This window comes from Streptomyces sp. NPDC045778 (genome assembly GCF_056431945.1).
The window spans coordinates 173,014-229,676 of the sequence record NZ_JBWKJZ010000010.1 but is presented as its reverse complement, the minus strand read 5'-3'; the positions used below and the strand labels follow the sequence as shown (position 1 = coordinate 229,676).

Below are 56,663 nucleotides of genomic sequence, written 5' to 3'. Positions count from 1 at the left end.
TGGGCGCGCACGCCGGTCACCATCAAGGTGGCCTCGGCGAGCCCGTAGCAGGGCAGCAGCGCGGCGCGCCGGAACCCGCACGGCGCGAACCGCTCGACGAAGCGGTCGAGGGTGTCGGCGCGCACCGGCTCCGCGCCGTTCAGGGCCAGGCGCCAGTGGCTCAGGTCGAGCCCGGCACGCTCCTCGTCGGTGATCCTGCGCACGCACGCCTCGAAGCCGAAGTTGGGCGCCACGCTGGTGGAGGCCCGCGTCTCGGAGAGCGTCCGCAGCCACAACAGGGGCTTGCGCACGAAGGACATCGGCGCCATCAGGTGCGCGGGGAAGCCGCCGTACAGCGGCGACAGGATGCCGCCGATCAGACCCATGTCGTGGTAGGGCGGCAGCCACGACACCATGGCCGAATCGTCGTCGTCGGCGTACTCGTCGTGCTCCAGCCTGCGGTGGATGGCGCCGAGGTTGTGCAGCAGATTGCCGTGGCCGACCATCACGCCCTTGGGCGCGGACGTCGACCCGGAGGTGTACTGGAGGAACGCCAGCGCGTCGGGGGCGTACAGGTCGGGCTCGCGCCAGTCGTCGGCGCCGGGCGCCTGACCCGGGAGCGCCTGCGGCCCGCCCGTGGCCAGCCAGCGCAGGCCGCCGAGCCCGAGCGCGGCCAGGTCGGCCTTGCGCTCGTCCGCGAGGCGCGCGAGATCGTCCGTGGTCAGCGCGTGTGTCGCCCGCGCGTCCCGGGCGATGGCGGTGAGCCGCGCCGTGGTCGGGGCGAAGCGGCGCGTGTCGGGGGGGTAGGCGGGCACGGCGAGGGCCCCCGCGTACAGACAGCCGAGGAACCCCGCGAGGTAGCCGAGGCCGGGCGGGTGGAGCAGCAGCACCGGCGCGCCCGTGAGGCCCTCGGCCTGGAGCAGGGCGGCGACGCGCCGGGCGTGCAGGTCGAGTTCGCGGTACGTCCACGCCGGCGCGGCGCCGGTGGCGTCGGCGCCCCCGACGAAGCGGTAGGCGAGCGCGTCCGGCCGCTGGGCGGCGTGCTCGCGCACCAGCTCCACCAGGTGCCGGGGGGCCCGCGACGCGCGGCCGTGCCGGGGGATCTCGGTCGGGCCTTGGGTCATGTACGTCTCCGTCGGATGCCGTCGGATGCCGTCGGGGTGCCGTCAGGTGCCGGGCTCGGCCCGCGGGGCGCGGGCTGGCGCGGGCGTGGCGCCGCCCAGGCGGTGGTAGTCGGTCTTGCCGTTGGCGTTGTGCGGCAGTTCGTCGAGGCAGGTGGCGGTGCGCGGCAGCATGTAGCGGGGCAGGTGCTCGGCGCAGTGCCGCTTCAGCTCGATGAGGCCGGGCCGCGGGGTGCGGCCGTCGAGCGTGAAGTACAGGGCGACAGCGGGCTCGCCGCCGCGGGTCTCGACGACGGCGGCGGCCTGGGCGATGCCGGGGTGGCGCAGCGCCGCGGCCTCGATCTCGCCCAGCTCCACGCGGTGCCCCGCGAGCTTGACCATGCGGTCCTTGCGGCCGCGGTAGACGAGGCTCTCGCCCTCGTAGCTCACCAGGTCGCCGGTGGCGTGGCGGCCCTCGCGGTGCCCCGCGGCGGCGGGCCCGGCATCGCGGCGCCAGTAGCCGGGCGTGACGCAGTCGCCCGCGACGACGAGTTCGCCGAACGCGTCCGGGCCGGTCACGGCGCGGCCCTCGGCGTCGACGACGGACACCTCGGCGCCCGGCAGCGGGGTGCCGATGGGCACGGGCTCCTGCCGGGACAGGTCTTGAGGGCGTACGCGGTGGTACGTGCAGACGTTCGTCTCCGTCGGCCCGTACAGGTTGTAGAGCACCGCGTCGCCGGGCAACAGCGCGGCCAGGGCCCGCAGTTGGGCGATGGGGAACACCTCGCCCGCGAACAGGACGTACCGCAGGCTCCGTACGGTCTCGGCAGTGAGCGCACCCGACACGGTGAGGAGGTGCAGGACCGACGGCACCGAGTACCACACGGTGACGCCGTGCTCGCGGATTCCCGTCGCGAGCGCGCCCACGTCACGGGCCTGCTCGTCCGGCACGATCCACACGGCCGCGCCCACCGACAGGGCCGTGAACAGGTCGAACGTGGACAGGTCGAAGTTGAACGAGGCGTGGCCCGCGAAGACGTCCCCGGGGCCGACGGCCAGCTCCTGGCGGGCCCAGCGGATGAACGCCGCGAGGTTCCGGTAGCTGATCCGCACCCCCTTGGGCGTACCGGTCGAGCCGGAGGTGTAGAGGATCGCGGCGAGGTCGTCGCGTTCCAGGGGCGGCAGGAGCACGACGTGCCCGGCGGCGGACGAGGTGAAGGCGGCCCAGGTGTGCGCGGAGTCCTCGCCGGGCCCTTCCGTCAGGGTGTCCTCCTCCTCGTCGGCGAGCACGATCACCCGTACGGAGGGAGGAAGGTGGCCACCGCTCAGGGCGGCCAGGCGGCGGCGGTCGGTGAACAGCGCCACCGGTTCGGCGTCCGCGAGGATCGTCGCCACGCGGGCCGCCGGCTGTCCGCCGTCGAGCGGCACGTAGGCGCAGCCCGCGTGCAGCGCGCCGAGGATCGCCTCCGCGTAGCGCGGCTGCTTGTCCAGCCAGATCGCCACCCGGTCGCCGACCGCCGTGCCCAGGCCGAGCAGGCCGGAGGCGACGGCCGCGACGTGCGCCGCGAACACGCCGTACGTACGCGGCCGGGGGCCCACGAAGGCGGGCCGCGCGGCCCACTCGGCGTCCAGCGGCCACGGCTTGCGGATCAGGGCGACGTCGGAGAGCACGCGGTCGCCCGGCAGCGGCGGCCTCGCGGTGTGCGCGGCCCGGGTCCCGGTCGTCATCGCGCTCACCCCGCCGAGGGCAGGACGCCGACCTCGCGGGCGGCCGCCACGAAGATGTCCGCCGCGGTCTGGAGGTCCTCGCGCGTGTGCTCGCAGGTGACGCTGATCCGCAGCCGCGCGTCGCCGAGCGGCACCCCGGGGAACACCACCGTCTGGCAGAACAGGCCGCGCGCCCGCACGGCGCGGCCCATCTCCAGGGCCCTGCGCTCGTCGCCGATGACCAGCGGCAGGATCGCGCTCGCGGTGTTCTCCAGGTCGAAGCCCGCCTCCACGAGCAGCCGGCGCAGGAAGCGGATGTTGGACCACAGCAGGGCGACGCGCTGCGGCTCGGCCTCGATGACGTCGAGCGAGGCGATGAGCCCGGCGGCGACGCCCGCGGGGATGTTGGCGGCGAACACATAGGAATGGGCGTAGAACCGCAGGTACTCGATGACGTCGTGGTCGCCGACGACGAAGCCGCCCATGCCCGCGAGGGCCTTGCTCATCGTGCCCAGCTCCAGGTCGACCTCGCCCTTGAGGCCGAAGTGCTCGGTGGTGCCGGTGCCGCGCTCGCCGAGCACGCCCGTCGCGTGCGCGTCGTCGACCAGGACGCGGGCGCCGTACTCCTTGCCGAGACGCACGATCGACGGCAGGTCGCAGAGGTCGCCGTGCATGCTGAACACGCCGTCGGCGACGATGAGCGCGCCGCCCGGGCGGTCGCCCTGCCGCTTGAGGATGCGCTCCAGGTCCGCCATGTCGTTGTGCTGGTAGATCTTGCGGACGGCGCCGGAGAGCCGGGCGCCGTCGACGATGCTCATGTGGTTGAGCTTGTCGACGACCAGCGTGTCGTAGCTCTTCACGAGCGCCGAGATGGTGCCGAGGTTCGCGGCGTACCCGCCGGGGAAGACGATGCACGCCGGGCGGCCCTTGAACGCGGCCAGGCGCCGCTCCAGCTCCTTGTGGAGCATGTTCGTGCCGCCGATGAAGCGCGAGCCGGTGTGGGTCGCGCCGAAGGTGCGGGTGGCGTCGCACACCGCGTCGACGACCTTCGGATGGTTGGCGAGCCCCAGGTAGTTGTTGGAGGCGAACATCAGGAACTCGCGCTTCTGCCCGGTGAGTTCGTCCAGGATGAGCGCCCGGTTGCCGCAGCGCGAGTGCAGCGGCATGCCGTACCAGTAGAGCTGCTCGGCCTCGCGCCCACGCAGATGGCCGCGGAAGCTGCGGGCCTTGGCGAACAGGTCCGGGTCGCGCTCCTCCACGAAGTCCTTCAGGGACCGTCCATCCCACTGGATAGAACGTTCGTTACAGTCGCCGTTGTGTTCGTCGCCCGCCGCCACCGGGCCCGCCAGCGCCTCCTCGACGGCCTCCACCAGCTCCCGAATGGTCGCGAGCCCGGGGGGCAGCTCCGCGTCCAGGGCGAAGCGCTCCCGGACCGTCGCCAGGATCGACTCGAAGATGACGGAGTCGATGCCGAGTTCGGCCTCGAAGTCGCTCTCGGGCAACAGGTACGACTCGTCGTACAGCGTCCGCGAGGCCACGATGTCCACGATCTGCCGGTGCACACTGGTCATCGCACGGCCTCCCCTTCGGTCCTGCCCACGGCACGCAGCCGGTCGACGAGCGCCGCGATCGAGTCGACGGTCCGGAAGTTCGCCGGGGAGATCTCCCGCAGCGGCACGGTGATGCGGAAGTCGGACTGCAAGTAGTGCACGAGGTCGAAGATCCCGGCCGAGTCGATGATGTTCAGCTCGGCGATGGGGAGTTGGGCGTCGAGTCCCTCGGTGTCGCCGTCGAGCCAGACGTCGGCGATGTAGTTGATGATCGACTGCTGGGTGCTCATGGCCGTCCTAGGCTCGCTCGGAGGTGGTCGCCGACGCCGCGGGGGCGCAGCCGCGCGCGATCAGCTCCGCGACCGCCGCGATGGTGTCGCCCGGCGACGCCGCGTCCTCCGCGACGTCGACCTTGAACTCCGACTGGATCACCAGGAGCAGCTCGACCAGGAACAGCGAGTCCATGTCGAGGTCCTCGAACCTGGTGTCGGGGCCGATCTCCGAGCGGTCCACCTCGAAACGGTCGACCAGGAGGTCGACCAGCCTGTCGTACATCGCGCTCATGCGGTTCTCCCTTCAGGCGCGGTCGAGCCGCGGCCAGGTCAGTACCGTCGATCCCCAGGTGAGCCCGCCGCCGAAGGCGGTGAGCAGGACGCGCCCGCCCGCCGTCAGGACGCCGTCCGCGTGCGCCTGGTCGAGGGCGAGCGGTATGGAGGCGGCCGCCGTGTTGCCGACCTCGGCGATGTTGCTGAAGCAGCGCTGCCGGGGGATGCCGACCTCGTCGGCCACGTGGTTGGTGATGCGCAGGTTGGCCTGGTGGCCGACCAGGTGGTCCACGTCGCCGGGCCGGAGGCCGGCCCGGCCGAGCACGGCCCGCGCCGACGCGGACATCCGCCGCACCGCGTGCCGGAAGACCTCCTTGCCGTCCATCGCGAAATAGCGGTCGCCGTCGGCGGGCTCCACCCCGGACAGGCGCTGGCGCGAGCCGCCCGCGGGCACCGTGATCAGGTCCTCGCGGCCGCCGTCGCTGCCCAGGTCGAACGGGCCGAGCGCGCCCGGCTCCGCGGCCTCGCCCGCGCGCAGGAGCACCGCGCCCGCGCCGTCCCCGAAGATGACGGCCGTGGACCGGTCGTCCGGGTCGAGGAGCGTGGAGAACGTCTCCGCGCCGATCACCAGGACCCGGTCGGCCGCGCCCGCCGCGATCAGACCCGCCGCGCTCGCCAGGGCGTACACGAACCCCGTGCAGACCGCGGACACGTCGTACGCGGCGGCCCCGGTCAGGCCGAGCCGCGCCGCCACGACCGGCGCCGTCGCCGGGCACGGGCGGTCCGGGGTCGTGGTGGCGAGCAGGACGGCGTCCGCGTCGGGGGAGCCCGACGACTTGAGGGCCCTGGCGCCCGCGCCGACCGCCAGATCGGATGTGGCCGTGCCGGGCGGGGCGAAGTAGCGCTGCCGGATGCCCGTGCGCGAGCGGATCCACGCGTCCGAGCTGTCGAGGCGCGCGGCGAGTTCGTCGTTGGTGACGGCGGTCGGCGGCAGACAGCCGCCGACCCCGGCGAGGACCGCGGCCCGGTGCGGCGGCGGGTGGCTCGGTGGCGGTGCGCTCACACGTGCTCCTCGATCTCGACTGGCTCAACTGGCTCAACTGGCTCGACTGGTACGCCGACGGCAGGACGCTGAAGCTGACGTCGAGTCTCGCGGGGCGGGCTGACGGGAGCGGGCCACCCGTGCTGACGGCTCGCTGACCGCTCGCTGATCGCCCCCGCCCGGGGCGCGGCGCCGCGGCCGCGTGCCCGCGCGGTCAGCCGTCCGTCAGCGCCGTACGCGGTGCCCGGTCAGCCGCGGCCCGCAGACTCGACCCCAAGCGACCGAGAGGTGGGGCGCATCCGATGGGCACCACGTACGCAGGACCGGCCATCCGGCACGACGCACACGACGCACACGGCGGGCACGACGCACACGGCGGGCACGACGCACACGGCGGACACGGCGGTGCCGACGGAGTGCCGCGGTGACGGCGGCCGTGCCCGGGGACGGCGCCCCCGTCGAGCACCCCACCCCGTGTCTCGCCACCGGCGCCGCGTCCCCCGAGCGCGACGCCGTGGCGGTGACCGGGGTGGGGCTCGTCACCGCCGCCGGGATCGGGGCGCAGGCCACCTGGGCGGGGGTGTGCCGGGGCGAGTCCGCGGCGGCGAGCGACCCCGCGCTCGCGGGGCTTCCCGTGGACATCTCCTGCACCGTGCCCGGCTTCTCGCCCCGGCGGCACGTGGGCCGGCGCAGCGCCCTGACGCAGGACCGGTTCATCCAGCTGTCCGTCGCGGCGGCGCGCGAGGCCGTCGCGGACAGCGGGCTCGACCCGGCGACCTGGGACGGCGCCCGCGTGGGCGTCGTCGTCGGCTGCGGCCTCGGCGGCGTCGCCACCTGGGAGACCCAGCACCGGCGCCTCCTCGACGACGGGCCCAAGGCCGTCTCGGCGCTGCTCATCCCCATGCTCGTACCGAACATGGTGGCCGGGCACCTGGCGATGGACCTGCGGGCCACCGGGCCCAACCTCGTCACCGCGACGGCCTGCGCGTCCGGGGCCACCGCCATCGGCACCGCGCTCCAGCTGCTGCGCGACGACAGCTGCGACGTGGTGGTCGCCGGGGGCGGCGAGGCCGGGGTGACCCCGCTGATGGTGACGGGCTTCGCGCAGATGGGCGCCCTGTCCCGGCGCGTCGGCGAACCCGCCGCCGCGTCCCGGCCGTTCGACCGGGACCGCGACGGCTTCGTCATCGGCGAGGGCAGCGGCATGCTCGTCCTGGAGCGCGCCGCCGACGCCCGGGCGCGCGGCGCCGCCGTCCGGGCCCGCGTGGCCGGGTACGGGGCGTCGGCCGACGCGCACCACCTGACCGCCCCCGACCCGCGGGGCACCGGCGTCCTGCTCGCCCTGCGCACCGCCCTGGCGCGCGCGGACGTGATGCCCGACGAGGTCGACCACGTCAACGCGCACGGCACGTCCACGCCCCTGAACGACGCAGCGGAGGCCGCCGTGCTGCGCAAGTTCCTCGGCACGGGCCCCGCCGTCACCTCCACCAAGGGCGTCCTCGGCCACACCCTCGGCGCGGCCGGGGCGATCGAGGCCGCGCTCACCGTCCTCGCCGTACAGCGCGGCACGGTGCCGCCGACCGCCAACCTCCGCCACCAGGACCCCGACATCGACCTGGACGTCGTCACCGGCGGCCCGCGCGAGCGCCCGCTGGACGTCGCCGTCTCCAACTCCTTCGGCTTCGGCGGCCAGAACGCGGTCCTGGTGGTGACGGCGGCATGACCTTCCGGCACCCCACGGCCTTCCCGCTGCCGCACGCCGCCCTCGAGGACCTGGAGCGGCGGGTGCGGCACGCGCTGCGCACCGCCGACGACAGCGCGCTCGACGTGCTCGGCTACGGCGAGATCACCCTCGTCCTGCGGCTGCGCACCACCGAGGGCTCCTACGCCTGCAAGCGCCTGCCCGCCTTCCCCGACCGGGTCCGCTTCGACCGCTACCGGGAAGGGCTCGACGCGTATCTGCGCCGCCTCACCGACCGCGGGCTCACCGTCGCGCCCACCGAGGTGTGGCACACCCCCGGACCCGGCGGGCGGATCGTCGCGTACTGCGTCCAGCGGGAACTGCCGCCCGAGCGGCTGTGCTCCCGCCTCCTGCACACCGAGGACGAGGCCTGGGCGAAGAACTTCTTCGTCCGCTTCCTCGACCGCGTGGACGCCGCCGTCGGCCCCACCACCGGCCTGGACGCGCAGGCCTCCAACTGGATCGACACCGAAGGCGAGCTGACGTACCTGGACGTCACCACGCCCCTCATGCGCGACGCGCGGGGGCGCGAACAGCTCGACGTACGCCTGTTCTTCACCTCGCTGCCGTGGCTCCTGCGCGACGCCGTCCGCGTGGCCATGGCCAAGTCGATCTTCGACAAGTTCTACGCGACCCGCGGCGTGCTCCTGGACTTCCTCGGCAACCTCCACAAGGAACGCCTGGGCGCGCTCGTCCCCGCCTTCCTGGAGGAGGCCAACGCCCGCCTGGCCACGCCCCTCACCGCCGAGGAGGTCGCCGCCTACTACCGCGACGACGCCCGCATGTGGGAGCTGATCCAGCGGCTGCGCGCCGCCGACCGGTTCTGGCAGCGCAAGGTCAGGCGGCGCACGTACCCGTTCCTGCTGCCGCCGCCCGTGGACCGCTGACCCGATGGCCCTCCTCGCGCGCACCCCGGCGCCAGGCCTGGACGAGAGCGTGCGCCTTGACCCCGCGCGCCCCCTGCGCGTCACGCACGCGCGCGGACCGCTGACCCTCGCCGTCGTCTCGCTCGCCTGGGTACGCGCGCGGGACGCCGCGGGCCGCGCCGCGCTCCAGGCCCGGCACCTCACCGACGAGGAACGGGAGCGCGCCGCCGAACTGGCCGTGCCCAAGCGGCGCGTGGAGTGGCTGGCCGGGCGGCTGGCCGTCAAACACGGCGTCAGCGCCTATCTGCGGCGGCACAGCGGCCTGTGCGTGCGCACGCGCGAGGTACGTGTCGGCGCGGTGGCGGCCGGCATCCGCGCGGGCAAGCCCACCGTCGACGCGCCCGTGGAAGTGGGCCTGACCCACTCGGGCGACCTTGCCGTGGCCGCCTGCGGCCCGCGCGCGGTCGGCATCGACCTCGAACGCACCCGCCAACTTCCGCGTCCCTTGGCCGAGTTGCTCGCGACCGCGCACCCGGGCTGCCCGGCCCTCGACGCCATGCCGCTGTCGCTGCGCTGGGCGTGCAAGGAGGCCGTACTCAAACACTTCGGCTTCGGCCTGCGGGTCGACATGCGCGAGGTCGAACTCACCGGCTGGCACCCCGACGGCCGCTTCACCTGGCGCGCGGGACCGGGCCTGCGGCGCCACGTCCCGGCCGTGGACGCGCTGCGCCTGGCCGGCTGGGCACGCGAAGTCGACGGCTACTGCCTTTCCCTCGTGTGGAGTTAGAGGAGAGCGACACCCATGACAGCCGACTGGACAGCAGCGCACGGTACGCCCGCGCACGCCGCGCCCACGGACCTGGACTTCGAGGCCGCGCTCGGCGCGGCCGTGCGCCTCGCCGCGCTCAGCCCCTCGTCCCACAACTGCCAGCCCTGGGGCGTGGCCTGGGCCCGGAGCGAGGGGGCCCGCGCCGCCGCGCGGGCCGCGTCCGTCCCGGCGTACCCGGGCGGGAACACGGCGGCGGCCGGCGACCAGTACCTCGTCATCGCCCTGGACCGCGAGCGCCGGCTGCGCGCGCTGCCCGCCCTCCACGTGGAGATGCTCGTCAGCTGCGGCGCGTACGCGCAGCTCCTGCTGCGGGCCCTCGGCGCGCGGGGGTGGGCCCTGGACGGCCTGCGGTTCGCGCCCGGCGGCCTGGACGGGCCCCTGGCCGCCGACTGGCCGTGGGAGGCGCCGGGCCCCAGCGGCCTCCCCCGGATCTGGGCGCCGCTGTGCGTGGCCCGGCTGCGCCACGTGCCCGGGGGCGCGGCCGAGGACCCGCACGCGCTCCGGGCCGCCGCGCGGGCCCGCCGCACCCACCGCGCCCCCTACCACCCGCGGCCCGTCGCGCCGGACGTCCTGGAGCGCCTGGCGGCGCGGTCCGGCACCGCCCTCGCCCGGGACGCCGAGGTCGGCGTGCGCCACCTGACGTCGGACGCCGACCGCGCCGCGCTCGCCGCCTTCGTCGCGCGGCACGCCGGACGGGATTTCAGCCACGGCCCCGCCTGGCGCGAAACACACGCGTACCTGCGGTTCAGCGAGGCCGACGCGGTGGCGCGCGGGGACGGCTTCACGCTGGAGGAACTGTTCGGGCCGCTGTCCCGGCCGCACGCGTGGGCACGGCGTCTCGCGCTCGCGCCCACGACGATGCGCCTGCTGCGGCACGTCGGCTACCCCGCCCTGCTCGCCCGGCAGCTCGCCCGCGTCGTGCGCCCCACACCCGCCCTCACCGTCCTGAGCCTGACCGGTACGCGACCACCCACGCTCGCGGACGCCGTCAAGGGCGGGGCGCGAATGGCCGATTACTGGCTGGGCGCCACCACCGCCGGGCTCGTCCTGCACCCCGTCAGCGCCGTCCTTCAGCACGACGACCTCCGGCGTACCCTGGAGGATCGATTCCGCATTCCAGGGCGTGCGATATTCCTCAGCAGGCTGGGCCACCCCGTCGCGGACACGGCCGGGGGAAGGGGAGTATCGGCGTTCCCGCGCTCCCACCGCCGCCCCGCGCACGCGCCCCTGTGGACGATCTGACATTTACCCCACGAGGTTTCGAGCCATTTTCATGCTTCTTCCAATAAAGCTCGCCCAGACGCCAGTTGCGCGCACATACTGTTGCAGTGCGTACGGAATATTCCACGCCCACGTGCCCGCGTCGATTCAGGAGAGGACCGGAGAGGAGACGCGGCGGCCGGGGGTGAAGTGCACTGTCGGACAGCGGGCGGGTTCGATAGCGCGCGGCGGCGACGAGGGGTACCCGAAGGCGCATGGTCGTGTCATTCACAAGGGGGCGGCGAGATGGGGCACTGCTGCAAGGAGCCACTGCCGGACGCATCCACGAGGCCGGCGCGGCCGGCCCGCACGGGCGTGATGCCGTGACGCCTGATGCCGTGACGAGTGACGCGGCCCGGCCCGCCCGGCGCCGCGGTCTCCGCCCGGACGAGCTGCGGTGAGGCGGCGAGGCATGAAGATCCGCGTCCTGGTGTGCTGTGACGAGTCGATCATGTCCGCCGCGTTGCGCGCGCTGCTCGACCAGCAGCCCGACATCGAGGTCATGGGCTTCACCACCGGCCGCGAGTCCGCCGCGGCCGTCGCCGAGCTGGCGCCGCACGTCATGATCGTGGTGGCCCCCGCGCTCGGCTTCGAGGACAAGGGTGAGCTGGCGGAGCTAGCCGCCCAGACAAAGATCATCCTGATCGCCAAGGCCGAGTCCGCGCACCGCTCCGTCGAGGCACTGTGCATCGGCGTCCGCGCGGTCCTGGCCCCCGACTCCTCGGCGGACGACCTGATCCACGTCCTGCGGACGGTGAGCGCGGGCGCCACCATGGTGATGCCCGCCGCCGCCCGGCGCACCTTGCAGCACCTGCCGCAGCAGGGGGTCTCCCGGCGCTCCGCGCGCATGGCGGCGGAGCTGACCCCCCGCGAGTCCGAGGTGATACTGCTGCTCGCCCAGGGCAAGTCGAACGCCGAAGTCGCCGAGAAACTCTCGGTGTCCATGGCGACCGTCAGGTCCCATGTTCACCATGTGCTCCGAAAGCTGGGCGTCGGCACACGCGCCCAGGCCGTTGCTATTGCTTATGAGACCGGATTGATGGCGGCAATTGGACGGACCACTGAATTCCGTGGCCAAGAAGGGTGAACGGGGCGGGTGCCCGCATCCGGGCGCCGAGCGCTATTCACCACAGCTCATTTCCCCCGCCACCCGGCCCGCCACCGTGGGCCCCACAAATCATTCGGCCCGGTATCCGGCACCCACCCGTTCACCGGACCACTCGTCGACCACGGCGGCCATCTTCTCGAAATCGGCGACGAGCCTGCGGAATGGTTCCGACCGCATATCCCGCTCGAACTCGGCCGGGCTGGTCACTTCGATGATCTCGAAGTACTCGGCCGGTCCTTCGCCCTCGGCGGCCGCGCGGCGCTGCACGCCGAACGCGCGGACGGCGGGCAGTTCCGGACAGGTCGCGTAGTCCACCTCCCGCACCCAGGACTCGAAGCGCTCCGGCGCCACGCCGTGGTGCAGCCGGATGCGGTGAACGATGACCGCCATGGTGAGGTGTCCCTTCTCGTGTCCCGCGTCTCTGAGGTGCGCCGGGTCCCTCGGCGGCCTGGGATACCGGCCCCCGGCGGCTCAGCGGCCACCGCCCGCGCGGCGGCTGCCGCCCAGGCCGAGCGCCCGCGCGATGTTGTTCCGCTGGATCTCGTTCGTACCGGAGAAGATGCGCGAGGGCAGCGCGTCCCGCAGCAATGTCTCCGCCTCCCCGCTCAACACCCCCAGCGCGCCCCGCAGTTGCACGGCGTCCAGGCCGACCCGCACCGCCGCCTCGCTCACCGCGAGCTTCGCGAGCGCGGGCGCCACCTCGTCCTCGCTGCCCCGCGCGAGCCCCCACGCCGCCTTGTACAGCAGGAGCCGCGCCGACTCCACCGCGAGCGTCATGTCGACGACGCGGTGGCTCACCGCCTGGAAGCCGCCGATCGGCACCCCGAACTGCTCGCGCCGGCCCGCGTACGCGACGGTGGAGTCCAGGACCCGCCGCATCGCGCCGAGGTAGGCCGCGAACAGGCACGTGCGCTCCCACTTCATGGAGGACGCGAACACGCTCGCGCCCGCTCCCTCCGCGCCGAGCACGGCGTTCGCGGGCACCACGCAGCCGTCGAGGCGGACATCGGCCGTCGGCGAACCGCGAAGGCCCACCTTGTCGTACGGCGGCCCCACCGTGAGGCCCGGCGTGTCCGCCTCCACGACGAACGCGGTGAGGCCGAAGAAGCCGCCGCCCGGCGCCGTCGCCGCCTGCACCACGAAGACGTCGGCGACCGGCGCGTTCGTCGTGAAGGCCTTCACGCCGTCGAGTACGTACGTGTCACCGTCGCGCACCGCGCGGGTGCGCAGCCCCAGGGTGTCCGAACCGGCCTCCGGCTCGGTGATGGCGTGCGCGGCGATCCGCTCGCCCGAGCACAGCGCGGGCAGCCAGCGCCGCTTCTGCTCCTCGGTGCCGAACTCGGCGACCGGCATCACCGCGGCGAACAGGTGCGCCGCCACCGAGAAGGCGAAGCCGGTGTCCGGGCAGCCGTGGCCGAGCGCCTCCATCACCGCGGCCGCCGCCACCGCGTCGAGCCCGCTGCCGCCGTACCGCTCCGGTACGACGCTGCCGACCAGGCCCTGCTTGCCCGCGAGCAGCCAGCGGCGCCGGAACTCCGCCGGGTCAAGGAGCCCGTCCGCGGGCGGCGGGTCGCCGAGGTCGCGGCGCGCGAACCGCTCGACGGCCTCGCGCATGTCCTCGGTGTCGTCGTCGAAGGCGAAGTTCATCGCGGCCCGTAGCCCTTCTCGTGGTTCCGCTGGATCCCCTGGGCGGTGTGGTTCGCCGGGTCCTCTTCCACGAGGACGTGGTAGTTGATGCCGCCGGTGCCGAAGGAGCTGACGGCCGCGCGCCGCGGCCTGCCGGGCGGGCGCGGCCACGGCTCGGGCCTGGTCGCGATCTCGGCAGGGATGGCGGCGAGGCCGAGCGCCGGATTCAGTGTGCGCAGCAGCGTGTTGGGCGGCAGCGTGCCCGCCCGCAGCGCGAGCAGGGTGCGCAGCAGGCCCGCGCTGCCCGCCGCCGCGAAGGTGTGCCCGAAGAACGACTTCGCCGAGCCGATGCGCAGCGCGCCCGCGCGCGGGCCGCCCGCGTACAGGCGGGCCGCGGCGGCGATCTCGACCCGGTCGCCCACCTTCGTGCCGGTGCCGTGCGCCTCCAGATAGTCCACGGTGCAGGGCTCGAAGTCCACCTGGGCGAAGGCGCGCTGCATGGCGCGTACCTGGCCCGCGACGTCCGGGGCGATCAGGGACTTGGCGTCGTTCGACGCGCCGACGGCACGGATCACGCCGTGCACGGTGTCGCCGTCGCGCCGCGCGTCCTCGTACCGCTTGAGCAGGAAGAGCCCGCAGCCGTCACCCGGGGTGAACCCGTCGGCGGCGGCGTCGAACGGCGCGTTCCTGCTGTGCGAGAGCAGTCCGAGGGCGGAGCAGAGGACCATGTCCCGGGTGGTGCAGGCAAGTTCGACGCCGCCCGCGACGGCGAAGTCGGCGGCGCCCGAGCGCAGCGCGCCCACGGCGACGTCAAGGGCGGCGAGGGAGGACGCGCAGGCCGCCTCCACCGCGAGCGGCACCGCGCCCAGGCCGTACTCGTTGGCGAGCAGCGCGGCCACGCCGCTGGCCAGGCAGCCGTCGAGCAGGGCGGGTGACGGCTCGGCCAGGCCCCGCGCGGTCCGCTCGCGCAGCCGCTCCAGGAGCTTCTTCTTCCGCAGCGCGGAGAGCCCGTCGAGGGCGGGCAGCGCCGCGACGGCGTCCTCCAGGCCCTCCAGGACCAGCTCGGTGTGGGCGCGCCGCTCGCGCGTCAGGCCCAGCGTGGTGCCGACGGCGACCACACCGTGCCCGGTGAGGGGCACCCCCCGCCGGGGGAACCCGGCGAACAGCTCCGCCGCCACGTCAAGGGCCAGCCGCTGCGCGCCGTCCATCGCCGCGTACCGCAGCGGAAGGACCGCGAGGTCGTCCGGCGGCTCCTCGGGCACCGGCACGTGACCGCCCTGGTCGGTGTACGAGTGGGTCAGGCTGAGCGAGCCGGGGCAGTGGTGGAGGTCCCGGTCGAGGACGTGGTCGGGCACCGGGCCGATGCGGGTCCGGCCCGAGCTGACGACCCGCCAGAACGCGGCGGCGTCGGGCGCCCCCGCGAACCGCCCGCCCAGCCCGACCACCGCGACCGGCACGGCGCGCGGCCCGCCCCGGGCACGGGCACGCGGACCGGCCGGGGCGCGGCGGCGGTGCTCCTCAAGGACGAGATGGCAGAACGTGCCGGTCAGGGACGACCCGTGCACGACGGCCCGGCGTGGCGTCTCCGGGAGCGCCTCCCACGCCTCGCCTACGCGGGCCCGCCGGAAGGGCGTCCCCGTAGGTGTCCCCGCAGCCGCCCCCTCGGGTGCCCCCACCGGCCCCTCACCGTCCGGCGGCGGCTCCGGATAGCGACGCTCGCGCAACGCCCGGGCCACGTTGCTCACCGACGCGAGCCCCGCGTGGGCGAATGCCCGCCCGTCGCCCGTGCCGAGCACCACGGACCCCGGCGCCCGCCCGGCGTGCAGCCGCGCCAGGGCTTCCCGCTCAGCGGCGGCCTCCTGGGCGACCGACGAGCCCGCGCACGCGACGTACTGGACGCTCTCCAGGCCGGCCCCCGCGGCGCGCAGCGAGTCGGCGGCGGCGTCCTGCCGCAGCTCGACGGAGTGCGAGTGCCGGAAGCAGCCCGGACGCGGCTCGTGGCGGAGCGTGCAGTCGAGGACGGTGGCGTAGACGCGGTCCCCGTCCCGCACGGCCGTGGAGAGCCGTTTGAGGAGCACCGCCCCCACGCCCTCGCCGACGTCGACCGGCGCGCCCCGTGGCCCGTCGGCCTCCGCCCCGCCGGGGGCGTACACCCCCTTCGCCCCGAGCGCCCCGGCGACGAACGGGCTCTCGCGCCGCTGCCCCGCCACGACGAGCACCGCGTCCGACGCCTCGGCGCGCAGCTGGTCCACCGCGTGCGCGAGCGCCACGAACGACGTCGCCTCGGCGGACTCCACCGCGAGCGTGCGGCCCCGCAGTTTGAAGGCCGAGGCGATACGCGCCGGGATCGTGCTCGCCATCTCGCCCACGCGGTCGTGCGGCGAGCCGCCGAGGCGCGGCGCGAGCAGCTCGCGCAGCTCCGCCGCGGCCCGCGCGGCCCGGTCCCGCGCCGCTCCCGCCGCGCGGGCGGCGCGCTCCAGCTCCCGCGCGTACCGGGGGAGTTCGACGCGTACGGCGTTGGCGTGCTGGCGGTCGAGGGCGAAGCAGAGGCCCGTGACGACGTCGGTGCGCTCGGCGGGCAGCGGCCGTTCGGGGTGGCCCGCGTCCGCGAGGCAGCGGCGGGCGGCCTCCAGCATCAGGAGCTGCATCCGGTTCATGGACTTGGCCTGCATGGGGGGAATGCCGAACCGGGCGACGTCGACCACGACGTCGTCGAGCCCGCCCGGGTCAAGGTCGGCGATCCCCACGATCGCGAGGGGCTCCCCGGGCCGCGCGGGAGTGGCCCGGCGGGCTTGCCATTCGGACGTCATGTCGCGGCTGCTCCTGCGGTCGTCGGAGTCCCGCCGGAGAGCGGGAAGGGAATCGCGGCCGGTTACTGCGAGCGGATGTGCGAATACGCGGATACGCAGACGCGCAGATACGCAGATACGCAGATACGCGGATGTACGGGCGCGCGGCGCGTGCCGTAGCGGAAAGGCCTCGATGTGACGGATGAGGCACCAGAGAAAAGGGCGGGAATATGGGCGCGGCGTGTTTATGAGGCGGCGGGGACGGTCGTCAGGGAAAGAGCCGGGTCCTGCGACAGGATTTCCGTGTGGCGCCGCTGGAGCACGACTCCGGGCCGCACGCCCAGCTCCTCGTCGAGCCGTCTGCGCGTCGCGTGGAACAGCTCCAGGGCCTCCGCCTGCCGCCCGGTGCGGTAGAGGGCGAGCATGAGCAGCTCGCAGAAGCGCTCGCGCAGCGGGTGCTGGGCGACCAGGCGGCGCAGCTCGGCCACCGCCCGCGAGGCGTCGCCGACGGCGAGCCGCGCGCGGATCAGGTCCTCCCGGACCGTCAGCCGCCGCTCGTCGAAGAGCGCGGCCGCGCCCCGGCAGCGCAGCCCGTCGCCCGCGTCAAGGAGCGCGGGCCCCTGCCACAGGTCGAGCCCGGCCTGGAGCAGCTCGATGGCCCGCTCCGGGCGCGTGTCGAGCGCCGCGGCACCGCGCGTGGCCAGGTCGAGGAACGTGTTGCCGTCGACGCGGTCCGCGGGCACGTCGAGCAGATAGCCGCCCCGCACCGCGCGCAGCAGCGTCGTGCCCCGTGGCCGCGCCCCGTGCCCGTCGAGGACCTTGCGCAGCCGGGTGGCGTGCGCCTGGAGCGCGTTGCGGGCGTTGCCGAGGGGCCGGCCCGCCCACAGCTCGTCCGCGAGGTCCGCGTGCGAGACGGCCCGGCCCGCGTCGAGGGCGAGGGCGGCGAGCATCGCCCGCACCTTGGCGGCCTGGATCTCGTGGAACTTTCCTTCCGTGGCCACGGAAACAGGCCCCAGGATGGTGATGTGCATGTCGTTCCTCCCCCGATGGACTGCGAAAGGCATTTACGGGTGGCGGAATACGTCAATACAGAAGCCCCAGGAACACCGCGAGCCCCCCTCCTTTTCGGCTGCGTACGAGTTTCCCAGGAACGGGGGTGCGGTGACATCAACCCCCTGACGGGTTTCCCGGACGGATACCGCATCGATTTCCGGAGTAAGACATCGGTCATCCGTTGAGGCGCGTCGGCGGCGCCTCAACGGATGACCGTCGGAGGCAGGGGCTCCGCCTGTCTGGACAAGCGATTGAACGAGCGTTTAGTCTGCTGTACATGCGTTCAATGCCCGACGACCGCACGACCCGGGCGGTCATCCGAGACGAGGCCCTGAGGCTCTTCGCCGCCCACGGCCCCGACGTGGTCACCGTCCGCCAGATCGCCACGGCCGCGGGGGTGTCCCCGGGGCTCGTGGTGCACCACTTCCGCTCCAAGGACGGCCTGCGCCAGGAGGTCGACCAGCACGTCCTGACCGTCTTCGAGCGCCTGCTCGGCGAGCTGACGGGGGACGACGCCCCGGATCTGCACGGGGAGCCGATGTCCGCGACGGCCGGCTCGCTCGGTGAGGTCTTCCTGCGCCACCTGCCCGTCGGCTCACCGCTGCCCGACTATCTGCGCAGGCTCCTGCTCTCGGACTCGGAGGCGGGCCGCGGCCTGTTCCGCAGGCTGTACGCGATGAGCAGGGAGACCCTCGACGGCCTCGCCGAGGCCGGTGTCGCGTCGCGGGGCAAGGACCCGCAGGTGCGCGCCGCCCTGCTGCTCGTCAACGACCTCTCGGTGTTCCTGCTGCGCGAGCAGCTCACGGCGGTCCTCGGCGTCGACCCGCTGTCGGCGATGGGCCTGGCCCGCTGGGGCCCGGAGCTGCTGAGCATCTACGCGGGCGGACTGAACGCGGACACAGCAGCGCGAGCACAGCAAGCACCGATAACAGCAGCGACAGCCCCAACAGCACAGAAAGCAGCACCGAAAGCAGCACCGCAAGCAGAAGGAGGCCAGGCATGACCACAAGGCCGCAGCCCGCACTCACCGCCCGGAACATCCACAAGGCGTTCGGCAAGCACCAGGTCCTGCGCGGCGCCGACCTCACGGTGGAACGGGGCCAGCTGGTCGCCGTGGTCGGGGAGAACGGCTCGGGCAAATCGACCCTGCTCAAGGCCATCGCGGGCACCCTCGCCGTGGACCGCGGCGAGGTGCGCCTCAGCGGCGAGCTGGGCTACTGCCCGCAGGACCCCGTGCTCAACGCCAACCTCACCGTCGACCAGCACCTGCGCTACTTCGCCGCCGCCCACCGGCTGACCAGCCTGGACCGCGCCGACGAGCTGGTGGAGCTGCTCGGCTTCGGGAAGTACCGCGCCACGGCGGCCGGCGCCCTGTCCGGCGGCACCCGGCAGAAGCTCAACCTCACCCTGGCCCTGCTGCACGACCCGGACGTCCTGCTCCTGGACGAGCCGTACCAGGGCTTCGACTGGGAGACGTACCTGCGCTTCTGGGACCTGGTCGACAAGCTGCACGAGCGGGACAAGGCCGTCGTCGTGATCACCCATCTCGTCTTCGAGCAGGAGCGGTTCGACGTCCTCGCCGACCTCGTCGACGGCCGTCTCTCACCGCGCACGTCCGAGGAGGAGCAGGAGCGCCGCCATGCCGCAGTTTGACGTCTTCACGGACCGGCCGCCGTTCGGGCAGTTCCCCACCGCGCTCAGGTTCTCGGTGCGCGAGCAGAGCCGCAACCGCCTCGCCGCCCTGCTCCTCGTGCTCTTCGTGCCGGTCTGGTACCTGCTGATGACCTCCATCGCCGGGGACAAGGCCCTGGACTTCAAGCTGTACGCGACGGGCGAGATGCTGCACGTCGACGGCAAGCACATCACGCTGATCACCGCGGGCCTCAACTCGCTCACGATGATCTCCGGCTTCGTCGTCTTCGACGCGGTCCGCAAGGCCCTCGCCTTCGACAAGCGCCTCGCCTTCGCCGGGTACCGGCAGTCCACCCTGATCGGCGCCAAGATGCTGGCCATCGGCATCGTCGCGGGCACGATCGCGCTCTACACCGCGCTCGCCCTGCTGCTCTACTGGCGCCCCGGCCTCACCGGCTGGGCCACCATCCTCCTCGGGTTCCTGGCCATGACCCTCACCTACGGCTGCCTCGGCCTGTTGCTCGGCGTCCTGGTGAAGAACGACCTGGAGGGTTTCTTCCTCATCATCATGGGCGGGCTCACCGACACGTTCCTCCAGAACCCGCTCGGCAACCCGGCGGCCAACAAGCCGGTCCTCCAGTACTTCCCGTCGTTCGGCCCGATGCAGTTCTCCGCCGGCGGCTCCCTCGGGGACACCGTCCTGTGGCGCTACCTCGGCCTCGGCCTGGCCTGGGCGGCGTTCTTCGCCGTCGTCGGCCTGATCGTGTTCCACTTCAGGACCCGGAGCCGCCGCCCCACGCGCTGACGGCGGCCCGGGTCCCGGACGTCCCCGCGCCGCTCAGGCGCCGCTCAGGCGCCGGTCTGCATCCGGCGCAGGGACGCCACCAGCTGATCCACCTCGTCGGAGGTGTTGTAGAGCGCGAACGACGCGCGGGCCGCGGACTCCAGGCCGTAGTGCGCGAGCGCGGGCTGCGCGCAGTGGTGGCCCGCGCGGACGGCGATCCCGTCCCGGTCCAGCCAGTCCGCGACGGAGCCCGGGTCGTGGCCCGCGAGCGTGAAGGTGAGCACCGCGATCCGCTCGGCCGCGGAGCCGATCACCTCAAGACCGGGGACCGCCGCCATGGCCTGCGTCGCGTACGTCATGAGCGAGTGCTCGTACGCGGCGACGGCCTCCCGGTCGAACGACCGCAGCCAGTCGATCGCCGCGAGCAGCCCGACCACGCCGGAGATATGGCCCGTGCCCGCCTCCAGGAGGTGCGGCACCGGCGCGAACGCCGTCCGCTCGAAGCTCACCGACTCGATCATGTTGCCGCCGCCCTGCCACGGGCGCATCCGCTCACCCATCTCCGGCGTCATGTACAGCGCGCCGATGCCCGTCGGGGCGAACAGCTTGTGCCCGGAGAACGCGTAGAAGTCCGCGCCCAACTGCCGTACGTCCACCGGCATGTGAGCCACCGCCTGCGCGCCGTCCACCAGGACCCGCGCGCCGTAGCGGTGCGCGAGCGCGGTCATCTCCGCCACCGGCGGCACGGTGCCGAGCACGTTCGACGCCTGGCTGATCACCACCAGCTGGGTGCGCGCCGAGAGCAGGTCGGAGTACGCCTCCTGGTCGATCTCGCCCTTGGGCGTGAGCGGCACCGGGACCACGCGCGCGTGGGTCTCCTTCGCGAGGAGCTGCCACGGCACGATGTTGGAGTGGTGCTCAAGGACCGGGACGAGGATCTCGTCGCCCGGCTGCATCACGGAGCGGCCCCAGCTCTGCGCCACCAGGTTGATGGCCTCGGTGGTGCCCCGTACGAAGGCGATGTCCTCCGGCGAGGCCGCGCCGAGGAACTCCGCGACCGCCCTGCGGCCCGCCTCGTACAGCTCGGTGGCCTCGCGCGCCATGGTGTGCGCGCCCCGGTGGATGTTGGAGTTGGCCGCGCTGTAGTACGCGGAGAGTGCCTCGATGACCTGGCGGGGCTTCTGCGTGGTGGCCCCGTTGTCGAGCCAGACCAGGGGGTGCCCGTTCACCGTCCGGTGCAGGATCGGGACGTCCTCGCGGGCCTGTTCGGGGGAGAAGGCGCCGGGCGTGGTGGTGGGCAGGGCTGAGAGCGCGTCCTGGAGGGCCGGGGCGGCGGGTACCTCGCTCCCCGGTGAGGCGGGCGCTGTGGGCGGCGCGGCGGCGGGCACGGGCGCCGGCGCCTGGGCGGCCTGCGCGGGGGACCGCAGCAGTGCCCTGAGATCGGGAACGTCAGGAGTAGTCATGGTAGTTGTTCACCTCGACGTTCTGGAGCACGGCGATGGCGTCCTCGACCAGGACCGCCGTGTTGAAGTACGCCGTCATCAGGTACGAGGTGATGCCCTTCTGGTCGGTGCCCATGTTCCGCATGGACAGACCGGGCTCGACCTCGTCGGAGACCTCGCCGGGACGCAGGCCCACGACGCCGCGGTCGGCCTCGCCCATGCGCATCAGGAGGATCTCCGTGGTGCCGACGGCCGCCGTCGACGCGCCGGAGCCGTTCGCCCGTACGCCGCCCCCGAACGGCACCTTGTCGGACGGCACCAGCGGCACCCCGCGCCAGGTGAGCAGGGGGCTGCCGAACCTGCTGTCGGTGACCGGGGGCACGCCCCGCCGCGTACACTCGCGCCCGAACGCGGCGATGGCCTTGGGGTGCGCGAGGAAGTAGCTGGGCTGCTTCCACACCCGGGCGAGCAGCTCGTCGAGGTCGTCGGGCGTGGGCGACCCGGTGCGGGTCTGCACGCGCTGGCCGGGCGCCACGTTGTGGAACAGGCCGAACTCGGGGTGGTTGAGCAGCGCCGCCTCCTGCCGCTCGCGCAGCGCCTCGATGGTGAGCAGAGCCTGCTGCCGCGTCTGGTCGAAGTCGCCGCTGTACACGTCGTGGACGCGGGTGTGCACGCGCAGGATCGTCTGCGCGAGCGTCATGTGGTACTCGCGCGGGGTGTCCTCGTAGTCGACGTACGTGGCGGGCAGGTCGGGCTCGCCGACGTGGCCCGACGTGAGGTCCACCGGCACTTCGGAGCCGGGCCGGAAGCCGTTGCCAGCGGTGTAGGCGGCCATGGAGGTACGGACGTTCTCGTCGCGGTCGGCGAGCGCCGCGAGCGCGCGGCGCTCGGCGCACAGCGCGAGGCCGGGGGTGAGGGCCTGCACGCGGTAGGGCGTGGGCTCCTCCCGCGTCCAGGCGCCGAGGTCGAAGAACTGGCCGTCACCGATCACCTCGATGAGCTGCTCCTCGCCGTAGCGCCCGGTCACGCGCTTCTCGGCGCGGCCCTGCACGATGATCCACAGGCGCTCGGCCGGGTCGCCCTCCTGGGCGAGGACCTGGCCCGGCTCGAAGCGTACCTCGGTGAAGGCGTCGGCGAGTTCGGTGAGGCAGGACTCCTCGGCGTCGCGCAGGTAGGGCAGTTCGCGCAGGTCGCCGGGGACGACGCGGGGTGAGCCGCCGTCGGTGTGGGTGGATATGCGGTCGTCGCCGAGCACGAAGGTGCGACGGCGGTTGACGCGGTACACGCCGGACTTGAGGTCCACCCACGGCAGCGCGCGCAGCAGGTAGCGCGGGGTGGTGCCGAGCATCTGGGGTGCTGTCTTGGTCGCGGTCGCGAGCTGCCGTGCGGCATCGGGTGCGAGGGAAAGGCGGTCGTTCACGGGAACCTCCCAGAAGGGGAACGAGGGGAGCGCGAAGAACGCGAAGAACGCGAAGAACGCGAAGAACGCGAAGAACGCGAAGAACGCTGGAGACGAAGTGAGCGAAGTCGGGCAGGGCCGATCGTCTTCTCGCAATCCCGTGACCACAAGGTGTGACTTTTCAAATACTTTTGGTGTTCGGCCGGAAAAAACCGAACTTGGGAACCAATGGGAGGGGAGTCCGGCGCGGTGCGGCGGCGAACCCCTGCCCCGCTCGCCCGGCCGGACACCTTCACTCGGCATATGCGGCCGAATTTGCCCCCTTGCTAGCGTTTCGCGACCCCTAAAGCACCGCTTATGCAAGGGCTTGCCAGGTTCTGATCAGCTCCGCTGCTGCGGGATGGACAGCGGCAGCTCGCCCTGCCGGACGGTCACCGTCCGCGTCGGGGCGGGGACCGGGATGCCCTCGGCCCGGTAGCGCCGGTGCAGCCGCTTGATGAACTCGTGCTTGATCCGGTACTGGTCGCTGAACTCGCCCACGCCCAGGATCACCGTGAAGCCGATCCGGGAGTCGCCGAAGGTGTGGAAGCGGATCGCGGCCTCGTGGTGCGGCAGGGCGCCGGTGATCTCCTTCATCACCTCGTCGACGACCTCGATGGTCACGCGCTCCACCTGGTCCAGGTCGCTCTCGTAGCCGACGCCCGCCTGCACGAGGATCGACAGCTCCTGCTCCGGCTGGCTGTAGTTGGTCATGTTGGTGCCGGCGAGCTTGCCGTTCGGGATGATGACGAGGTTGTTGGAGAGGTTCCGCACCACCGTGTTGCGCCAGTTGATGTCGACGACGTAACCCTCCTCACCGCTGGTCAGCCGGATGTAGTCGCCGGGCTGCACGGTCTTCGCGGCGAGGATGTGCACGCCGGCGAAGAGGTTCGCGAGGGTGTCCTGGAGTGCGAGCGCCACCGCGAGGCCGCCCACACCGAGGGCGGTGAGCAGCGGCGCGATGGACACGCCGAGGGTTTGCAGGACGACGAGGAAGCCGATCGCGAGCACCACGACGCGCGTGATGTTGACGAATATGGTCGCCGAGCCCGCCACCCCGGAGCGGGACTGGGCCAGGGACTTCACGAGCCCCGCCACGATCCGCGCCGCGGTGACCGTGGCCGCGAGGATCAGCAGCGCCGTCAGGACGAGCGTGACGTTGCGTCCCGTACGCGGCGTCAGCGGCAGCGCCGCGGCCGCCGCGGCCAGGCCCGCGACGACCGCGGCGCACGGCACGATGGCGCGGGCGGCGTCGACCAGCACGTCGTCGCCGCTCCACCGGGTGCGGGTCGCGCGCACCCCGAGCCAGCGCAGCGTCGTCCGCGAGAGCAGCGCGGCCGCGATGCCGCAGACCACGGCGATCCCGGCGAACATCAGGTCGTGCAGGGTGAGGGCTCGGTCCATCAATGGGCTCCCGTGGTCGGCCGTTTCGCTCCGTGTCCGGGGACGCGCACGTCTGCGCGCGCTGACACGGCCGCCCATCCTGCCCTACCCGCACACCCCCCTCGCACCGGGCCCACCTGCGATCTTCACCCTCCTCCCGGCAGCTCAGACGACGAGCCGCAGCGCCCCATCCGCCACCCCCACCCGCACGCTCTGCCCCCAGCCAAGGTCCAGCGCGTCCCGCTCCATGCCGTCGCCGAAGGCGACGAGGCGGTCCGACTCGGCGGTGAGCCAGAGGCGTTGGCCGGCCGTCAGCTCGCCGTGGGTCAGCGTGGTGCCGGTGGTGGGCGACGGCCAGGCCTCGCGGACGACCCACAGCAGGCGGGCGTCGGTCGCGCCGGGGAGGCGGGGGCCGTCCCCCGACTGCCGCCACAGCGAGCGCAGCCAGCCGGTGGCGCCGGTGCCGGTGCCGATGACCACGCCGGACGAGGCCTGGGCCTCCGGGTCCGCCGGGCTCGCCGCGGAGCCGATGCGGTAGCGGGCGGTCTGGTGCCCCGCGGCGCCGACGTAGACCTCGTTGAGGGCGCGAAGGCGCCGGCCGTCGTCGGTCACGGCCTCGGCCATGGTCAGCTCCGCGGCCCCGGCGGCACCCGCCGCCGCGTGCGGGAGCAGCTTCGCGGTGTCACGGGCCCGGTGCCGCACCAGGACGCCCGGGTTGCGCCCCGGCTCGGCGTCGACGCCGATGACGGGCTGGCCGGTCAGATACTTGGCCGCGTTGGCGACGAGCCCGTCCTGGCCGACCACGACCACCACGTCCTCGGGCGCGAACAGGAACCGGTCGAGGTCCGCGCGCTCCACCCGGGTGTGCCGCCAGCGCAGCGGCACCGCCGCCGCCACGTCGGCGAGGGCGCGCCGGGTGCGCCGGTGCCGCTCGGCCACCTCCTCGATGTCGCGCCCGCGCGAGGACAGGAAGAACGCGGCCTGGCCGTGCGTGCCGTGCCGGGCGAGCAACTCCTCGTACTCGGTGCGCCGGTGGACGAGCACGGCGCGCGGCGCGAGGCTCATGACCCGGCGCCTTCGCCCGCCCCGGAGCCCCGGCCCAGCTTCGCGAGCAGCCCTGTGACGAGGTCCGGCGACAGCGTGAGGCTCTCGACGCGCGGCACGTTCTCGGCGAGGCGAGTGGCGGCGAGGGCGTGCAGGGTGCGCGTGTCGGCGCTCGCGTGCGCGGCGAGCCAGGCGGCCTGCGCCGCCGCGCGGGCCTCGCCGACCACGCGGGCCGCCTCCGCCTCGGCCCGCGCGAGGCGCACCGTGCGGGCGGCCTCCGCCTCGGCGCGCACGGCGTCGGCGGCGGCGTCCTCCTCGGCCTCGCGGCGCGCGTTGGTGCCGCGCCGCTCGACCAGGTGCTCCTCCTGGCGGGCGAGTTCGATGCGGCTCGCCAGCTCGTTCTCGGCGATGGCGCGCTCGCGCTCGACGGCCACGGCCCGGCGTTCGTACGTGGCCCGGTCCGCGTCCTGCTGCACACGTTCGCGCGCCGGGGTGCGCAGGGCCCGCTCCACCTCGGGCTCGGGCCGGATCGCGACGACGCGTACGGCGACGACGTCGAGGCCCGTCGCGGGCAGCCGCGGCTCGGCCGCGAGGCCCTCGGCGACGCGCTCGCGGACCGCCGTGACCCCGTCGGCGAGCGCGGTCGCGAGCGGCGTGCGCGCGAGCAGGTCCAGGGCGTGCTGCTGCGCCGACTCGGTGAGCAGCGTGGCCAGTTGCTCCAGGGGAGCGGACCGCCAGGCGCCGGTGTCCGGGTCCACGGAGAAGTCCAGGCGGGCCGCAGCGAGCGCCGGGTCGCTGATCCGGTACGTCACGGTGGCCTGCACGGTGACGTCCTGGAAGTCGGCGGTGCGGGCGTGAAAGAGAACGGCCAACTCCCGGTCGTCGACCGGGACTTCGGACAGGGCGGCGCTCAGCGGCCGGAACCAGAAGCTGACCCCCGGCCCGTCGTGCCGGAGCCGGCCGCCCTGGTGGTGGCGGATGTGGGCGGTGGGCGCGGAGCGCAGATGGCGCAGGCCGAGGCGCCGGGTGATGTCGGCCATGGTGGACCTCCCCGTTGTCGTCACCTAGACGATATGAGCCCGCCCACTTATCGTCAAGCTGACCCAAACCGCCGGGGCGGGTCCGCCGCCGGGGCCGGGGCGGGCCAGGGCCGGAGTGGGCTCGCCGCCCGGTCGTGGCGGACCTGTCGCCGTGTGCCGGGCTGGCCTCAGCCGTGGGCCGGTGATCCCTCCTCCGAGGGCCGGGCGCAGGCCCGCCGCCGTGGGCCGGGCACGCAGCCCCGCCGCCGTGGGTCAAGCGGCCCCGCCGCCGCAGGCCAAGCGGTCCCGCCGCGGAGGGCGGAGCGGCCCGCCGCTCACTCCTTCCGTCCCACCCCCGCGTACAGCGGCACCCGCGTCCCGTCCCGTACCTCCCCGACGCCGAGTTCGGGCCGCCAGTCCGGCGGCTGCACCAGGCCCGGCGCGAGGAGCGCGCAGCCGGTGAAGAATCGCTCCGTCTCCGCCCGCGTGCGCGGCACGAGCGCGACTCCGCCCGTCGTGTACTGGTCCACGGCCTCACCCACCCACGCGGTCTCCTCGTCGCCCGCGAGCTGCGAGAGCACCAGATGGCTGCCGGGCGCCAGCGCGTCGAGGAGGCGGGCGACGACGGCGTGGGCGTCGTCTTCGGCGGTGAGGAAGTGCGTCACGGCGACGAGCGAGAGCGCGACGGGCCGGGTGAAGTCCAGGACCTCCGCGGCGCGTTCGAGGATCGGCTCCGGATCGCGCGCGTCCGCGTCGACGAAGGCCGTGGCCCCGGCCCCGGTGCCGCCGAGGAGCCCCTGTGCGTGCTCGCGGACCAGCGGGTCGTGGTCCACGTACACCACCCGCGCGTCGGGCGCGATGTCCTGCGCGACGCGGTGGAGGTTCGGCTCCGTCGGGATGCCGCTGCCGACGTCGAGGAACTGGCGTACTCCGGCGGGCCCGGCGAGGTAACGCGTGGCGCGCTGCATGAACCAGCGGTTGTGCCGCGCGCCGTACCGGGCGGTCGGGTCGAGCGCCTCGATCCGCGCACCGAACTCGGCGTCCACCGGGCCGTGGTGGGTGCCGCCGAGGAACCAGTCGTAGACGCGAGCGGGGTGCGGCCTGTCGGCGCCGCTGTCGAAGATTGGTGCTGCCATGGGGTAACTCCTTGTGAGTGAGGGGGTGTTGGGGGGGGCGTGAAGCGCGCGCTTCCGTACGCGCTCCGGTCGGGGAGCCCCCACGCGCCGCGCGGGAAAGTCCCTGCGCGGGGTCTTCCCGTCGCCCCCGCTTTATGCAACTCTCCTACCAAATCGCGGCGACAGCGGGCTCCCACCCGCCAACGGGGGCTGCTCCACCATGACTTCCGGGGTGCAGAAGTGATGCGAAAACGGACGCGCGGCCACGACCTGGCCGGTCTGCGCCGCCTGAACACCACCGTCATCCTCCGCGCCCTGCACCGCCGCAGCCCCCAGACCCTCGCCGAACTCGCCGCGGGCACCGGCCTGTCCCGGCCCACCGTCGAGGCCGTCCTCGAGGACCTCGTCGCACGGGCCTGGGTCACGGAGGCGGCGGCGGGGGAGCGCGCGCGGGGCCGTCCCGCGCGGCGGTTCCGCTTCCGGAGCGAGGCCGGGCACGTGCTCGGCGCCGACATAGGGTTGCACAAGGTGGTGCTGCTCCTCGCCGACCTCGGCGGCACCGTCCTCGCGGCCGAACGCGCCGACATCGACCCGCTGCTGGGCGGCGGCCCCCGGCTCGACCTGCTCCAGCGCGCGATGGACGCCTTCCTCGACGCGCACGCCGTGCGCCGCGACACCGTCCTCGCGCGGTGCGTCGGCGTGCCCGGTGTCGTCGACGCGGGCGGCTACCTCACGTCCGTCGTCGTGCCCGAGTGGTCGGGCGTCGACCTGCGACGGCTGCTCTCCGACGGCGAGCCCGGCCACACGCTCGTCGAGAACGACGTGAACCTCGCCGTCCTCGCCGAGCGCTGGCAGGGCGCCGCGACCCTCGCGGGCGACGTCGTGTGCGTCCTCACCGGGCACCGCGTCTCCTGCGCCCTGACCATCGGCGGGCGGCTGCACCGCGGCGGCCGCGGCGGCGCGGGGGAGCTTGGCCTGCTGCCGCTGCTCGGCCTCGACACCGCGCAGGAGGCCCTGGCCTGGCCGGGGCCGCGTCGCCCCGGCGAGTCCGAGGTGGCCGCGCTCGCGCGCGCGGCGGACGCCGCGGAGCCGCGCGCACTCGCCGCCATCGGGGACTTCGCCGAGCGGCTCACGCCCGGCGTCGCGGCCCTCGCCCTCGCCGTCGACCCCGAGCTGATCGTGCTCACCGGAGGCGCGGCACCGCTCGGCCCGCACCTCGTGCCGCTCCTTCAGGCGCGGCTGCGCCCGCTGACTCTGCACGTGCCGAGGATCGCCGTCAGCTCGCTCGGCGAGCGCGGGGTGGCTCTCGGCGCGGTGCGCAAGGCACTCGACCTCGTGGAGGAGGAACTGCTCGCGGACACGGCCGACTAGGAGGCCCCGGTCGGCCCCACCCCATCCCCACCCGAAGCGGAGGCGCGTATGCGCAGGAGGACCCTCCTCTGCTCTGGCCTTGCGGCGGCGTCGGCACCCGCGCTCGCCGCCTGCGCGGACCAGGGCGGCGGCAGCGAAGGCGGCGGCCGCACCACGCTCTCGTACGGCATGTGGGACCCGGCGCAGGTGCCGGGCATGCAGCGGATCATCGCGGCCTTCAAGGCGCGCAACCCCGGGATATCCGTGCGCATCGAGCTGACCCCGTGGGCCAGCTACTGGACCACCCTGAAGACCTCGATGCGCGGCGGCACCGCCCCCGACGTGTTCTGGATGAACGCCGTCAACTTCCAGCTGTACGCGGCCAACGGCGTCCTGGAGCCCCTCTCCGAGCGCGCCGCGCGCGACGCGACGCCGCTGGACCGCCACCCGGCGCAGCTCGTACGGCTCTACGCCTACGACGGCGTCCAGTACGGCATCCCGAAGGACTTCGACACCATCGGGCTCTGGTACAACAAGGCCCTCTTCGACAAGGCGCGCGTCCCCTACCCCGACCCCACCTGGACGTGGGACGACCTGCGCGACGCGGCCGCCGAGCTGACCGACCCGCGCGAGCGCGTGCACGGCTTCGCGGCCGAGATGCACCGCCAGTTCGTCATCTACCCGACCGTCTTCGGCGCGGACGGCTACGTCCTTCGCGACGGCCGCTCCGGATTCGGCGACGAGCGGACGATCGAAGGCCTGCGGTTCCTCACCGACATGATCGACCGCGGCTGGTCGCCGCCGCAGAGCGCGATGGTGGAGAACATCGCCCGGGTGCGCTACTGGTCGGAGAAGGTGGCCATGGTCTACGACGTGTCGGCGATGTCCGGGCAGATGTACGCCGTGCCCGCGCTCAAGGACCACGGGGGCGTCACCGTCCTGCCCAAGGGCCGCCGCAGGGCCACCGTCATCCACGGCCTCGCCAACGTGATCTCCGCCAAGAGCGACAAGAAGGCCGCCGCCTGGAAGTTCGTGCACTTCATGGCGGGCCGCGAGGCCGCCGAGATCCAGGCCGAGCTGGGCGTGACGATCTCCAGTTACGCCGGTACGCAGGACGCCTGGCTGAAGTCGATGCCCGAGTTCGACCTCAAGTCCTTCATCGCCATGAAGGAGTACGCCGTCCCCTACCCCAGCTCCAAGAACACCGCCGTCTGGGAGAACCTCCAATACCCGCTCCTCGGCGCCGCGTTCAGCGGCAAGGGCGGGATCGAAGGGGCCGCGCGCACCCTCGGCGAGCAGATGGACCGGGCCCTGAAGGAGGAGCGCGACCGATGAGTGTCTTCCCCGCCACCGCCGCGGCCGAGGCGGCCGACCGGCGCGCCGCGAAGGCCGCGGGCCCCGGCCCCGCGAGCCGTGACCAGCGCACGGCGTACCTGTTCATCGCGCCGCTCGGCCTCGGCTTCGCGCTCTTCTACTTCTGGCCGATGCTCCAGACCCTGTACTTCAGCTTCACCGAGTTCGGCCCCTTCGGGGGCCACACCTGGATCGGCGGCGACAACTACGCCCGCGTCGTCAAGGACGTCACCGTCTGGCAGGCGCTCGGCAACACCCTCGTCTACTGCGGCATCGGCCTGACCGCGCTGCCCCTCGCCCTCGTCATCGCCTCCCTGCTCAACCGCCGCGGACTGCGCGCCGTCCCGCTCTACCGCGCCCTGTACTTCGTGCCCTTCGTGACCCTGCCGGTCGCCGTCGGCCTGGTCTGGAACTGGCTCTACAACGGCGACTTCGGCCTCCTCAACGAGGTCCTCGGCTGGTTCGGCGTGGACCGCCGCTACTGGGTCTCCGACCCCTCGACGGCCGTCTTCGCCATCGGCGCCGTCATGATCTGGTCGACCACCGGCTACTACTTGATCATCTTCATGGCGGGCATCAAGGGCATCCCGCGGGACTACTACGAGGCCGCGGAGCTGGACGGGGCGGGCGCGGTGCGGCGCTTCTTCACCATCACGCTGCCGCTGCTCAGCCCCACGATCTTCTTCGCCTCCGTGATCTGCATGATCCAGTCGCTCCAGGTGTTCGACCTCATCTACATCATGATGGGCGAGAAGAACCCGGCGGTCGGTGACACCCAGTCCGTCGTGGGCCTCTTCTACAAGTGGGCGTTCGTCGAGAACGCCCAGGGCGCCGCGGCCGCCCTCGCCTTCCTCCTGATGCTGCTCATCGCGGCCCTCACGTACCTCCAGTTCCGGCTCCAGAGGAGGTGGGTGCACTATGGGTGACCGCATCCGCCGCCCCCGGTGGAACGCGGGCTCGGTCGGGACCCACGTGGTGCTCTGCGCCGGCGCGCTCGTGATGGTCTTCCCGTTCTTCTGGCAGCTCCTGACCGCCCTGAAGTCGCTCGCCGAGGTCTCCCGCGTCCCGCCGACGTTCCTGCCCGAGGACTGGAACGGGGCGAGCTTCGACGAGGTGTTCACGGCCCTGCCGTTCCGCGAGATGCTCACCAACAGCGTCCTCAGCACCCTGGGCCGCACGGCGGGCCAGCTGGTGTTCTGCTCCCTGGCCGCCTACGCGTTCGCGCGGATGCGCTTCCGGGGCCGCGACCTGCTGTTCGGGCTCTTCCTCTCCGTCCTGATGGTGCCCAGCTCCCTGCTCGTCCTGCCGCAGTACGACATCGTCCAGAGCTTCGGGCTCCTGAACTCCACGCCCGCGCTCTTCCTGCCCGGCATGTTCAGCGCGTTCGGCACCTTCCTGCTGCGCCAGGCCTTCCTCGCGCTGCCCAGGGAGCTGGAGGAGGCCGCCCGCATCGACGGCGCGGGCTCCTTCCGGATCTTCTGGTCCGTCATGCTGCCGCTGATCCGGCCCGCCCTCGCCGCGCTCGCCGTCATCACCGCGATGGCGGGCTGGAACGACCTGCTGTGGCCACTGATCGTCAACACCGACCCCGATGCCATGCCGATCAGCGCGGGCCTGACCTCCCTGGAGGGCCAGTACGAGACCAACTACCCCGTGATGATGGCCGGTTCCCTGATCGCCAGCCTGCCGATGCTGCTCGTCTACGTCTTCCTCCAGCGGCACTTCGTCCAGAGCGTCGCCGCCTCCGGAGTGAAGGGATGACGGCGTACCGGAGTTGACGTGAGGGAACCCCGCCGCCGCACGGGACCCACACCCCCGACGCCCACAGACACGGGGCCCCACCCCCGACGCACAGACACGGCACCCACACCTCCGACGCATAGCAGAGAGGGGCCACCTCCCTTATGCCACCGCTTCCCATCGGCCTGCTCGGCGCGGGCGGCATCGCCCGCGCCCATCTGCCCGGCTGGCTGGCGCTCGGCGCCGCCGTCGTCGTCCACACCCAGGACGGCTCGGGCGAGAAGCTCGCCGCCGAGTACGCCGGGCGCGGCCACCCCGTCACCGCCGTGCCCACTCTCGACGCGCTGCTGGAGCGCTCCCGCGCCGTCGACGTCTGCACCCCCACGCCCACCCACAAGGACCTGGTGCTCGCCGCGATCGCCGCGCGGCGGCACGTCGTCTGCGAGAAGCCGCTCGCCCTGACGGCCGAGGACGCCGCCGAGATGGCCGCTGCCGCCGCCACCGCGGGCGTCCGGCTGCACCCCGCGCACGTCGTGCGGTACTTCCCGGCGTACGCGGCCCTGCGCGATGCCGTCGTGCGCGGCGACCTCGGCCGGCTCGCCGTCCTGCGCCTCACCCGCGCCAGCGCGCGCCCGCAGTGGGCGCCGTGGTTCGGGGACCCCGCCCAGTCCGGCGGGGTGCTCATGGACCTGATGGTCCACGACCTCGACATCGCCCGCTGGATCGCGGGCGACGTGGTGCGCGTGTACGCCCGCACGCGCGGCTCCGAGCTGGCCACCGGCACCCCCGCCGAGGTCGTCACCGCCACCGCGGTCCTCACCCACGCCTCCGGCGCGATCACCCAGGTGAACGGCCTGTGGGGGCTGCCGGACCAGCCCTTCCGCACGACGTTCCGGGTCGCCGGGTCCGACGGCCTGCTGCACCACGACTCGGCCGCCGTGCCCGGCTTCCGCATCACCGCGCAGGGCGTGCGCGCCCCGAACGAGGGCATCCCGTCGACGCCCATGAACGAGAGCCCCTACCTCACCCAGCTGCGCGAGTTCGCCGCGTCCTGGGACGACCCCGGACTCGTGCCCCGGGTGCGCGCCGATGACGGTGTCGCCGCGGTGCGCCTCGCGCGGGCCGCCATCGAGTCGAGCCGCACCGGCCGGGCCGTGGAACTTGAGGAGTACACCTGATGAAAGTCGCCGTCCTGTCCTTCGCCCACGTCCACGCGGCCGCCTATCTGCGGCTCCTGCGGGACATGCCGGGCGTGGAGGTGCTCGGCGCCGACCCGGACACCGCGTCCGCCGCGCCCGGCGAGGTGCGCGGCCGCGCGTTCGCCGAGTCCCTCGACGTGCCGTACGCCGACACGTACGCGGAGGCCTTCGCCTGGCGGCCCGACGCCGTGGTGGTCTGCTCGGAGAACGCCCGCCACCGCCCGCTCGTCGAACTCGCCGCCGCACACCGCGTCGACGTGCTGTGCGAGAAGCCGCTCGCGGCCACCGTGGCGGACGGCGAGGCGATGGTCGCCGCGTGCCGCGCCGCCGGGGTGCGCCTCGCGGTCGCGTACCCGGTGCGCTTCAGCCCGGCCTACGCGGCCGTCAAACGGGCCGTGACCGCGGGCGACACGGGCCGGGTGCTCGCCGTGTCCGGCGCCAACAACGGCCACCTGCCCACCCGCGCGCGCCGCTGGTTCGCCGACCCCGCACTCGCGGGCGGCGGCGCCCTGATGGACCACACCGTCCACATCGCCGACCTGCTCGACGACCTGTTCGCGGCGCCCGCCGTGGAGGTGTACGCGCAGATCAACAACCTCCTGTACGCGGGCGAGGTCCCGGTCGAGACCAGTGGCCTGGTCACCCTCACCTACGCCGACGGCGCCGTCGCCACCATCGACTGCAGCTGGTCCCATCCGCGCTCCCACCACTCCTGGGGCGGCCTGGAACTGACCGTCGTCGGCGAGCGCGCGACCCTGGAGATGGACGCCTTCGACCAGAAGGTGCACGGCTTCAGCGAACGCCGTGGCCGCGGCGTCGAGCTGCCCTTCGGCGTGGACCTGGACGAGCGGATGCTCCGCGCCTTCCTCTTCGGCCCGGGTGAGGACGGCACGGACGTCGCCGACGGCGAGGGCGGTCTGCGCACCCTGCGGATCGTCGAGGCGGGCTACGCCTCGGCGCGGCGGGGGGCACCGGTACCGCTCTGAGGCCCCTGCGGGGAGCGGCGCGAGCGATCAAGGGCGAACGGCTACTGGACCAGCGGATGCGAGTGCAGCCCCGTGGCCTCGTCGATCTCCGTGTGGGCCTTGCCGAGCAACTGCGAGGCGCAGTCCATCAGGGCCCGCGCGCCCGCGATCTCCTCTCCGACCCTGAGCTGCTCGGGGTCGGAGGGGTGGCGCATGGCATAGCCGCGCGCCCGCAGCTCCGTGCCGTCCGCGAGCCGCAGCAGGGCCGCCGCGCTGGTGCGGTGGCCGTCCTCCTGGAATGCGAGTTCTATGTGCCACCCGACTGGTGTGGTCATGACGGGTCACCTCCCGGGGTCACCCCCGTACCTCCAGGGTGCGCCCGGCGCGTACGGAACGCGAGCGCGGTCGGGCGGCGGGGTCAGCCCCCGAACAGCTGCGTCCAGTACGTGCCCGCCGCGCCCCCGCCCGCGAAGCCGACGCCGAGGTGTGTGAACGAGGGCTTGAGGATGTTCGCCCGGTGCCCCGGGCTGTTCATCCAGCCCTCGACGACCTCGGCGGGGGAGCGCTGGCCGCAGGCGATGTTCTCCCCGACCGCGCGGTGGGGGCTGCCCGCCGCCGCGGCGCGGTGCCAGGGCTCGCTGCCGTCCGGCGCGGTGTGGGCGTAGAACGCGCGGGCGATCATGTCCGCGCTGTGGGCCTGCGCCGCCGCCGTGAGGCGGGGGTCCGGCGCGAGGGGCCGAAGCCCGGCCGCGGCACGGTGGCCGTTGGTGAGCGTGAGCACCTCGCTCGCGCACCGGGCGAACCCCTGCGGGGTGAGCGGCTCGGCCCACAGCGCCGTCCAGAACACGTCACCGGAGCGGCTGTCCGTCGCCTGCCCCAGGCCGACGTGGGAGTACGCCCGGTCCAGGACCGTGCCCCGGGAGCGGCCGTCCCCCAGGCAGTAGTCGAGGAAGTCGCCCGGGGCGGGAGGCCCGGACACGAGGTGCTCGCCGATCGCCAGATACGCGTAACCCCCCGCGGCCACGCGCTGGTACAGCGAGGTGCCGTCCGCGCTCTCGGAGCCGAGCGCCCCGCGCGTCGCCATGCCGGCCGCGTGCGCGCGGGCGGCCTCGGCGAGACGGGGGTCCCACTGGACGGGCGGGGCTCCGGCGGCCGTACGCGCCGCGTTCACCCGGGCGAGGAAGTCCTGGAGCGGGCCCGGCGGCACCGGTCCGCCCGGCCCCCGCGCGGCGGGCGCGTACGCCGGAGGTGGCGGGGCGGCGGGCGCCGCCGCGGCGCGGGGCCGGGGCATGACGACGGTGACGGCCTCACTGGCGGCCCCGCGCCCGCCCGCCACCGGGCCCGCCCCGCCCGCCGCCGGGCCCGCCCCGCCCGCCGCCGGGCCCGCCCCGCCCGCCGCAGCGGGCTCCTCCGTCACGTCCAGGCCGAAGTCCCGCGCCACCCCCGCGAGCCCTTCCGCGTACCCCTGGCCGATGGCGCGCAGCTTCCAGGCGGTGCCGCGGCGGTAGATCTCGGCGAGCAGGAGCACGGTCTCCTGGCCCGGGCGCGGCGGGGCGAACCGCGCGACCGTCTCCCCGCGCGGGCCCTCGACCCGCAACACGATCGAGGGCAGCCGGCCCAGGGGCGTGTCCGGCTCGGCCGGGCTGACCACCAGGGTGACGCGGCTCGCGCCGGGGCGCAGGCGGTGCGCCTCGACCGTCAGCGCGTCCCCGGCGATGCGGGCGCCCGGCGCCGCGGGCTGGTTGTAGAACACGAAGTCGGCGTCGCCCGCCACCTTGCCGCTGTCGCCGGTGATCAGGGCGGACAGGTCGAAGGGGCCGGGCACGCGCAGCGTCAGGGTGCCGTCGGGCAGGGGCGTATTGCCTCCCGGGACCAGCTCGATCATGGGCGCCGCCTGTGAGTCGGGTCGGTGGTGCCCGTCTCGGCCGGGCGCTGACGGGAGAACGCGCGAGCGGGCCGCCGGGGTTCCCGGCCCGCGGGCGTCACCGGGAGCGCGGGGTCATGCCCAGGGCCTGCCCCGCCCCCGCGCGCGGCGGGGGAGCGCCTGCGCGCGCCTGCGACCGGAGCCGGATTCGGTGCGGCGCGCGCCGGTATTAGCGTGGACCTCGTGCGGGACGAGCCCACCCGCACCGGCAAAGCTGGCAAAACCAGACAAAAAAGTTAAACCCCGACAGGATCCGAGGTGCCCGCCCCATGCCCAGGCGTACGGAGTTGATCGAAGGACTCATGCAGCGGCACCCTCTCGTGCCGCGTGAGGCCGTGATCAAGGAAGACCTGCTGCGCGGTGGCGTGGCCTTCGACGAGTCGGCGCTCAGCGACAGCGCCAACGAGGCCTCAGGCGACGTCAAGCCGAAGTCGTACTTCATCTTCTCCTTCGACCACGGCACGCTGCCCGAGCTGGGCGCCGCCGCCCTGCGCCGCCCGCCGGAGGAGATCGTGCTCACCGGCGGCCCCTACGACCTGCGCCGCACCGTGGTGTCGGTGCGCGTCAACCCGTCGTCCCCCTACCGGGTGGCCGCCGACGCCGACGGCGTGCTCGGCCTCTACCTGGACGGCCGGCGCATCTCCGACGTCGGCGTGCCGCCGATGCCGGAGTACTACCGGCACAAGCTCGCGAACGGCAAGTCGGTCATGGAGGTCGCGCCCACCATCCAGTGGGGCTACCTGATCTACCTCACGGTCTTCCGGGTCTGCCAGTACTTCGGCGCCAAGGAGGAGTGCCAGTACTGCGACATCAACCACAACTGGCGCCAGCACAAGGCGGCGGGCCGCCCCTACACGGGCGTCAAGCCCGTCGAGGAGGTCCTGGAGGCGCTGGAGATCATCGACAAGTACGACACCGCGAAGGCGTCCACGGCCTACACGCTCACCGGCGGCGCCGTCACCTCGCAGATCGGCGGCAAGGACGAGGCCGACTTCTACGGCCAGTACGCGAAGGCCATCGAGGAGCGCTTCCCGGGCCGCTGGATCGGCAAGGTCGTCGCCCAGGCGCTGCCCAAGGAGGACGTCCAGCGCTTCCACGACTACGGCGTGCGCATCTACCACCCGAACTACGAGGTCTGGGACCGCCGCCTCTTCGAGCTGTACTGCCCCGGCAAGGAGCGCTACGTCGGCCGGGACGAGTGGCACCGCCGGATCCTCGACTCCGCCGAGGTCTTCGGCCCGCGCAACGTGATCCCGAACTTCGTCGCGGGCGTCGAGATGGCCGAGCCGTTCGGCTTCAAGACCGTCGACGAGGCCATCGACTCCACCGTCGAGGGCCTGCGCTACTTCATGGGCCACGGCATCACGCCGCGCTTCACCACCTGGTGCCCCGAGCCCACGACGCCGCTCGGCAAGGCCAACCCGCTGGGCGCGCCCCTGGAGTACCACGTGCGGCTGCTCCAGGAGTACCGCGCGACGATGGAGGAGTTCGGGCTCTCCTCGCCGCCCGGCTACGGCCCCGCGGGCCCCGGCAACGCGGTGTTCTCGGTCAGCTCCTTCATGGACAGCCTCCCGGCCGAGCAGGCAGCGCCCGAGGCGCCCGAGAAGGTGTAGCGCGCGCCGGGCGCCGTGCCGGATCGATTCAGCGGCCTCTTCCGGGTGACGGGGCGGATATCGGGACATCGCGGAGGGCAGCTCTGCGGAGAATCACCCACCTCGTACGCAGAAAGGCTGTTCATGCGCCGTATCGCTGCCCTCGCCGTCGGAACGCTCGCTCTCCTCGGGGCGGTCGCCGCGCCCGCGAGTGCCATCCCGGACCCCGTGGCCACCGTCGACTGCGCCGTCCAGGAAGTGACGGGTCTCGTGGACCTCGCCAACCCCGGTGTCCCGACCGAGGTGCCGGCCACGGGATGCCTCGCCCCGTGACCTGAGCGGCGGGCGAGCGGGCCCCTTCTCCCGCTCGTCCGCTCCCGGCCCGGGACCGCGCGGCTGTGCCTACACTGCGGCCACAAGATCCCGAACGGTCGGAGGCACCCGTGCACGTGACGGTCATCACCGGCGGCAGCCGTGGCATCGGCGCCGCCGTCGCCCTGCGGCTCGCGCAGGACGGCCAGGACATAGCCATCGGCTACCGCTCGGACGCCGAGGCCGCCCGGCGGGCTGCTGACGCCGTCCGCGCCACCGGCCGCCGCTGCGTCACCGTCGCCCTCGACACGGCGGACGAGCGGGACGTGGACCGGCTCTTCGACACCGCGGCCGCCGAACTCGGCCCGGTCACGGGCCTGGTGAACAACGCGGGCGTGAGCGGCCCGAACGGCCCCCTCGCCGAGGCCGACGCCGAGGGCATGCGCCGCGCCATCGACGTGAACGTCCTCGGCTATCTGCTCTGCGCCCGCCGCGCCGTGCGCGACATGACCCGCACCGGCGGGGGCGCGATCGTGAACATCTCCTCGGCCGCCGCCACCCTCGGCAGCCCCGGCCAGTACGTCCACTACGCGGCGACCAAGGCCGCCACGGACGCGATGACGGTCGGCCTGGCCAAGGAGGTCGCGGGTCTCGGCATCCGCGTCAACTGCGTGGCCCCCGGCATCATCTGGACCGAGTTCCACGAGGACCCCCAGCGCCCGGCGAAGCTCGCCGACGCCATCCCCATGGGCCGCTCCGGCCGCCCCGAGGAGATCACCGGCGCCGTCTCGTGGCTCCTGTCGGACGACGCCTCGTACACGACGGGCGCGGTGCTGCGCGTCGCGGGCGGCATCTGACGGGACGGGTGGGGGGAGGTCACGGAACTCCGCGCCGTCCGGCCCCTCAACGACCGTGAGCCGTAAGGCGGTTCGGGGGCGCCCGGGTTTTGTCACCCCGGTACCTAGACCCGCGTGCCCCGACGGCCCACTGTGGCCCTCCTGCCCGCCCGACCGTGTGGAGGGGACCAGCCGTGAGACGAAGACGATTTGTGTCAGGGACGCTCGGAGCGCTGGCGGCGGCCGCGCTCGGCCCGGCCGCCGCCCGCGCCACCGCCGCGACGCCGCGGACGCAGGGCTGGCAGGCGGTACCCGCGCCCGGCAGCACGCCGCCCGCCCAGCTGCGCCGGATCGCCGCCGCCGGGCCCCGCCTCGCCTGGGCCGTGGGCGAGGAGGCCGTCGGCGGCTCGCAGCCCTCGCGGGCGCTCGCCATGGTCTGGAACGGCACCGCCTGGTCGAAGGCCGACGTGTCCTCGCCCGCCTACGAAGGGCGTCTCATCGACGTCGCCGGGGTCTGCGCCGACGCGGCGTGGAGCGTGGGCTGGCCCACCGGCAGCGCGAGCCCGCTGCTCCGCTGGGACGGAACCAGCTGGCGCGAGGCTGCCTTCCCCGGCCGGGGCGAGCCGGACGTGCGCCTGAGCGCGGTGGCCGTCGGGGCCGACCGCCGGGTGTGGGTCTGCGGCACCCGGGGCGGCTCCACCCGCCTGCTGCACCGGGACGGGCAGAAGTGGCGATGGCTCGACCCGCTGCCCACGCCGGGCGTGAACCTGTACCGGGTGGTGCTGCGCACGCCGGACGAGGTCTGGGTGTGCGGCGACCAGGCGTCCGGTGGCGGCTGGGTCGGGTTCGTGGCCCGCTGGAACGGCTCGTGGACGGTGCTGCCGTCGTTCCTGGGCCTCAGACAGACCATCGCCGACGTCCACGCGGTCGCCGCGGACGACGTCTGGGCGGTGGGCAACGAGTTCGGCGTCGGCGGCCCTCCCGGACGCCCCGGCAACCCCATCCTGCGGCACTGGGACGGCACCGCCTGGAACACCGTGGACCCGGGCTTCACCCTCGGCTCGCTGTCCTCGATCGCGGGCGACGCCCAGGGCCGTCCCGCCTGGATCTCGGCCTGGAACTACCAGGACCAGACCCGCAGCACGTACTTGCGGTACGACGCCGGCACCTGGACCACGGTGCGCGGACCCGCGGGCCCCGCCCCCGCGCCCTACGTCAACGACCTCGCCCGCACCCCGGGCACCTCGGGCTTCTGGTCGTGCGGGATGACCAGGTCGGCCCCCTACCCGCCGACCGAGGCGTACACGGAACGCTTCGACGCCTGAATTCGTTGGCCACACCACCTACCTGGGCCGTAACCTCGGCCCGTGAACCAGCGCAAGCGCAAGAAATACTCCCGCCACCTGTTCGAAGCGATCTGGGGCGGCGACCGCGCCAGGGTCAGGGCGCTGCTGCGGGCCGGGGCCGACCCGGAACTCCCTGACAGCGAGGGCACGACGCCGCTGTACGAGGCCTGCGTGAGCGGCAGGACGGGTGTCGCCCGGCTGCTGTTGAAGGCGGGCGCCGCACCGGACACCGAGAGCGCCGGGCTCGGCTCGGAGGGCACACCGCTGTGCGCGGCCGCCTGTTGGGGGCGCACCGCGACGGTGCGCGAACTGCTGGCGTACGGCGCCGACCCGAACCTCCGCGAGGAGCACGGCACGGGCTTGTCACCGCTGGCGTGGGCGCGCGCGGGAGGCCACTCCGAGACGGCCGACGTCCTCCTCGCGGCGGGCGCGGTCCCGCCCGAGAGGGCCGCCTGAGAGCCCTGCCGCCTGCCTCAGCCGCCGAGCAGCGCGTCGCCCTCCGCGCTCCTGCGGTAGAGCACCACGTTCCGGTCGCGCTCGCGCAGGACGAGGCCCGAGCGGTGCAGCACGCCCAGGTGGTAGGAGACCGTGGCGGGCGCGAGCCGGTGCCGCGCGGCGAGTTCACCGGTGGTGCGGGGCGCGGCCAGGTCACCGAGCAGCGCGGCCCGGCTCCTGCCGAGGAGCCGGGCCACGGCCGGGCGCCGGGGCCGGTCGGCGGCCGCGCCGATGCCGGTGGCCGGGTAGCCGAGCACCGCGTTGCCCGGCTCGCCCAGCTGCGCGCTGACCTGCGGCCAGGACGCCGCCATGGGGGAGAGGACCACGTCGGCGCCGTGGAAGTGGACGGTCTCCTCGTAGTCCTTGCGGACGCTCAGGCGTCCGTCGGCCCAGGTGACGTCGGAGTGCAGCGACCTCAGCACGTGCCCGACGCCGTACGTGGCCAACTCCGCGGAGCGGGCGGCCACATCGGCGTCGAGCACCGCCTTCAGGCCGCCCCAGCCGTCGGCGACCGCGTCCTGCCAGAACGCGCGCAGACCGGCTGCCGCCCGCGCGGCGAACGTCCCCGACTCCACCGCGTCCAGGACGTCCCCGGGCACCGGGCCGTTCAGGAAGCGCATCTCGCACACCTGGTACGCCGCCTCCTCCGGCGCGGTGCCGGCGACGGCCTGAAGCTGTTCGGCGAACGTCCGGCCCGCGGGCCCCACCGCGGGTCGGGGCGTCAGGAGGTCCGGCATGTACGTGGGCCCGCCCGGCACGGAGAGGCACTGCGCGACCAGGCGGACGTCCGGGCGGCGCAGCGCCCAGCGGGCCGCGGCCCCCGGGTCGCCGAACACCGGGTGCCGCCGGCCGGTCACGGCGTACCGCAGCCACCAGACGGCCTCGTTCGCGGGGGACGGGGCGAACCGGATCCTGCCGACGGACTCCGGGTCCAGATGCGCGTGGATCACGCCACCGGATGCTAGGCGGCGCCGAGCGGCCCGCGCGAGGCGGAACCCGGCCGATTCGAACGTCGTCGAATTCCTCACTCCGCGCCGGGGGACGGCAGTTGACTGGAGCGAGGGCAGGGGCGGGGCGGGCGGCGGGGGGGGGGGGGGGGGGGGGGGGGGGGGGGGGCCCGCCCCCCCCCCCCCCCGCCGCGGGCGTCAGACGATGCCCTCGGCGATCTCCGCCTGCTCCTTGTCCGTGCCGTACGCGGCCGGGGTGTTGTAGGAGCGGCGGGCCACGAACCACCAGATCGTGGCGAGGACGAGGACCACGGCGAGCGCGATGGACGCGTAGTTCATGGTGTCGACGTTCACCGGCGACGACTGCGGCAGGCAGAACAGGACCGTCACGAAGGCGACCCAGCACACCGCGATCCAGCCCACGGGCTTGCTCCACCGGCCCAGACTCCACGGCCCCGGCTGGAACCGGTCGCCCGCCTTCAGGCGCAGCAGGATCGGGATGGCGTACGCGGGCGTGATGCCGATGACGTTGATGGCGGTGACGGCGCCGTAGGCGGTCTCGGAGTACAGGGACGGCAGCGCGATGACGCCCGCGAGGCCGACCGAGAGCCACACGGCGGGCACCGGCACCTGCGTCGTGGGGCTCACCTTGCGCCACAGCGCGGACCCCGGGAGGGCGTTGTCACGGCTGAAGGCGAAGACCATGCGGCTGGCCGCTGCCGTCTCGGCGTTGCCGCAGAACAGCTGCGCCACGATCACGACGAGCAGCAGCGCGGTGGCCCCCGATGTGCCGAGCCCGTCGATGAAGATCTGCGCGGGCGGCACGCCGGTCCCGCTCTCCTGGGTGCCCACGTAGTCCTGGATGGCGAAGGTGAGCCCGGCGAGCAGCACGAACCCGGCGACCCAGGACACCCAGATGGCGCGCACGATGCCGCGCGCGGCGGTCACGGACGCGTTGGACGTCTCCTCGGAGAGGTGCGCGGAGGCGTCGTAGCCGGAGAACGTGTACTGGGCGAGCAGCAGGCCGATCATGCACACGTAGACCGGGCTCGACCAGCCGGTGTCGTTGACGAACTCGCCGAACACGAACGACGGCGACTGGTGCGAGTCCGGGACGATCGCGAGGACGCCGACGATCACCGCGACACCGGCCAGATGCCACCACACGGAGATGGAGTTGAGGAGGCTGACGAGCCGGACGTTGAACAGGTTCAAAAGGGCGTGCAGCAACAGGATGCACAGGAAGATCACGAAGGTGGACCCGGCCGTCGGGTGGAAGTCGGTGTGCATGCTCAGCAGGGCGCCGCTGAACAGGGCCGCTCCGTAGTCGATGCCCGCGATCGCGCCGAGCAGGCCCAGGAGGTTGAGCCAGCCCGTGTACCAGCCCCAGCGCCTGCCGCCGAGCCGGTCCGCCATGTAGTAGAGGGCGCCCGACGTGGGATAGGCGCTGGTGACCTCGGCCAGGGCCAGGCCCACGAACAGGACCATCAGGCCGACTCCGGCCCAGCCCCACATCATCACCGCGGGCCCGCCGGTGCCGAGGCCGAAGCCGTACAGCGTCATGCAGCCGGACAGGATGGAGATGACGGAGAAGCTGATGGCGAAGTTGCCGAAGCCGCCCATGCGGCGGGCCAGGACGGGCTGGTAGCCGAGTTCCCTGAGCCGCTGCTCCTCATCGGGGAGCGGTGGTATCGCGGCGGAACTCGACACGGTGGTGCGGGACACGGAACAACCTCCGGGGAGAGCGGGGGTGCGGGGGCGTGAGGGGTGTGTCAAGGGACGGGACACAGGGTGCTGCCGGGTGGACGGGGGAAGAGGCGGGTCAGCCGCGCGGCCCCGGGCCGCGCGCGGCGTGGAAGCAGCGCGCCCGGGCCTGCACGAAGGCCTCGGCGGCGGCGTCCGCGTCACCGGGCGACGTGGTGCGGTACGTCCACGGCACGACGGCGTAGAAGGGGTCGAGGGCCTCGAACACCCGCACCGCGTCGTGGAAGTGGTGCGCGCCCCACAGCGCGTGCGCCAGGTAGTTGAGGTCGAGCAGCGAGGCCGCTTCGGGCTGCGCGTGGTCGAACCACAGCTGGAGCGCCCGCAGGGCGCCGCGGGTGGCGTCCTCCGCGATCCAGTGCAGGTCAAGGGCGCGCTCGCCGCCGCCCTCGCGGCGGTAGCGCTCCACCCGTACGTACAGCGGGAGCAGATGCAGGGGCGATCCCGCGGGTGCCGCCGCGGACGCCCAGTGCACGAAGTTGACCGCCTCCGTCAGCGGCGCGCCCGGCCTGCGGTGGTAGGCGAACTGGAGCATGCGGTGGTACGCCTCGCGGTTGCCGGGGTCGCGCTTGTCGGCCTCGGCGAGGATCTGCCAGGGGCCGGGGAACAGCATCGGCTCCGGCGCCGCGACCCGGTGCTCGTCCCAGCGCTGGCCCTCGTCGAGCTGCGCGAGGGCCAGCAGGCAGATCCACGGGACGGGGTCCTCGGGGGAGGTCTGCGAGGCGATGCGGCAGGCGCTGTTCGCCTCGCGCCACAGGTCGTTGGTGTGGCGGTGGCCCGCCCGGTGCGCGCGCAGGGCGCGCTCCACCGTGACGCGGGTGTGCAGGACCGTGGCGGCCACGCTGCGCGGCTCCTCGGCGAGCCAGGCGCGCACCACGTCGGAGCCGGCGACGGCCGCCGCCAGGACCTGGGTGCGCTGGGTCCACAGGCCCCAGTCGGGGGTCTCGGTCAGCAGGTTCCTCGTCGACACCCAGCGGCCTGCCTTGAGGTCCTGGAGCACGGCACGCAGCGGCGCGTCGTGACCGGCCGGGTGATACACCGGGCGGGCTAAGGGCATCGGCTGGGTCCTCTGGGCTCTGGGGAGAGAGGCTGTGGTCTGCGGGTTCTTTGAGAGCTGAACTGTTGTGCGAGGGGGCGTTGTTGTTCGGCGGTCAGTGTAGAGCGGAGACTTCCGATTACTGGACGGTCCTCGGATCTTTCTTGACCAACTTGTGTCAACACGGCGCGCCGGTGGGGGCTTTGGTTTCTCCCGTGGTGTCTCCCGCGGCCAACGGCGGTCCTTATGGCCTGCTTTGGGCGGTCCGCTTCCCTTGACGGTCCCCGGCCGCCTGTAGCAGGCTGCCGCCGTGATCACGACTTACTGCGGGGCGTCCGCACCCGGTCGGGGACGAGGCCGCGGATGACGGGCGGCGGCCCGGTCCTTGCCGTCGACCAGGGCACGTCCGGCACCAAGGCCCTCGTCATCTGCCCCGAGCGCGGAGTGATCGCCTCCGGCAGCGCGCCCGTGCGCCCCCGCCCCCTCCCCGGCGGCCTCGTCGAGGTCGGCCCCGGCGAACTGCTCGCCTCCGTGCTCGCCGCCGGGCGCGAAGCCCTTGACCGCGCGGGCGAGCCGGTCACCGCCGTGGGCCTCGCCAACCAGGGCGAGACCGTCCTCGCCTGGGACCCGGCCACCGGCGAGCCGCTCACCGAAGCCCTGGTGTGGCAGGACCGCCGCGCCGCGCCCCTGTGCGCCGAACTCGCCGCGCACGCCGCCGAGCTGAAGGACCTCACAGGGCTGCCGCTCGACCCCTACTTCGCCGCGCCCAAGATGGCCTGGATACGCCGCCACCTCACCCGCGACGGCGTGGTCACCACCAGCGACGCCTGGCTGGTCCACCGGCTCACCGGCGCCTTCGTCACGGACGCCGCGACGGCGGGCCGCACCCAGCTCCTCGACCTGGACTCCGTCACCTGGTCCGAGCGCGCCCTCGCCCTCTTCGGGCTCGACGGCGAAGAGCTGCCCCGCGTCGTCGACGCCGCAGGACACGTCGGCACCACCCGCGCCTTCGGCGGTGACCTCCCGCTGACCGGCCTCCTCGTCGACCAGCAGGCCGCGCTGCTCGCCCAGGACGTCACCGAGCCCGGCAGCGCCAAGTGCACCTACGGCACCGGCGCGTTCCTGCTCGCCCAGACCGGGGAGCGGCCACGGCGCGGCGGCTCCGGCCTGGTCGCCTGCGTCGCCTGGCGCCTCGCGGGCCGCACCAGCTACTGCCTCGACGGGCAGGTCCACACGGCCGCGTCCGCCGTGCGCTGGCTCACGGACCTCGGCGTGATCAAGGGCGCGCGGGACCTCGACCCGGTCGGCTCGGCCGTCCCTGACAGCGGCGGCGTCACCTTCGTCCCGGCCCTCGCCGGGCTCGCCGCGCCCTGGTGGCGCGGCGACCTGCGCGGCTCCCTGACCGGACTCGGCCTCGACACCACCCCAGGGCACCTGGTGCGCGCCCTGTGCGAGGGCGTCGCCGCGCAGGTCGCCGAGCTGGCCGACGCCGCGGCCGCCGACCTCGGCGAACCGCTGCGGAGCCTGCGCGTCGACGGCGGCCTGACCCGCTCCGCCCTGCTCATGCAGACGCAGGCCGACCTGCTCCAGCGGCCCGTGGAGGTCTCCGCGCTCCCCGACGTCACGGCCCTCGGCGCGGGCGCCGTCGCCCGCCTCGGCCTCGACCCCGGGCTCGGCGTCGCCGACGTCGTCCCCGCGTGGCGCCCGGCCGTCGTCTACGAGCCGCGGATCGGCCCGGACGAGGCCGCGACGCGCCGCGCGGCCTTCCGCGCCGAGGTGACGGCCCTCCTTGAGCGCACGCCCCCGTCATGACCACCGCGCGCCGAGGCCCCGCCCCCTGACCGACGGCCGGCCCGCGCACCCCGCCCGAGGAACCACCCGCACGAGAGCCGGACCCCATGAGCACCGAGCGACACGACCGCACGACCCCCGAGCGGCAGGGCCGCGTCACCCGCCGCGGCGCGCTCCCGGACGTGACGTACGACGTCACCGTCATCGGCGCGGGAGTCGTCGGCACGGCCGTCGCCCGCGAACTCGCCCGCCACCCGCTGCGGATCGCGGTCGCCGAGTCGTCCGACGACGTGGGCGAGGGCACCTCCAAGGCCAACACGGCGATCCTGCACACCGGCTTCGACGCCGTGCCCGGCTCCCTCGAATCCCGGCTCGTCCGCGAGGGGCAGCGGCGGCTCGCCGCCTACGCGGCCGAGACCGGCATCCCCGTGGAGCCGGTCGGCGCGCTCCTGGTCGCCTGGGACGAGGAACAGCTCGCCGCCCTCCCCGGCCTCCTCGACAAGGCCGGGCGCAACGGCTACCGCGAGGCCCGGCTCCTGGACGCCGCCGCCGTGCGGGCCCGCGAGCCGCACCTCGGCCCCGGCGCGCTCGGCGCCCTCGACGTGCCCGGCGAGAGCGTCATCTGCCCCTGGACGACACCGCTCGCCTACGCGACGCAGGCCGTGCGCTCCGGCGTGGACCTGCACCTCGGCTGCCGCGTGACGGCGGCCGCCCCCACCGGGGACGGGCACGTGCTCACCACCGGCCGCGGCCGGCTGCGCACCCGCTACCTCGTCAACGCCGCGGGCCTGTACGCCGACACCGTCGACCGCATGCTGGGCCACGACACCTTCACCGTCACGCCCCGGCGCGGCCAGCTCATCGTCTTCGACAAGCTCGCCCGCGACCTGGTCCGCCACATCCTGCTGCCCGTGCCCACGGCGCTCGGCAAGGGCGTCCTCGTCGCCCCGACGGTGTACGGCAACGTCCTGCTCGGCCCCACCGCGGAGGACCTGGACGACAAACGGGCCACCGGCTCCACCGCCGAGGGCCTCGCCGGCCTTCGCCGCCAGGGCGCCCGCGTCCTGCCGCCGCTCCTCGACGAGGAGGTCACCGCCGTCTACGCGGGCCTCCGCGCGGCCACCGGACACGACGACTACCGCGTGGACGCCTGGCCGGAGCAGCGCTACGTGACCGCCGGAGGCATCCGCTCCACCGGCCTCACGGCCTCCATGGCCATCGCGGCGCACGTCACGGAACTGCTCGCCGACGCGGGGCTGCGCCTGGGCGCGGCCCGGGATCTCGCGCCCGTACGGATGCCGAACCTGGGCGAGGCCTTCCCGCGCCCCTATGAGAGCGCCGAGCTGATCGCCGCCGACCCCGCGTACGGCACCCTCGTCTGCCACTGCGAACGCGTCACCCGCGGGGAGATCCGCGACGCCCTGCGCAGCACGGTCCCGCCGGTGACCGTCGACGGGCTGCGCCGCCGCACCCGGGCGCGCGGCGGGCGGTGCCAGGGATTCGCCTGCGGAGCCGCCGTACGCGCACTCCTCGAAGGCCACGACCGGGCGGCGCGGCGATGAGCGCCGCGCGGCGCGAGCGCGCCGTCGACGTCCTTGTGGTCGGCGCGGGTCCGGCCGGCCTCGCCACCGCGGCGGGGCTCGCGGCCACGGGCACGGTCCGCGTCGAGGTCCTGGAGCGGGAGGGGCAGGCGGGCGGCGTCCCGCGCCACTGCCACCACGGCGGCTTCGGCGACCGCACGCTCGCGGGCCTGGCGGTCCCCGGCCTGAGCGGGCCCCGTTACGCGCGGCGGTGCGTGGCGGCGGCCGTGCGCGCGGGCGCCGTCGTGCGCACCGGCGTCACGGCCACGGCCTGGGCGGGCCCCCGCACCCTCGACACCACATCGCCGCTCGGCCTCGAGCGGCTCACCGCGCGGGCCGTCGTGCTCGCCACCGGGGCCCGCGAACGGCCCCGCGCCGCGCGCCTGGTGCCGGGCAGCAGGCCCGCGGGCGTCTACACCACCGGCGAACTCCAGCAGGCCGTGCACCTCTTCGGGCAGCGCGTGGGCACCCGGGCCGTCGTGGTCGGCGGCGAGGCCGTGGCGTACGCGGCCCTGGACACGCTGCGGCGCGCGGGGGTCCGCGTGGCCGCCCACGTGGTGCCCTCGGCCGGGCCGGACGTCCCGGCCCCGCGCGTCGCCGTGGCCCGGCTGTGGCACGGCATTCCGCTCCTGACGGACACGGACGTGGTCGACATCGCCGGCCGGGGGCGCCTGACGGGCCTGCGCCTGCGCCACCGCACCGGACGGACCACCCAGGTCTCCTGCGACACCGTGGTGTTCACCGGCGACTTCGTCCCCGAACACGAGCTGGCGCGGCGCGGGGGAGTACCGCTCGCCCCGGGCACGCGCGGCCTCGACGTCGACGACGCCTTCCGCACGGGCCTCCCCGGGGTGTTCGCGGTCGGGAATGTGGCCCACGCCGTCGAGCCCGCGCGGGTGGTGACGGCGGCAGGGCGGCGCGCGGCGGAGTCGGTGCGGCGTTTTCTGGCGTCCGGAGAGTGGCCGCCGACGGCGTCCGTCCGATAGCGAAAAATTGACGCCAAAAATGAACCGTCAACCACTGGGGCCTCCGGGCGCACATCGGCGCGGCGGTGGGCGCACGGCAATGGGGTGGCGGAATCTCCTCTTTCCCAGGGAGGATCGGCCACTCTGCTCCCCGTAAGGGGCGCGCGTTCTCCCGGCGCCGCCGCCTATTCGGCGGCGCGGTTCGGCGGGCGCGGGGCTGTCTTGAATTGCGTGATCGTTTCACCGCCTCTGGGGAAGGGGTGAACAATGCAATCTCATCGCCCCAGGGCACGTGCTCGCGCTCCTCGGTGTTTCCCCGGACTTCTTCTCGCCCCGGGCCTGCTGCGACGGGAGGGAAGTCAAGATCTTCGGCGAGATTACGCAACTTCCCAATGTATCTCGCGCGAAACTGCTGAAGAACCCTCAATTTTACGCCATGGCGGCTCATCAGTGCCGGGCGTGTCCTCTCAGGAACCTGGCCTAGAGTAACGCGCGGTCAGGTGGGGAACGCTTCCCCCTCTTTACTCATGCAGTGCGCAGCGAAAAGTACAGGAGCAGGTCGGCCAGGATCCTTGACCGCCGTGCCGACGCCGTATCGATCTTCGCGAGGGGGAAACCGGGTGGTCATGGAAAACGGGTGGCACCAGGGGGAAAACGTGATGACTGTGAAAGCTGTGAAAGGTGTTGCGCAATTTCCGACGGTGCTGCCGAGTAATCTTTCCTTCAACATCCTTGGCCCTTTGGCGGTGTGGTCGGCCGAGGGGCCCCTTCCGCTGGGCCCCGCGCGGCAACGCGCGGTCCTCTCCGCCCTGTTGCTGGCACCCGGCCAGGTGATCGGCACCGAGCGGCTGACGGAGGCCATCTGGCCCGCGGACCCGCCCGGCAACGTGGTGGCGAGCCTGCACAGTTACGTGTCCCATCTGCGCCGCCAGTTGGAGCCGGACGGTCCGCCACGGGGCCGCAACCGCGTGCTGCGCAGGGAGTCCCAGGGCTATCTGCTCGCGGTGGAGTCGGAGCGGGTGGACGCCTGCCGCTTCGAGGACCAGCTGCGCGCCGGACGGCGGCTGCTGCGGGCGGGCCGCTACCCGGAGGCCTGCCGCGCCCTGGAGGCGTCCCTGGCCCTGTGGCGCGGCGCCCCCTACGCGGAGCTGGGCGACTACGAACCCGCCGTGCGCGAGGCGACCCGCCTGGAGGAGCTGCGGCTCATGACCTGGGAGGCCCTGTGGGAGGCCGAGTTGGCCTGGGGCAGGGACAACGGCAGCGTGGTGGCCGAGCTGGCCGCGCTCAGCGCGCGCTACCCCACCCGGGAGCGCCTGGGCTGGCTCCTGATGGTCGCGCTGTGCGAGGTGGGCCGGCAGGCGGAGGCGGTCCGCGTCTACCACCGGATACGCAGGGCCCTCGCACAGGAGCTGGGCGTGGACCCGGGGCGCGAGTTGCGTGCGCTCTTCGGCCGCATCCTCCGTGACGAGTTCGTCGGGCGCGTGTGCGTGCTGCACTGACGGCCGGCGGCCGGCCGGAGGAGGGGCCCGTCCCGCCGGGAGGGCGCTCCTCCCCGGCGCGGCGGGCACGGCCTCAGTGGATGCGCCGGTCCTCGTGGGCCCAGTAGGGCTCGCGAAGCCGGCTCTTCCGCACCTTGCCGTTGCTCGTGCGCGGCAGGCTCTCCCGGAAGTCCACGCTGGTGGGCGCCTTGTACCGGGCCAGGTGCCGCTTGCAGTACGCGATGATCCCGTCCGCGTCCGCGCCGGCCCCCGCCGCGGGCACCACGACGGCCTTGACGGTCTCGCCCCAGCGCTCGTCCGGCACGCCGATGACGGCCACCTCCGCGACGGCCGGATGGCTCAGGAGGCAGTCCTCGACCTCCACCGACGACACGCTCTCACCGCCGGTGACGATGACGTCCTTGAGCCGGTCGAAGAGCAGGAGATGCCCCTCGTCGTCGAAGGACCCCGCGTCGCCGGTGTGGAACCAGCCCTCCCGCAGCGCCGCCGCGTCGGCCCGCTCGTCCTGCCAGTAGCCGTCGAGGACCATGTTCGAGCGCGCCAGGACCTCGCCGCGCTCACCGGTGCGCATCCGCACGCCCAGGGCGGGCGCGCCCGCGCGGGTCAGGCCGCCGCTGCCTGACGCCCCCGGAAGCCGCCGGTTGAAGGTGAGCAGGGTCGTCTCGGTCAGGCCGTACACCTGGAGGAACTCCCAGCCGAGGCCCTCCTCCACCTGGGCGACGAGCCGCTCGTCGACGGGCGCGCCCGCGCAGACCACCCGCGTCCGCCCGCGCCCTGGCACCTCGCCCGGCCAGTCGCGGGCCGCCCGGATCACCGCGTCCCACACGGCGGGCGCGCCGAACGCGAGGGTCACGCCGTGCTCCTCAACCCGGCGCAGGATCTCCGTACCGTCGATCCGGCGCAGCAGCACCTGCTGCGCCCCGAGCCCGGCGAGTAGGAACGGCACGCCCCAGCCGTTGCAGTGGAACGTGGGCAGGGTGTGCAGATAGACGTCCCCCTCCCAGATCCGCCCGTGGACGCCGAACGTCATCGCGTTGAGCCATATGCTCCGGTGCGTCAGGGCGACGCCCTTGGGGCGCGCGGAGGTGCCCGAGGTGTAGTTGAGGGTCGCCACCGCGTTCTCGTCCGGCCGCGCCCAGGGGCGCGGCTCGGCGTCGAAGCGCATGACCTCCGTCTCGGTCTGCTCCCCGAGGACGAACCGCTTCGGCACGTCGACCGAGCCGAGGACCGCCTCCACGTCGGGGTCGACGAACACGACCGAGGCGTCGCACTGGCGCAGGATGTACGCGATCTCCTCGGGCGTGAGCCGGTAGTTCACCGGCACGCAGATCCGCCCGCTCGCCGTGACGGCGTACAACAGCTCAAGCAGGCGCGAGGAGTTGGGGCTGACGACGGCGACCCGCTCGCCCGCCCCGATCCCCAGCGCGTCCAGGCCCGCCTGCCAGGCCCGTACGCGCCGCAGCAGCGTGCCGTACGTCGTCGTCGGCACGGGGGCGGCCGGCTGCGCGGGCTCGTCGACGAGTGCCGTGCGGCCCGCGGCGGCGGCCTCGGCGCGGTCGAGGAAGTCGGCCATGGTGAGCGGAACCAGCATGATGCGTCCTCACAGTGGGGTGCCGGAGACAGCAAAGAAAGGGGTGCGGCGCCCGGGAAGCCGGGCGGCGCCGACGGGAGCCGACGGCGGTGGTGCTCACTCCGGGCGGTGTCCGCGCCGGGGCCACACGCCCGCGTCACCGCGCCTCGGCCTCATCCTGGCATCCCCGGTCCGCATCCAGAAAGCCTCGCCCCGCCGGGGCCAAGTCGCCTCCAAGAAACGGCCAAGAGCGGCCGGTGACGATGCAGCGGCGCCACGGGCCACGGGCGCCGAGGCGGGGAGGGACGATGCGGGACGAGGAAGAGGGTGCGGCGGGTGTGTCGGGTGTGCTGACCACCTGGGCCGCCCGAGGGTGGGTCGAGGAGAACGGCATCGGCAGCGCGACGCTGCGCCGCCTGGTGCGGGCCTGGCCGCGCCGGGCCGCGGTCACGACCAGGCCCGAGGCCCTGGAGGAGAGCGCCGATTACGATCCGGCCCTGCCGGACTACCCGCTGGAGATCGTGCCGTTCGCCGAGCACCCGCGGTTCCTCGCGGCGAGCCCGGACCAGCGGCGCCAGGTCCTCACCGGCCTGTGGATCGGCTACAACGAACGCGTCATCGCCACCGAGCACCTCATCGCCGAGCCCGCCTTCGACCTCGTCATGTGCGGCGTCTTCCCGGGCAGCGACGACCCCCTGGTCCGTCAGGGCATACAGCAGTCCCTCGTGGACGAGAGCTTCCACACCTACATGCACATGCTCGCCATCGACCGCACCCGGGAACTGCGCGGCGTGCGCAGCCGGCCCGAGCAGCCCCCGCTCGTCACCTACCGGCGGCTGTGCCAGGTCCTCGCGACGATGTCCGAGGAGTGGGAGCGCCAGGTCGCCGTGCTGGTGTGGGGCGCGGTGGCCGAGACCTGCATCAACGCCCTGCTCGCCCTGCTCGCCCGGGACGACTCGATCCAGCCCGCGCACTCCCTGATCACCACCCTGCACCTGCGGGACGAGACGGCGCACGGCTCGCTCGTCACCGAGGTCGTCAAGAATCTGTACGCGCGCATGAACGCCGCGCAGCGCCGCACCCTGGTGCGCTGCCTGCCGCTCGCCCTGGAGGCGTTCGCCGAGCAGGACCTCTCCACGCTGCGGCTCGAACTGGCCACCGCGGGCGTCCCCGGCGCCGACGAGATCGTCGGCGACCTGCGGGCGATGTCCTCCGGGCGGCGGCTCGTCCGCGACTTCTCCGGCGCGCAGCGGATGGTCGAGCAGCTCGGCCTGGCCGGCGAGGTCGACTTCGCCTTCCCCGAGCGGCCCGCGTGGTCGCCCGGCGCGGCCACGCCCCGCTGAGGCCGCGCCCCGGCACCGGGACGCGGACGGGTCCCGCACCCGGCCGCTCCCGCTCCCGCGCCCCGAAGACACCGCAGGACCCGCACGGCCCGTCAACGGCCGTTCGCACGGCCGACCTCCGACCGCCGCAGAAAGGTGACCTGATGATCGTTGCCCGCCTCCGCCCCCATGTGCCGATCGACGAACAGAGTCGGCTGACCTCCGCGTGGCGGCACGACGGACACCGGTCGTTCCACTGCCGGGCCGGCCGCCACGCCCTCGTCACCTTCCCCGACCTCGCCCCCGCCTCGCCCGACGGCGAGGAGTTCGTGGCCCTGCTGCGCGCCACCGCCGCCGTCGAGGCCGTCGTCGACAGCGCGCAGGCACCGCCCCTGAGCAGCTACGCCGCCACCGGCGAGCCCAGCGCCGTCCGCGTGGCCGACGACTGGAGCGTGGGCGGCGGCTCCTTCACCTGGATAGCCGGGCCGTGCGCCGTGGAGAGCGCGGACCAGCTGATGGCCGTGGCACGGGGCGTACGGGCCCGGGGCGCGCACCTGCTGCGGGGCGGCGCCTTCAAGCCCCGTACGTCCCCCTACGCGTTCCAGGGGCTCGGCACCGACGGGCTCGCGCTGCTGCGCGAGGCGGCCGCGGCGACCGGGCTCGGCGTCGTCACCGAGGTCGTCGACGTCGCCCACGTGGAGGCCGTGGCGGAGGTCGCCGAGGTGCTCCAGATCGGTACGCGCAACGCCCAGAACTACCCGCTGCTGCGCGAGGCTGCGCTGACCGGCCGCCCCGTCCTGCTCAAGCGGGGCTTCGGCTGCACCGTCCAGGAGTGGCTGCACAGCGCCGAGTACCTGCTCGCGGCGGGCAACGGCCAAGTGCTGCTGTGCGAGCGCGGCGTGCGCACCTTCGAGGACGCGAGCCGCTTCACCCTGGACATCACCGCCGTGCCGCTGGTGAAGCGGCTCAGCCATCTGCCGGTGATCGTCGACCCCAGCCACGCCTGCGGGCACGGTGACCTGGTGGCCCCGCTGGCCGCGGCCGCCGCCGTCGCCGGCGCGGACGGCGTCATGGTCGACGTCAACGAGGCGGGCCACACCGCCCTGTGCGACGGCAAACAGGCGATCACACCGGAGGAGTTCGGCGCCCTGGTGGCGCGGACCGGCCGGATCCTGCACAGCGCGGACCCGATGGAGCCGGTCGCCGACCACGCGATGGTGAGCCGATGACCAAGGAAGCGACGATGGAGCCCAACGAGGGACACGACCGCGACTACGACCACGACCGCGCCCGCGACCACGACCGGGCACTGCGCCGGCGGCTCGCGGACGCCGGGGACGTCGAGCGGCACCGGCTGCTGCTCGACCTGATCCGCACGCACGCGGCGGCCGCCCTCGACCGGAGCGATGCGGCGCCGCTCGACGCCGCCCGGGCCTTCGGCGCGCAGGGCGTGCGCGGACGGGCCGCCGCGCGGCTGCGCGAGCGCCTCGGCGAGGCGACGGGCATCACCCTGTCCGCGACCGCCCTCTTCGACTACCCGACGCCGGAGGGGCTCGCCGCCCACCTGTGCTCCCTGGTGCTCGGCGAGCCCGCCGCCGACGCCACCGCTCCGGGCGACGGGGCCGTGGACGAGCCCGTCGCGATCGTCGGCATGGGCTGCCGGCTTCCCGGCGACGTGCGCTCGCCGGACGACCTGTGGCGCCTGGTGCGCTCGGAGACCGACGCGATCTCCGAGTTCCCCCGCGACCGCGGCTGGACCGTCGCCCACGACCCGGACCCCGACCACATCGGCACCAGCGTCACCCGGCACGCCGGATTCCTGTACGACGCCGCCGACTTCGACGCCGACTTCTTCGGGATCAGCCCCGGCGAGGCCGTGACGATCGACCCCCAGCACCGCCTCCTCATGGAGACCGCGTGGGAGGCCGTGGAGCGGGCCAGGATCGACCCGACCTCGCTGCGCGGCAGCAGCACCGGCGTGTTCGTCGGCATCATGTACAGCGAGTACGGCGCCCGGATCCGGCAGGTGCCGCCGAGCGCCGAGGGCTACCGCGTCGTGGGCAGCATGCCGAGCGTGGCCTCGGGCCGCCTCGCCTACGCCCTCGGCCTCGAAGGGCCCGCCCTCACCGTCGACACCGCCTGCTCGTCCTCCCTGGTCTCCCTGCACCTGGCCGCCCAGTCGCTGCGCAAGGGCGAGTGCCGCCTCGCCCTCGCGGGCGGCGTCACCGTGATGGCGACGCCCTGGGGCTACGTCGAGTTCAGCAGGCAGCGCGGGCTCGCGCCCGACGGCCGGTGCCGCTCGTTCTCCGCGGACGCGGCGGGCAGCAGCTGGTCGGAGGGCGTGGGCGTCCTCCTCCTGGAGCGCCTGTCCGACGCGGTCAGGAACGGGCACCGCGTCCTCGCGGTGATCCGCGGCTCCGCCGTCAACCAGGACGGGGCATCCAACGGTCTGACGGCGCCGAACGGCCCCGCCCAGCAGCGCGTGATCCGCCAGGCGCTCGCCCACGCCGGCCTCACCACCGCCGACGTGGACTGCGTGGACGCCCACGGCGCCGGAACCCAGCTCGGCGACCCGATCGAGGCCCAGGCGCTGCTCGCCACCTACGGCCAGGGGCGGCCCGCCGAACAGCCCTTGTGGCTCGGCTCGCTGAAGTCCAACATCGGCCACACCCAGGCCGCCGCCGGGGTCTCGGGCCTCATCAAGATGGTGATGGCGATCCGGCACGGGGTGCTGCCGCGCAGCCTGCACATCAGCGAGCCGACCCCGCACGTCGACTGGGGCTCGGGCGCGGTGCGGCTGCTCGCCGGGGCCGAGCCCTGGCCCGACACCGGGCGGCCGCGCCGCGCGGGCGTCTCCTCGTTCGGCGTGGGCGGGACGAACGCCCATGTCATCGTGGAGCAGGCGGCCCCGGCCCCCGACGACGCGGCCCCGGCCCCCGCCCCGCCGGCCACCGACGACGAGGACGCGCCCGGCCGCCCCCTGCCCTGGCTCGTGTCGGGCAACGGCAGGCCCGGCCTGACGGCCCAGGCCCGGCGGATCGCGGAGTTCCTCGACGCGGACCCCGGGGCGCCCGACGCGGACCTCGCGTACTCCCTCGCCACCACGCGGGCCGCGCTCGCGGACCGCGCCGTGGTGGTGGCCGCCGACCGCGCCGGGGCCGCCGCACGCCTCACCGCCCTCGCCGCGGGCGGACCCGGGGGACAGGGCGATCACAGCGCCCTCGGCACCGCCACCGCACGCGACCGCGTCACCTTCGTGTTCCCCGGCCAGGGATCCCAGTGGCCGGGCATGGCGGCCGAACTGATGAGCACGTCGCCGGTGTTCAAGGAGTCCATCGAGGCGTGCGCCGCGAGCCTCGCCCCGCACGTCGACTGGTCCCTGACGAAGGTGCTGCGCGGCGAGTCGGGCGCGCCCACCCTGGAGCGCGTCGACGTCGTCCAGCCCGCGCTCTTCGCGGTGATGGTCTCCCTGGCGGCGCTGTGGCGGGCCTACGGCGTGGAGCCCGCCGCCGTCGTCGGGCACTCCCAGGGCGAGATCGCCGCCGCCCACGTCGCGGGCGCGCTCTCCCTGGACGACGCCGCCCGCGTCGTCGCCGTGCGCAGCCGCGCCCTGCGGGTCCTGTCGGGGCGCGGCGGCATGGTCTCCGTCGTGGCCCCCGCCGACCAGGTACGCGGCGGCCTCGCCCGGTGGGGCGGCGCCGTGTCCGTCGCGGCGGTCAACGGGCCCCGCTCCGTGGTGATCTCCGGCGACCCCACCGCCCTCGACGAGGCCATGGCGGCCTTCGAGGGGGACGGCGTGCGCGTGCGCCGCATCCCCGTGGACTACGCCTCGCACTCGGCCCAGGTCGAGGAGATCCGGGACACGCTCGTCGAGGCCCTTTCCGGCATCCGGCCGCGCCCGGCCACCGTGCCCTTCCACTCGACGGTGACCGGCGAGCCGATCGACACCACGGTCCTGGACGCCGCGTACTGGGTGAACAACCTGCGCGACACCGTCCAGTTCCACCGCACCGTCAGCCGGCTCCTCA

At 74.0% G+C, this 56,663-nt stretch carries 48 protein-coding genes and 1 pseudogene (2 of these 49 only partly in view); 27 read left to right on the top strand and 22 right to left on the bottom strand.

The window, feature by feature from the left end:
• The 6 genes in view from AC07GB_RS15650 to AC07GB_RS15625 are tightly spaced (at most 42 nt apart) and all read right to left on the bottom strand, a layout consistent with a single transcriptional unit that may run on beyond the window.
• Positions 1-1,103: the 5' end (the start) of an aminotransferase class I/II-fold pyridoxal phosphate-dependent enzyme gene (locus AC07GB_RS15650; protein WP_478845570.1), read on the bottom strand. 6,667 nt of this gene lie to the left of the window's left edge; only the first 1,103 of its 7,770 coding nucleotides appear in the window; the start codon lies at positions 1,101-1,103; the stop codon falls past the left edge of the window.
• A gap of 42 nt (positions 1,104-1,145) precedes the next feature.
• On the bottom strand, positions 1,146-2,807 hold the full coding sequence (locus AC07GB_RS15645; RefSeq protein ID WP_478845568.1) for an amino acid adenylation domain-containing protein: 1,662 nt from the start codon (positions 2,805-2,807) through the stop codon (positions 1,146-1,148).
• Positions 2,808-2,812: 5 nt separating this feature from the next.
• Positions 2,813-4,357, bottom strand: a complete 1,545-nt coding sequence (locus AC07GB_RS15640; RefSeq protein WP_478845566.1) for an aminotransferase class I/II-fold pyridoxal phosphate-dependent enzyme — start codon at positions 4,355-4,357, stop codon at positions 2,813-2,815.
• A complete protein-coding gene (locus AC07GB_RS15635) occupies positions 4,354-4,626 on the bottom strand; it encodes an acyl carrier protein (RefSeq protein ID WP_478845564.1) in 273 nt (90 codons plus the stop codon). The genes AC07GB_RS15640 and AC07GB_RS15635 overlap by 4 nt, the downstream gene beginning before the upstream one ends.
• A 7-nt stretch (positions 4,627-4,633) precedes the next feature.
• On the bottom strand, positions 4,634-4,900 hold the full coding sequence (locus tag AC07GB_RS15630; RefSeq protein WP_478845562.1) for an acyl carrier protein: 267 nt from the start codon (positions 4,898-4,900) through the stop codon (positions 4,634-4,636).
• 12 nt (positions 4,901-4,912) lie between these two features.
• Positions 4,913-5,944 carry a beta-ketoacyl-ACP synthase III gene (locus AC07GB_RS15625; RefSeq protein ID WP_478845560.1) on the bottom strand — a complete coding sequence of 344 codons (1,032 nt, stop codon included), beginning with the start codon at positions 5,942-5,944 and terminating at the stop codon, positions 4,913-4,915.
• A 2-nt stretch (positions 5,945-5,946) separates the two neighbouring features.
• Between AC07GB_RS15625 and AC07GB_RS15620 the strand changes: the two genes are divergently transcribed.
• From AC07GB_RS15620 to AC07GB_RS15595, 6 genes are all read left to right on the top strand, one after another.
• Positions 5,947-6,081 carry a hypothetical protein gene (locus AC07GB_RS15620; RefSeq protein WP_478845558.1) on the top strand — a complete coding sequence of 45 codons (135 nt, stop codon included), beginning with the start codon at positions 5,947-5,949 and terminating at the stop codon, positions 6,079-6,081.
• Positions 6,082-6,437: 356 nt separating this feature from the next.
• Positions 6,438-7,646 (top strand): beta-ketoacyl-[acyl-carrier-protein] synthase family protein, encoded by a 1,209-nt coding sequence (locus AC07GB_RS15615; RefSeq protein ID WP_478845674.1) that lies wholly within the window; start codon positions 6,438-6,440, stop codon positions 7,644-7,646.
• Complete coding sequence (locus AC07GB_RS15610) at positions 7,643-8,551, top strand: DUF6206 family protein (RefSeq protein ID WP_478845556.1); 909 nt, start codon at positions 7,643-7,645, stop codon at positions 8,549-8,551. Before AC07GB_RS15615 ends, AC07GB_RS15610 begins: the two co-directional genes overlap by 4 nt.
• 4 nt (positions 8,552-8,555) lie before the next feature.
• Positions 8,556-9,317 carry a 4'-phosphopantetheinyl transferase family protein gene (locus AC07GB_RS15605; protein ID WP_478845554.1) on the top strand — a complete coding sequence of 254 codons (762 nt, stop codon included), beginning with the start codon at positions 8,556-8,558 and terminating at the stop codon, positions 9,315-9,317.
• Positions 9,318-9,332: 15 nt separating this feature from the next.
• On the top strand, positions 9,333-10,601 hold the full coding sequence (locus AC07GB_RS15600) for a nitroreductase family protein (RefSeq protein ID WP_478845552.1): 1,269 nt from the start codon (positions 9,333-9,335) through the stop codon (positions 10,599-10,601).
• Positions 10,602-11,031: 430 nt separating this feature from the next.
• Positions 11,032-11,706 (top strand): LuxR C-terminal-related transcriptional regulator, encoded by a 675-nt coding sequence (locus tag AC07GB_RS15595; protein ID WP_478845550.1) that lies wholly within the window; start codon positions 11,032-11,034, stop codon positions 11,704-11,706.
• A gap of 90 nt (positions 11,707-11,796) precedes the next feature.
• Here AC07GB_RS15595 and AC07GB_RS15590 read toward each other — a convergent pair whose 3' ends face one another.
• The 4 genes from AC07GB_RS15590 to AC07GB_RS15575 form a co-directional block, all read right to left on the bottom strand.
• The gene (locus AC07GB_RS15590) at positions 11,797-12,117 is read right to left on the bottom strand and encodes a RedY protein (protein WP_478845548.1); all 321 of its coding nucleotides are present in this window, start codon (positions 12,115-12,117) and stop codon (positions 11,797-11,799) included.
• Between the two features lie 81 nt (positions 12,118-12,198).
• The gene (redW, locus tag AC07GB_RS15585; RefSeq protein ID WP_478845546.1) at positions 12,199-13,374 is read right to left on the bottom strand and encodes an L-prolyl-[peptidyl-carrier protein] dehydrogenase; all 1,176 of its coding nucleotides are present in this window, start codon (positions 13,372-13,374) and stop codon (positions 12,199-12,201) included.
• Positions 13,371-16,163 (bottom strand): polyketide synthase, encoded by a 2,793-nt coding sequence (locus AC07GB_RS15580; protein WP_478845544.1) that lies wholly within the window; start codon positions 16,161-16,163, stop codon positions 13,371-13,373. Before AC07GB_RS15580 ends, redW begins: the two co-directional genes overlap by 4 nt.
• A gap of 224 nt (positions 16,164-16,387) precedes the next feature.
• Positions 16,388-17,173, bottom strand: coding sequence for an AfsR/SARP family transcriptional regulator (locus tag AC07GB_RS15575; RefSeq protein WP_478845542.1), 786 nt, complete (start codon positions 17,171-17,173; stop codon positions 16,388-16,390).
• A gap of 299 nt (positions 17,174-17,472) precedes the next feature.
• Between AC07GB_RS15575 and AC07GB_RS15570 the strand changes: the two genes are divergently transcribed.
• Genes AC07GB_RS15570 through AC07GB_RS15560 form a run of 3 tightly spaced genes read left to right on the top strand, consistent with a single transcriptional unit; the run spans position 17,473 to position 19,632 of the window.
• Positions 17,473-18,198: a TetR/AcrR family transcriptional regulator gene (locus tag AC07GB_RS15570; RefSeq protein ID WP_478845540.1), complete on the top strand. Its 726-nt coding sequence runs from the start codon at positions 17,473-17,475 to the stop codon at positions 18,196-18,198.
• Complete coding sequence (locus AC07GB_RS15565) at positions 18,195-18,848, top strand: ABC transporter ATP-binding protein (RefSeq protein ID WP_478845538.1); 654 nt, start codon at positions 18,195-18,197, stop codon at positions 18,846-18,848. Before AC07GB_RS15570 ends, AC07GB_RS15565 begins: the two co-directional genes overlap by 4 nt.
• On the top strand, positions 18,835-19,632 hold the full coding sequence (locus AC07GB_RS15560; protein ID WP_478845537.1) for a hypothetical protein: 798 nt from the start codon (positions 18,835-18,837) through the stop codon (positions 19,630-19,632). Before AC07GB_RS15565 ends, AC07GB_RS15560 begins: the two co-directional genes overlap by 14 nt.
• A 44-nt stretch (positions 19,633-19,676) precedes the next feature.
• Here the strand turns inward: AC07GB_RS15560 and AC07GB_RS15555 are convergent, their stop codons facing one another.
• From AC07GB_RS15555 to AC07GB_RS15530, 6 genes are all read right to left on the bottom strand, one after another.
• On the bottom strand, positions 19,677-21,074 hold the full coding sequence (locus AC07GB_RS15555) for a SufS family cysteine desulfurase (protein WP_478845535.1): 1,398 nt from the start codon (positions 21,072-21,074) through the stop codon (positions 19,677-19,679).
• Positions 21,061-22,473, bottom strand: coding sequence for a family 2B encapsulin nanocompartment shell protein (locus tag AC07GB_RS15550; protein ID WP_478845533.1), 1,413 nt, complete (start codon positions 22,471-22,473; stop codon positions 21,061-21,063). Before AC07GB_RS15550 ends, AC07GB_RS15555 begins: the two co-directional genes overlap by 14 nt.
• A 360-nt stretch (positions 22,474-22,833) precedes the next feature.
• Positions 22,834-23,895 (bottom strand): mechanosensitive ion channel family protein, encoded by a 1,062-nt coding sequence (locus AC07GB_RS15545; protein WP_478845531.1) that lies wholly within the window; start codon positions 23,893-23,895, stop codon positions 22,834-22,836.
• A 144-nt stretch (positions 23,896-24,039) separates the two neighbouring features.
• Positions 24,040-24,939, bottom strand: a complete 900-nt coding sequence (locus AC07GB_RS15540; protein WP_478845529.1) for a hypothetical protein — start codon at positions 24,937-24,939, stop codon at positions 24,040-24,042.
• Positions 24,936-25,958 carry an SPFH domain-containing protein gene (locus AC07GB_RS15535; RefSeq protein ID WP_478845527.1) on the bottom strand — a complete coding sequence of 341 codons (1,023 nt, stop codon included), beginning with the start codon at positions 25,956-25,958 and terminating at the stop codon, positions 24,936-24,938. The genes AC07GB_RS15540 and AC07GB_RS15535 overlap by 4 nt, the downstream gene beginning before the upstream one ends.
• Before the next feature lie 314 nt (positions 25,959-26,272).
• Positions 26,273-27,073, bottom strand: a complete 801-nt coding sequence (locus AC07GB_RS15530; protein ID WP_478845525.1) for an SAM-dependent methyltransferase — start codon at positions 27,071-27,073, stop codon at positions 26,273-26,275.
• Positions 27,074-27,295: 222 nt separating this feature from the next.
• On the opposite strand from AC07GB_RS15530, the gene AC07GB_RS15525 reads away from it, so the two are divergent.
• From AC07GB_RS15525 to AC07GB_RS15500, 6 genes are all read left to right on the top strand, one after another.
• Complete coding sequence (locus AC07GB_RS15525; RefSeq protein WP_478845523.1) at positions 27,296-28,423, top strand: ROK family protein; 1,128 nt, start codon at positions 27,296-27,298, stop codon at positions 28,421-28,423.
• Positions 28,424-28,471: 48 nt separating this feature from the next.
• Positions 28,472-29,737, top strand: a complete 1,266-nt coding sequence (locus AC07GB_RS15520; protein WP_478845521.1) for an ABC transporter substrate-binding protein — start codon at positions 28,472-28,474, stop codon at positions 29,735-29,737.
• On the top strand, positions 29,734-30,681 hold the full coding sequence (locus AC07GB_RS15515; protein ID WP_478845519.1) for a carbohydrate ABC transporter permease: 948 nt from the start codon (positions 29,734-29,736) through the stop codon (positions 30,679-30,681). Before AC07GB_RS15520 ends, AC07GB_RS15515 begins: the two co-directional genes overlap by 4 nt.
• Positions 30,674-31,516, top strand: coding sequence for a carbohydrate ABC transporter permease (locus AC07GB_RS15510; RefSeq protein ID WP_478845517.1), 843 nt, complete (start codon positions 30,674-30,676; stop codon positions 31,514-31,516). Before AC07GB_RS15515 ends, AC07GB_RS15510 begins: the two co-directional genes overlap by 8 nt.
• Positions 31,517-31,659: 143 nt before the next feature.
• Positions 31,660-32,673, top strand: a complete 1,014-nt coding sequence (locus AC07GB_RS15505) for a Gfo/Idh/MocA family protein (RefSeq protein ID WP_478845515.1) — start codon at positions 31,660-31,662, stop codon at positions 32,671-32,673.
• Entirely contained in the window at positions 32,673-33,680 is a 1,008-nt protein-coding gene (locus AC07GB_RS15500; RefSeq protein WP_478845513.1) for a Gfo/Idh/MocA family protein, read from the top strand. The genes AC07GB_RS15505 and AC07GB_RS15500 overlap by 1 nt, the downstream gene beginning before the upstream one ends.
• 41 nt (positions 33,681-33,721) lie before the next feature.
• On the opposite strand, the gene AC07GB_RS15495 is transcribed toward AC07GB_RS15500, so the two are convergent.
• Both AC07GB_RS15495 and AC07GB_RS15490 read right to left on the bottom strand, forming a co-directional pair.
• On the bottom strand, positions 33,722-33,994 hold the full coding sequence (locus AC07GB_RS15495; protein ID WP_478845511.1) for a DUF1876 domain-containing protein: 273 nt from the start codon (positions 33,992-33,994) through the stop codon (positions 33,722-33,724).
• An 83-nt stretch (positions 33,995-34,077) separates the two neighbouring features.
• Positions 34,078-35,544, bottom strand: a complete 1,467-nt coding sequence (locus AC07GB_RS15490; protein WP_478845509.1) for a CAP domain-containing protein — start codon at positions 35,542-35,544, stop codon at positions 34,078-34,080.
• Between the two features lie 308 nt (positions 35,545-35,852).
• Here AC07GB_RS15490 and AC07GB_RS15485 point away from each other — a divergent pair, with 308 nt between their 5' ends.
• From AC07GB_RS15485 to AC07GB_RS15465, 5 genes are all read left to right on the top strand, one after another.
• Positions 35,853-37,196 carry a radical SAM protein gene (locus tag AC07GB_RS15485; RefSeq protein ID WP_478845507.1) on the top strand — a complete coding sequence of 448 codons (1,344 nt, stop codon included), beginning with the start codon at positions 35,853-35,855 and terminating at the stop codon, positions 37,194-37,196.
• A gap of 123 nt (positions 37,197-37,319) precedes the next feature.
• Complete coding sequence (locus AC07GB_RS15480; protein WP_478845505.1) at positions 37,320-37,508, top strand: hypothetical protein; 189 nt, start codon at positions 37,320-37,322, stop codon at positions 37,506-37,508.
• 110 nt (positions 37,509-37,618) lie between these two features.
• Entirely contained in the window at positions 37,619-38,344 is a 726-nt protein-coding gene (locus tag AC07GB_RS15475; protein ID WP_478845503.1) for an SDR family NAD(P)-dependent oxidoreductase, read from the top strand.
• A 191-nt stretch (positions 38,345-38,535) separates the two neighbouring features.
• Entirely contained in the window at positions 38,536-39,648 is a 1,113-nt protein-coding gene (locus AC07GB_RS15470) for a hypothetical protein (protein WP_478845501.1), read from the top strand.
• A gap of 42 nt (positions 39,649-39,690) precedes the next feature.
• On the top strand, positions 39,691-40,125 hold the full coding sequence (locus tag AC07GB_RS15465; protein WP_478845499.1) for an ankyrin repeat domain-containing protein: 435 nt from the start codon (positions 39,691-39,693) through the stop codon (positions 40,123-40,125).
• A gap of 17 nt (positions 40,126-40,142) precedes the next feature.
• Here the strand turns inward: AC07GB_RS15465 and AC07GB_RS15460 are convergent, their stop codons facing one another.
• The 3 genes from AC07GB_RS15460 to AC07GB_RS15450 form a co-directional block, all read right to left on the bottom strand.
• A complete protein-coding gene (locus AC07GB_RS15460; protein WP_478845497.1) occupies positions 40,143-41,114 on the bottom strand; it encodes an ArsR/SmtB family transcription factor in 972 nt (323 codons plus the stop codon).
• 195 nt (positions 41,115-41,309) lie between these two features.
• Positions 41,310-42,836: an amino acid permease gene (locus AC07GB_RS15455; protein ID WP_478845495.1), complete on the bottom strand. Its 1,527-nt coding sequence runs from the start codon at positions 42,834-42,836 to the stop codon at positions 41,310-41,312.
• 97 nt (positions 42,837-42,933) lie between these two features.
• Positions 42,934-43,929 carry a hypothetical protein gene (locus AC07GB_RS15450; protein WP_478845493.1) on the bottom strand — a complete coding sequence of 332 codons (996 nt, stop codon included), beginning with the start codon at positions 43,927-43,929 and terminating at the stop codon, positions 42,934-42,936.
• Positions 43,930-44,271: 342 nt separating this feature from the next.
• Here AC07GB_RS15450 and AC07GB_RS15445 point away from each other — a divergent pair, with 342 nt between their 5' ends.
• The 4 genes and pseudogenes from AC07GB_RS15445 to AC07GB_RS15430 all read left to right on the top strand — a co-directional run bounded on the left by AC07GB_RS15445 (position 44,272) and on the right by AC07GB_RS15430 (position 49,743).
• The gene (locus AC07GB_RS15445; protein WP_478845491.1) at positions 44,272-45,720 is read left to right on the top strand and encodes an FGGY family carbohydrate kinase; all 1,449 of its coding nucleotides are present in this window, start codon (positions 44,272-44,274) and stop codon (positions 45,718-45,720) included.
• Between the two features lie 86 nt (positions 45,721-45,806).
• Positions 45,807-47,261 (top strand): FAD-dependent oxidoreductase, encoded by a 1,455-nt coding sequence (locus tag AC07GB_RS15440; RefSeq protein ID WP_478845489.1) that lies wholly within the window; start codon positions 45,807-45,809, stop codon positions 47,259-47,261.
• Positions 47,258-48,244, top strand: a pseudogene (locus tag AC07GB_RS15435) (NAD(P)/FAD-dependent oxidoreductase); the annotation flags it as partial. The gene AC07GB_RS15440 and the pseudogene AC07GB_RS15435, both read left to right, overlap by 4 nt.
• A gap of 746 nt (positions 48,245-48,990) precedes the next feature.
• Positions 48,991-49,743, top strand: coding sequence for an AfsR/SARP family transcriptional regulator (locus AC07GB_RS15430; RefSeq protein ID WP_478845672.1), 753 nt, complete (start codon positions 48,991-48,993; stop codon positions 49,741-49,743).
• A gap of 73 nt (positions 49,744-49,816) precedes the next feature.
• Here the strand turns inward: AC07GB_RS15430 and AC07GB_RS15425 are convergent, their stop codons facing one another.
• Positions 49,817-51,334, bottom strand: coding sequence for an AMP-binding protein (locus tag AC07GB_RS15425; RefSeq protein ID WP_478845487.1), 1,518 nt, complete (start codon positions 51,332-51,334; stop codon positions 49,817-49,819).
• A 287-nt stretch (positions 51,335-51,621) separates the two neighbouring features.
• Here AC07GB_RS15425 and AC07GB_RS15420 point away from each other — a divergent pair, with 287 nt between their 5' ends.
• From AC07GB_RS15420 to AC07GB_RS15410, 3 genes are all read left to right on the top strand, one after another.
• On the top strand, positions 51,622-52,656 hold the full coding sequence (locus AC07GB_RS15420; RefSeq protein ID WP_478845485.1) for a 4-aminobenzoate N-oxygenase: 1,035 nt from the start codon (positions 51,622-51,624) through the stop codon (positions 52,654-52,656).
• Positions 52,657-52,799: 143 nt separating this feature from the next.
• A complete protein-coding gene (aroF, locus tag AC07GB_RS15415; RefSeq protein WP_478845483.1) occupies positions 52,800-53,864 on the top strand; it encodes a 3-deoxy-7-phosphoheptulonate synthase in 1,065 nt (354 codons plus the stop codon).
• Positions 53,861-56,663: the start of a type I polyketide synthase gene (locus AC07GB_RS15410; protein WP_478845481.1), read on the top strand. It continues 3,017 nt past the right edge of the window; 2,803 of the gene's 5,820 nt are visible here — the first part of the coding sequence; the start codon lies at positions 53,861-53,863; its stop codon lies beyond the right edge, outside the window. Before aroF ends, AC07GB_RS15410 begins: the two co-directional genes overlap by 4 nt.

Bases quoted from the DNA above. Each gene is read 5' to 3' on its own strand.
- AC07GB_RS15645 (WP_478845568.1), bottom strand. From the start codon at position 2,807: ATGACGACCGGGACCCGGGCCGCGCACACCGCGAGGCCGCCGCTGCCG.
- AC07GB_RS15640 (WP_478845566.1), bottom strand. From the start codon at position 4,357: ATGACCAGTGTGCACCGGCAGATCGTGGACATCGTGGCCTCGCGGACG.
- AC07GB_RS15635 (WP_478845564.1), bottom strand. From the start codon at position 4,626: ATGAGCACCCAGCAGTCGATCATCAACTACATCGCCGACGTCTGGCTC.
- AC07GB_RS15630 (WP_478845562.1), bottom strand. From the start codon at position 4,900: ATGAGCGCGATGTACGACAGGCTGGTCGACCTCCTGGTCGACCGTTTC.
- AC07GB_RS15610 (WP_478845556.1), top strand. From the start codon at position 7,643: ATGACCTTCCGGCACCCCACGGCCTTCCCGCTGCCGCACGCCGCCCTC.
- AC07GB_RS15605 (WP_478845554.1), top strand. From the start codon at position 8,556: ATGGCCCTCCTCGCGCGCACCCCGGCGCCAGGCCTGGACGAGAGCGTG.
- AC07GB_RS15600 (WP_478845552.1), top strand. From the start codon at position 9,333: ATGACAGCCGACTGGACAGCAGCGCACGGTACGCCCGCGCACGCCGCG.
- AC07GB_RS15595 (WP_478845550.1), top strand. From the start codon at position 11,032: ATGAAGATCCGCGTCCTGGTGTGCTGTGACGAGTCGATCATGTCCGCC.
- AC07GB_RS15590 (WP_478845548.1), bottom strand. From the start codon at position 12,117: ATGGCGGTCATCGTTCACCGCATCCGGCTGCACCACGGCGTGGCGCCG.
- redW (WP_478845546.1), bottom strand. From the start codon at position 13,374: ATGAACTTCGCCTTCGACGACGACACCGAGGACATGCGCGAGGCCGTC.
- AC07GB_RS15580 (WP_478845544.1), bottom strand. From the start codon at position 16,163: ATGACGTCCGAATGGCAAGCCCGCCGGGCCACTCCCGCGCGGCCCGGG.
- AC07GB_RS15575 (WP_478845542.1), bottom strand. From the start codon at position 17,173: ATGCACATCACCATCCTGGGGCCTGTTTCCGTGGCCACGGAAGGAAAG.
- AC07GB_RS15570 (WP_478845540.1), top strand. From the start codon at position 17,473: ATGCGTTCAATGCCCGACGACCGCACGACCCGGGCGGTCATCCGAGAC.
- AC07GB_RS15565 (WP_478845538.1), top strand. From the start codon at position 18,195: ATGACCACAAGGCCGCAGCCCGCACTCACCGCCCGGAACATCCACAAG.
- AC07GB_RS15560 (WP_478845537.1), top strand. From the start codon at position 18,835: ATGCCGCAGTTTGACGTCTTCACGGACCGGCCGCCGTTCGGGCAGTTC.
- AC07GB_RS15555 (WP_478845535.1), bottom strand. From the start codon at position 21,074: ATGACTACTCCTGACGTTCCCGATCTCAGGGCACTGCTGCGGTCCCCC.
- AC07GB_RS15545 (WP_478845531.1), bottom strand. From the start codon at position 23,895: ATGGACCGAGCCCTCACCCTGCACGACCTGATGTTCGCCGGGATCGCC.
- AC07GB_RS15540 (WP_478845529.1), bottom strand. From the start codon at position 24,939: ATGAGCCTCGCGCCGCGCGCCGTGCTCGTCCACCGGCGCACCGAGTAC.
- AC07GB_RS15535 (WP_478845527.1), bottom strand. From the start codon at position 25,958: ATGGCCGACATCACCCGGCGCCTCGGCCTGCGCCATCTGCGCTCCGCG.
- AC07GB_RS15530 (WP_478845525.1), bottom strand. From the start codon at position 27,073: ATGGCAGCACCAATCTTCGACAGCGGCGCCGACAGGCCGCACCCCGCT.
- AC07GB_RS15525 (WP_478845523.1), top strand. From the start codon at position 27,296: ATGCGAAAACGGACGCGCGGCCACGACCTGGCCGGTCTGCGCCGCCTG.
- AC07GB_RS15520 (WP_478845521.1), top strand. From the start codon at position 28,472: ATGCGCAGGAGGACCCTCCTCTGCTCTGGCCTTGCGGCGGCGTCGGCA.
- AC07GB_RS15515 (WP_478845519.1), top strand. From the start codon at position 29,734: ATGAGTGTCTTCCCCGCCACCGCCGCGGCCGAGGCGGCCGACCGGCGC.
- AC07GB_RS15510 (WP_478845517.1), top strand. From the start codon at position 30,674: ATGGGTGACCGCATCCGCCGCCCCCGGTGGAACGCGGGCTCGGTCGGG.
- AC07GB_RS15505 (WP_478845515.1), top strand. From the start codon at position 31,660: ATGCCACCGCTTCCCATCGGCCTGCTCGGCGCGGGCGGCATCGCCCGC.
- AC07GB_RS15500 (WP_478845513.1), top strand. From the start codon at position 32,673: ATGAAAGTCGCCGTCCTGTCCTTCGCCCACGTCCACGCGGCCGCCTAT.
- AC07GB_RS15495 (WP_478845511.1), bottom strand. From the start codon at position 33,994: ATGACCACACCAGTCGGGTGGCACATAGAACTCGCATTCCAGGAGGAC.
- AC07GB_RS15490 (WP_478845509.1), bottom strand. From the start codon at position 35,544: ATGATCGAGCTGGTCCCGGGAGGCAATACGCCCCTGCCCGACGGCACC.
- AC07GB_RS15485 (WP_478845507.1), top strand. From the start codon at position 35,853: ATGCCCAGGCGTACGGAGTTGATCGAAGGACTCATGCAGCGGCACCCT.
- AC07GB_RS15480 (WP_478845505.1), top strand. From the start codon at position 37,320: ATGCGCCGTATCGCTGCCCTCGCCGTCGGAACGCTCGCTCTCCTCGGG.
- AC07GB_RS15450 (WP_478845493.1), bottom strand. From the start codon at position 43,929: ATGCCCTTAGCCCGCCCGGTGTATCACCCGGCCGGTCACGACGCGCCG.
- AC07GB_RS15445 (WP_478845491.1), top strand. From the start codon at position 44,272: ATGACGGGCGGCGGCCCGGTCCTTGCCGTCGACCAGGGCACGTCCGGC.
- AC07GB_RS15440 (WP_478845489.1), top strand. From the start codon at position 45,807: ATGAGCACCGAGCGACACGACCGCACGACCCCCGAGCGGCAGGGCCGC.
- AC07GB_RS15425 (WP_478845487.1), bottom strand. From the start codon at position 51,334: ATGCTGGTTCCGCTCACCATGGCCGACTTCCTCGACCGCGCCGAGGCC.
- AC07GB_RS15420 (WP_478845485.1), top strand. From the start codon at position 51,622: ATGCGGGACGAGGAAGAGGGTGCGGCGGGTGTGTCGGGTGTGCTGACC.
- aroF (WP_478845483.1), top strand. From the start codon at position 52,800: ATGATCGTTGCCCGCCTCCGCCCCCATGTGCCGATCGACGAACAGAGT.